Origin of the sequence: Alteromonas sp. CyTr2 (assembly GCF_947311905.1) — a bacterium.
GTDB classification, from domain to species: Bacteria; Pseudomonadota; Gammaproteobacteria; order Enterobacterales; family Alteromonadaceae; genus Alteromonas; species Alteromonas macleodii.
The window spans coordinates 1-48,311 of record NZ_CAMZMZ010000034.1 but is presented as its reverse complement, the minus strand read 5'-3'; the positions used below and the strand labels follow the sequence as shown (position 1 = coordinate 48,311).

Genomic DNA, 48,311 nt, shown 5'->3' with positions numbered 1-48,311 from the left:
AATCCGCGCGCGCTTCTCTTCAAGAAGCGCTTCAAGTTCAGCGATGCGGGATTGGTATTCTTTCTCGTTCATACCACTATTATCCCGTATTAAGCTGCTGATTACCTTACATTATTAAGACTATTTCGTGATCGTTAATCGCTACTTATGATCATAGGTTATAAGCCGGATGCGTTGTAGTGCAACGGCTGATGGCCTATGACATCGTAGCCCGATAACAGCCATTGTAGCTGTTGTTCACTCATATGCATCTGTTTTAAGTTCGCATCGACAGGCCACTTAAAACGATGCTTCTCGAGGCGTTTATACCAGAGAGCGAAGCCCGTTTTATCCCAATAGAGTATTTTGACCTTATCGCGCTTTTTGTTGCGGAAGACGAACAGTGCATCGCGAAACGGATTCAGGTTCATATCCTGCTCAACAACGACAATTAAGCCATTGATCGATTTGCGGAAATCGACGATATCCATGTACAGGTAAATGTCGGCAGGCTCTACGAACATCTTCATTTGGACAATGCCTTCATCACGGTAGCAATCCAGTGAGGGTTAATATTGATTGGCACGCTAAGTTGAGCATTTCCAAATTGCAGGAGAAGTTCGCCACCCATTGCTTCGGTGTAGGATTCAACCTTCGTGACTTCACGTTTCACCTGAACAAACTTGCTGCTTGTTCGCTGTAACCGAATATCACGACGCCTGGTGTAGTAAGTTTGAACATTAATCTGCTGTTGGCGACAAAACGCCACTGCGGTGAGCCCGCTTTGCTTTTGCTGCTCGAATAAGTTGAGCCAGTCTTGCACTTCTCTTCGTTGATATTGCGGCATAGTCATTCTCCTTAACAAAAAGAGAACACCATGCCGTAGCTAATTCATGAATTGAATGTGGGGATTACCGGACGGACACCACACATCTGCGAAAGAGTTAGTATAAAACTCTTCATCAAACAGGTTATCTACTGCAACTTTAACTGACAAGTTTTCTACAGGCTCTATTTCAGCAAACGCACGAACCGTGGTGTAGCTTGGTAAGTAGAAGTCGGTAGCGGTTTGACCTAAACGCTCATCAACATACAACAGTCCTGAACCGATACGTACTGGCATATCAGCAAATATAAGTCCCTTGCTCAACTGAATGCTCAATTGGTTTTCTGGAACGTTAATTAAAGGATCGCCAGATTCAATGGCTGCAACAAAGTTAGCATCCGCCGCATCGTTTGTACTTTCAGCATCTACGAAGGTGTACGACACCCAAAGCGAAATATCATTTTCAAATTCAGCGTTAATGTCTAACTCAACACCACGGCTACGCGCTTCGCCAGCGGGGGTTAAGAAGAAGCCGTCAGACGCCTCAGGGCTATCATCATAAACAAGGATGTTACTTTGCTCGATATTAAACACGGCGAAGGTGATATCACCCCGTATATTATTAAACATCGATGTAAGATCGGCTTTAACGCCAATTTCCGCAGATTTAGATTCGTTAGGTTCAAACGGATTTCCGGCGAAATCCGACCCCGTCAGCTGACGGAAACCTTCACCGTAAGTTGCGTACACACTTGTGGTGTCATCAAACAGATAAACAGCACCCACTTGTGGAGAAAAGCGTGTGTCGTCTTGTGATGTGGTACTTACAGGTGACGCAAGGCGATTATCAATTTCCTGCTCGAACTTATCGAAGCGACCACCCAGCCTAACTTGGAAATTATCAGTGATGTTGATTTGGTCTTGGAAATAGACACCCCACGCTTCCTGAACTTCAAAACGGTCCAAGTTATCAGACAATTCCACGTCTGGAAGTGGTGAGTAATCCGGATTAAAAATATCGACCACTAAGTACTGTTCTAAGTCCAAATCGTTAATGTCAGTATCGCTTGAAAAGAATGGCGGGCGATAGCGCAGAATAATCTGGTCATTTTCAAACTTATCGTAGTCAGCACCAATAATCACGCGATGTGATAGCGACCCAGTATCGAATTGTCCCGCTATTTCGCCGCGTAAAACGAAGTAATCGGTTTGGAAATTACGGTAGCGCTTAAAACGAGACAACAAAGCTTGATTAGGATCGATAAACAATGTTTGGCGGCCACCAAAGTTGTTTTCTAATGCATTACCCTCGAAAGTGGTATCGCGCAAGCCAGCACCCAAAAGCAGGTTCCATTCGTCAGCAAGTTTATGAGAAACCTCAATTTGATGACCAACCACTTCCGTATCGATGGTGTCGCCATTAGGATCGCCGGTAAAGGTTTCAATTGGCTGGTGGCCCAATTCACCATCGATGGCCACTACGCCACGGTCGAAAGGAATTTTTTGCTCGGTGTATTCAAGTTCGTACGTAACCGTGGTGTCTGCTGATGCTTCCCACGTAACCGATGGATAAAAGCCAAAACGCTCAGTTTCTACTGTATCGCGGAAACTTTCAGCATCTTCATAAAAGCCTACTAAGCGTACACCTACATTTTCAGCACTGCCTGCAACCGATTGTACATCAGCCTCAATGCGCTTCTGTGACCAGCTTCCGTAAGTTGCTTTAATTTCACCACCTTGACGAAACTGGGGGCGCTTTGTAACAAGGTTTACCGCTCCACCTGGTTCACCGCGACCAAACAGCGCAGCTTTAGGGCCTTTTAATACTTCAACATGATCAATGCCAGAAAGATCACGAGGTCCGCCAAATCCGCGTCCTGCGTTAAAACCGTTTACCAAAAAACCGCTAGGTAAGTTTTCGTCACCTGAAAAACCACGAATAGCAAAGCTGTTCCAAAGGCCACCAAAGTTATTTTGTCTGGCTACCGAAGCGGACAAGTCTAAAGCGTCGTTAAGGTTTATAGCGCCTGCATCATTGATGAGACCAAGGTCGATATCCTGCGCTGCTGCCGGCACTTCTTTATATTCAAATGCCCCTTGATACGCACGGTGCATACCATGCACCGTAATTTTCTCTACATCCGCTTCCGATTGAATATCAGTATTTTGCGCATTTGCAGGCGCATTCAAAAGCGTTGCGATAGAAAGGGCGAGGGTAGATTTTACCCAACTAGTCTTCATTAGTGTTTTCCTGTGTCTTTCTTATTTTTGGTGAAAATTGAGGTAGCTGTTTAAAACTGGCCGATGAAAACTCCGGGGCTTCAAACAAGTGATGATAGTAGAATTTGCGCAACGACGCATGAAACTTGCGAACATTATTTTCGTAGTTAACCATGGCTTTAACATCGGTATCAGCCGCACTCGTTAATAAGCGTTGCGTTAACAAAGACGGGGATAGCAGAGCAACATAGCTTGCAATTTTATCTTTGCGTAAGGTGGCGGCTTGATAAGCTTCTGAAAGTTCCTTTGCCGTTTGGTCGCCAACTTGTTGAAATGCGTAATACCACTTCCAATTAAATGAACTGTCTCGTTGTGGATCAAAGTCGGTTTTATCCGCCCACTGTGGGTGAGTTTCAACAAACGCTTCCCATGTTTGTTCAACAGGTTTGTCCCATGCACTATTAACGGCTTCTCGCTGCGTGAGCACAATGTCGCCGCCCTCAGGTGTATCAACCGAGGCATTAATTATGGTGTGCCCGGAAACTGGCACAATAACCGTTGTGACAAGCCATACGCCTAACATGATTGAAGCTAGGTGCGTGGCGCTGAAATTAGCAAAACGCTTAGCAGCACCTATAGCAAGCACAATAGCGCTCCAAACAATTATGCTGCCAATGACGATGGTACAAACCGTTACTGTTTGAAACACAGACGCGCCATTCACTACACTAAAGGCAATAAACGGAATAAGTGTAACCAGTGCCAAGGGCACCAGGGTTACCAATACGCGTGATGACCAAATAGCATGCGAATTGCGTGCGGTTACATTAAGTAAGTCAAAACGGCGGGCTTCGCGTTCCTTCGCTTTTAAGTCGTAAAGGAGCAAAATGATAAACAGAGGCAACAGCACACTGGTAACGAAAGCAAAGTCAAAACGCCCTAGGAAAGCAAGCTCCGGATTGTCTGTATCGCTTTCATAAATCTGACCTTCTAGCGCTAGCATTCTAATACGGTGCTTCCACGGAAACACATCGCGCTCTCCTACAGCAGCAAACGCCAACGGCGAGGGCGGGGCATATGTCAAATGAAAGGCGTAATAGGCTGCCATGCCATAATTAGATTGGTGAGTAAGGACAGCGTTGCGCTCTGTTTCATCTTTATCTAACAAGCGCTCAATAGTGGCTTGCTGTTCTTGCATTTCCGAATAGCCAGACCACAACGACATCGAGCTTAAAAGAAACACGACCAAAAGCGTTAGTTTTATCTGACGATGGCCAAATACGAAACCCGCTTCTCGTTTAATATCGCTATAACGCATCATGGATTTAATCTCCTAACTGCAGCTTGAAGAAGTAGTGCGGTAAGTCCCATCCAAAGCAACAGCTGAATAAAATAAATCAACGCGTTACTAATGCGTGTGCTTCCTGCTTCTGGTTTAAAATCAAACTCTGCTAAGATCGCCCAGTTATCTGCGCCAACCACAGCTTTGTCTGCTGCTTCTTCACTGGCGTTGCGGTTCATATCTAACTTGTAATCGAGTTTTTCAGCGTGAACCTTGTTCAAAGCCTGAACAAACTCAAGTCTTAGCGTTTCCGCTTCCCTTAAAAAGCGGTGGTGTGTCTCGAGGCTAGTTCCCGCAAGGATCGTAGAAATAGAGCGCACCGCAACTGTAGGCGAAAGCCAGCCAAACTGACGTGCTATTTGGGCTTAGTCTAACTCTTCAGTCATGCGGGTTTCAGCAAACTCATTGAGTACTTTGGCTTGTCGACCTTCGGAGTACTGGGCAACAATGCCCCTGAAATTAACGGGTAAGTCGTCAACTGAATCTACATTGTATTTAGCGAGCAAATCTTCTTTTAGCTTTTTGAATGCAGGATCGTTAACGTCATGACCGTCACCTAAACTTCTAAGTTTTTCTTCCACTTTGAAATCGGCTTCAAGTTTACCCATTGAAGGGGCAACGTTTGTGGCAACGCTGCTCCCTAAACGAGGAAGCAACACACAAGCGCTCATCCAAATGACAACAAGTACGGTGAAGCTAACGCTGCTTTTCTCAAATATGGCCGAGCACGCAGTGACTACCGTGGCCCACAGTAAAAAGTAAACCACATAACTAAGGCAAAAGAGTATTACAACAAGTGCACTTTCGTTTGAAAACGCGACATAAAGACAGGCAAGCAGTAGCGGGAATAAAAATAGGCTGCTAGCGGTTATAATCGCCAGAAGCTTCCCTAAAAGCAATTGCCAACGGGTGGTGCCTTGAGAAAGCAGTAAGGTTAGCGTGCCGGCTTCGCGTTCACGTGACACGCTGCCGTAGCCAATTAGAATAATAAATAAAGGTGCAAGAACCAAAGCTAAAAAGCTGGGTGTTAAACTACTAAAGCGCGTAAGTCCTGCGGATTGGCGCTGCTCGGCGAACATTGCACTATTTTGGCGGTGCCCCTCTAAAAATATAGCGTTCCCCGTGTAGGTATCGACACCCGGTTCAATTACGCTCAGTGGAGTGGGGGCACGGAATACATAATGACCATAATGCACCATGCGATGAGGGTGCTTATCGGGCTGTGCCTCAAAGCGTTGTTCAGCTTCTGTTTGAAGGTGGTCTCTGGTGTGAGCAGCCTCATCGATGTGAAAGGCGTTAACTACCAGTGCAGCTATGGTAAGCACAGCGCCTAGCAATAAAACGGTCGCTGCTACTTTTGTTCGCAACCAATAGCGCCACTGTTCAGCACAAATGATTTTAGCAACATTCAGTATCATACATTACGCCCTGCAAATGCTGCGTGAACGGCTTCAGTATCTATTGGCGTATCGCCAGCACGCTCGAAAGAACCGGTTAATTTGCCATTACTTAAAAGCACAATTCGATGGGCAACTTGGCAGGCACCGTACACGTCGTGGGTAACCATAAAAATAGTAGCGCCACCCGCTGCCAGTTCTGACACTAGCGCATTAAATTCGTCGATGGCTGCTGGATCTAGCCCAGATGTAGGTTCGTCTAAGAACAGTACAGGCGCATTGCGCAGTAGCGCCAAGGCAATTGCGGTCTTCTGACGCATGCCTTTTGAATAATTAGATAGCGCCTTATTCCACGAATCTTCTTGAAGTGCGACCTTGCGAAGTGCGGCGAACATATCGTCGTCAGACTTATCGACTCCAGCCACTGACAAGAAATAACGAATGTTTTCAACGCCAGAAAGATGGCCATATAAGGTGACAGATTCGGGTAAGTAGGCAACAGATTTTTGAACTTGGTTTGGCTGGGTAGAGGCATTATGCCCTAATACAGTGGCGCTACCGCTACTTGCCTTCATAAGCCCTAAAAAAGTTTTAAGGGTGGTGGATTTACCTGCGCCATTTCCACCTAAAAGTGCAAATACTTCGCCTTTTCCTACATTAAAATTGAGATTGTCTAGAAGCGTGCGATCGTCAACACACACGGTAAGCGCATCCGCGCATATCACTGAATTTGTTTGCATTGTTTGGAGAAGCTATACATTAGAATCGTGCTGCAATGTTATAATATAACTATCTAGATGGGAATAGCTTTTATTTAGGTAGTGTGTGTTTTGTTTTAATTAGAAACAATTTACAAATTTCGGAAGCTGAAACGAAAAAGGCTTGCCGAGTGGCAAGCCTTTGGAATTGGTGGAGCTGGCGGGATTTGAACCCGCGTCGATGTCGCTATTTTATTGGCCTGTAGGGAAGTCTGTGCAGTATTTGTGTTTTTTGATTTCTGCTAGGCTTAGGTCTTATGCTTCGAAATTGGTTGGCTTCTCTTTTTTCAACGGCGCATTCCACCACTGCCTGAAAGTCATTTTATCCCTCCAACATTCGTATAGCACTCGGCATAACTCATATACCAAATATAATCCAAAGAACACTGCGAAGAATTTCCAATCCATGTTCAAGCTCCCTATCTGTTCTGATAGTCATATTACCATAATTCTCCAAATGTAAGCCTAGTTAGTTATGAGGTTTACTAAATTGGACTTAACTATGACTAAAAAGACATCAAAATGTGATCTGCAAATCACATTTATTCATCAATTCAAACGCGCTACAAGAACAGAGTGGCCTGATAAGTTTCGAGTCTGCTGGCATTTTAATCCAGAGTCACTCGACTATATCTATGAACACAAAGATGAGAAGTTTATAACTAACGGCTTTGTACTCTCAGATGGGCTAGTACAGCAGCTTCCTGAGGAACTGAGAAAGAAATACTTCACTCCTTCAGAAAGGTGCTTGTTATTTCTGTTCTTCGAACTACAGATCTCTGAATTCATCAACTCTAAAGAAGTAGATGATGTTGAATTTGAAAACGTGTTCGGCGTATCGAAAAAGCGTTATTTTTCGGTGGAAGCAATTGATGAATGGAGTGAGCAGATCGACTTACTTTAAGGGCTGCATTGCAGCCCTTTATTAAATTTCCTTATATAATTTGTAAAGTTCTTTATGTAGCCTCTTGAAATCCTTATCAAGGCTTTTCCTTTCTTCTTTACATCTCCTAACTTTCCAGGCTAGATAAAGCCGACAGAAGTTAGCGTATGAACGAGGCTTTGATTTCTGGCGCTCTTTTATAAACTCATATGTATAAGCATAAAGGTCTAGAACCGTTGTTCCATATGTTTTGTACAAATAATTACCATCATATACTCTATGGTGTATACCATTTGCTGCTCGTTCCCATTCATTCAGAATAGTTACAATTGCTTGGGTCTCAGTAGTGGCATACATTTCCTTTTTTGCGAACTCAACTATTGGCTGCTGTAGACGGTTTTGCGTTATCTTCATCAAAACAAGCCAAGCATCTCTTACTTTGTCGCTATTTTTGTAATTGTGCTCAAAGTCAACGGAGTTTTTTTCTCGGGCAGATTTCCTATTCATTTTTATGCTGACGAAAGCGAATAGTGCTGCGAGCACAGCTGCTCCAAGAGTGGAGTAAAATGTAGGGTGATACCTTGCTATACATACAAGGTAGCCCATATCCCTAAAGCACTCATCCATGAACCACCTCTTCTAAACGAAAAAAGCACAATGAACTCATTGTGCTTTTAAATATAGTTTGTAGGCTTAGTTAGCCTAAATCGCCCCAATCTTCTTCTCTGTACATCGTATTACTCCTGTACGTTACTTAAAGACTAATATAACTGAATAATCACCTCAGTCAAGAAACAAGTCTTTTCTGCAATAACCCTCTGATTGTAAAGGGTTTTTTCTTCGCCTTTGTCTATGGCAAGCTTTTCTCCGAAAAGCTTGCCATAGACAGCGAGATAGATCAATACTTATTTGCATATAATATCTACATTTTACCAAACTATCAAGATCACATGTTCGAAAGAAAAGCACCCCTCGCGGGGTGCTCAATACTATTTACTCTCCAATGTTCGCATACAAAAATACGCTACTACTGAAAAAATAATCCCTATACCCACGCATCCAAACGAAATCAAAAATAACCTATATGACAATGTCTCAAAAGCAATGAGGTCGGGATAATCTAGCAATAGAAACAGTATGTTCCAGAGTGTATTAATAATTGCGACATAGCTTACTGAATTAGCAAGTGATATCCATTTTCCAGAGAGTTTAATGCAAGCGTCGAAAACGCTTTCGTAGTTAGGTCTCATAATAAATTCCTCAGTTAGTCCTATGATTAACTAAGTTCTGCTCATGAGAATTCTGCTAGATGAAAAGGATCTTTTTATTTTGATTTGCGCAATGGCTGCCTTCCGTACAGCAAGACAACAGTTTCAGTGTAGAAAAACGAGATGCTGGTTTTACAAACCTTCGACTATTTAAGAGGGCGCGGGAATACATCGAAGTGACTCGATAAAAGCAAACTACATATTAAAAAGGACGGTACGCCTTAGGGGATAAAGCAAACACTTTATCTATATGCCGAGGTTGTAAGACGCCTCCGCATCGTCTAGCCCACTAATTTATGGCAAGAGCCAACGCCAGTCTACCAGATAGGTTTAGGTCATGTTTAGTCTCCTGTTATATAAAGGGGAGGTTAATGGCGTACCGTCTAAGCTGTTACCAGATTAATGCGTCGCGCTCACATTAATCGGTAACTACATTCAGTTTACTTCAATCGAAATTTCCATTGTCATGTAAATTATGCTGAAAATTTTCGTAATCGGAGACTATATAGTAATAGCTGAGCCGCAATCTTTCATAAACTCAATCTGCTTGAGTCTCATGAACTCGGGTGGGAACACTACTGATAGCACAGTAAACCTCGACAGTGCAATCCTCCTGCTGGCTCGACGTACATAGAGGTATGTGCGTTAAAGATGCTTTGTCTATCAACACGATATTCAATAATTCTTGAAGCTATCGTAAGCCATAAAAAAAGGGAGCGAATCGCTCCCTGAGGTCAAGTCTACAACTAATTCAACAGCCCTAAAGCTCTTCCTCCGTCACGAAAACCTTCTAACCTTATTCCCACTATTCTGTCATTACTGGTTTTTGCGAGCGCTTCCAGCTTAGCGAGTTCGGTGAAAAACGCTTCTCTGGAAATAGACTGTGACTTGTCATCTCCTAACGGTCTTTTACTGTTAAACATTAATTCGTATATGACATCACATTGATTGTGCTGAAATTTGATTTGGCTCGTTAGTGTCGCTTGCTGACTTTCAGTGAAAGATGAACGGGTGTTAGCGAATAGACGAGCGTGCGCTTTCTCAATCTGGGTGAGGAACCGCTGGCGATGACTATACATGTATACAAATTCATATAGCCCTTCGTCACCTTCAAATTCCATTAAATATTTCGCAAGTATTTTGGCGCGAAGGTCACCATTAGATTTATTCTTGGCATTAGATGTTTCCATCTCAATCGCGATACGACAGCCAGTATTTGCATCTACGACCAGAGCATCAACGAGTCGAGGGTCATTTGCTCTATTTTCTAACTGAATAGCAATATCGCGCTCAGACGCAAACCCCTTAATTTTCTTAGTCTTTACTAAGTCGAGAATAACAATCTGTACCGACAGGTCGTGAAGCAAATTTCGTTCGTTCACTCTGCTAACATCTGAGCGCAGGTGTAGTTCTCTGTTGAGCAAAAATTCCGCTTCTCGAATGCCTTGGTTAGTTAGAACTATGAAGCTCCTGTCTTGGTTAGCAAAAGTAGGATGTATAGCTACGATTTGTTTCTTTTTGAGTCGATTTACAAGTTTATTTACAGCTTCTCTTGATAGCTCCAGGTGGCGCTGAATTACGGTTTTACAGGTAACTCCAAATATTCCTGTTATCGCTATTGCGGCATTCTCTCGCTGTATGCCAATTGACGCTGGGTCACTTTTATTGGTGATGTATAGGTTGCGTATAGAAGACTCGATTGCACGGTCTATGTAGTTCATTTCATTCTCCTGTTTTTAAATCATAACTACATAGAATCAAGCTCGGGAGAATCTTCGAATAAGCGCACAATGCCTTGCATTATGCTATAGCTTCGCTTTGCTAAGCATACTGCTTAGCTACAACATTTCTTATTCTTAAAATGTTGTCTACTTCGTAGGAGTAAATCTTCTGCAAAGCAGAGCTGACGCGACTCGTCGCTGCTCTGCTACTTGTCACGTTGTGACTGCGACAGAAGTTTTACTCGGAGTCAGCTACCGCTGATTAAGGCCATTTTTACCCTAGTGTAGCATCGGGAAAAAGTGTTACTCGGATACACCTCGCTACATTCGCACCGCAGGTGCTCAGGCAGGGATATGTTGCTACGCAACTTACCCTTGGTTTGCTGGGGCAAACTAAAACTGGCCTTAATCTGCGATGCTGACTCCGGCTACGTGACCAGATATGTTTCACATAACTGTTCACTACGCAGTAGTTATTGAGCTTTGCTCAAGCTTTTTTACATAATCGTATCGATTACGTTGTTTGCATCTTCGATAAGAGTGAAAAGCAATTTGCTGGAGGTAATAGGCAAATAATTGGAAGAAAAAAGAGCACCCAGTGGGTGCTCCAAGAACATTCTATTTTTTTCGCAGCCTTGCACTTTGTAAGTGACAAGCAACTGATAATAAATAGATAAGTAAAATTAGCATATAGCCTCTCATTCCGGTGAACGGATAACTCTCTGCCACTTCGAATCGAGTTATTAGTTGCACAACAAAAATCACAAACAGAATGTCTCCTATGGTCATTAGTTGTGAGCTTAGAACGTCAAACAATGCAATAAAAAATTGCCGCTTACATTTCATGTATTTCTCCTTTTATGTCTTCGGCCTTAAAAAGGGCCACACAAGGAGAATTTTTGAGATTGCAGCAAAGCTTTTTCTTTAACCGCTGACTTCGAGAGTAATTCTGCTTTTGATAGTAGTTTAAAATCGCGTGATTATTACGCTTTAATCATGAGTTGATTTTGTGGTTAGATGTCCGCGAAATTCAGTCTTGTCACTTTGTGACTCCGGCTATCTAAAACGCTATGTTTCGCAAACTTCTTCAAAGTTGTGTTTTTGTATCTTAGATATCGCGTCGATGATTGAGTGAATTGTAAGGTTTTCAAGAACTCACTGATTAAACACTTTTAGGATTCTACAAATACCAATGCCACGCCTAATCATGCTACTTTAGTATAATGGGCGAAGATGTTAGATTGAACGCTAGCGTAGTGTGTAACGATGCAAAAATTCTGGTACGTTTTAGGAAGTTATTAAATATGGATATTTATTGTGTTGATGTGGGTTCAATAAAAAATAACAACTTCGGTTGGGCTAAGCTTACTTTAGAGAACGAAAAGGTTGAGAGTGGCTCGGATATTGGTGAGTTAGCAGAAAGCATTTCGAATTCATTAGACTCTAGTGTACAAGTTTCGATCGGCTTTGAATGTCCCTTATTTGTTCCCGTAAGAGACGAACCTGTAAAAGTAAATAGTGCACGGAAAGGCGAGGGTAATAGACCTTGGAGTTCTGGTGCTGGTATCAGCGCTATGGGAACTGGATTAGTCGAAGCGCTTTGGATAATGCGAAAAGTTAATGAGCTTACGAAAGTAACGCCTTCAGCAACATTTTGTTGGGAAACATTTCAACGCAAAGAATGTAATGTATTTCTCTGGGAGGCATTTGTAAGCGGAGATGCAAAAGGGAAAACGCATATCGACGACGCGTTAATTGCGGCAAACCATTTCAAAAACAATATTCATCAACTTGAATCCGTGAACTCAATCTCTGAAGATGATGCCCTTTCTTTAATTGGAGCAGCGGGACTCAAATCTGGCTGGTTCCAAGACTTATCTGTATTATCAATGACGTGTTTAGTTTTAAAAACCCCCTAACGTCAAAATTATAGAGGTAATGCGATGGAACGCTACGAACTATTAAAAGCATACCAACGTGAACATCGTGACACGTTTTGCGATAACTTAACCCTTCGAAGTCACAGAGGTTTAAGCTGGTTGCAACGCGCTGAGATGTGCGACGACGACCCAGATGCAAAATTTATATTTCTATGGATTGCTTTTAACGCTATTTACGCACAAGACTTAGATGCACTAAAACTAAGAGAAGCCGAGAGCTTTTCGCGGTTTATCGAAAAACTGCTTTCATTGGACAGTAACAATACCCTAAGTGACATAGTGTGGCAGGAATTTCCGCGCAGTATAAGGGTATTGTTGAACAACCAGTATGTGTATCAGCCTTTCTGGGATTATCAAAACGGCAATATAACGGAAGATGAATTCAAAACCCGCTTCGCTGAATCAAAGTCTAAAGCCGCTAAAGCATTGGGAAACACCCAGACTCAAACAGTGCTTCAACTGGTGTTACAACGATTGTATACGCTAAGAAATCAACTAATCCATGGCGGTGCAACATGGAATAGCCGTGTTAATCGTGAGCAGTTACGAGATGCAAATTGCTTTTTACATAAACTCGTCCCCGCATTATTAAACATTATGATGCGTAACCCCAAGGAGTTGTGGGGTACTGCAAACTATCCCGTGGTTACATCCTAAGCAGTTAAACAAGCTAATAGCATAAAACGCTAAAACCAACTGAATACACGCGGTAACATTAACAAACAGAATAAGTGATGCTGGCGACAATGGGCCTGCATACAAAACAGAAAACAGGACAATGTAGTGGATAACAAAGAACAAGAATTTCTCAACGGTCTTGAAAAAAAGCTGTGGAATGCAGCAGATAAACTGCGCTCGACCTTAGATGCCGCTCAATACAAACATGCTGTATTGGGGTTAGTTTTTCTTAAATATGTTTCCGACGCGTTCGCCATTCGTCAGCAAGAGTTGAAAGCTGCATTTAGTAACCCCGATGACGAATACTTTATAGATCCCGCTGACTTTGATGAAGGCGAAAAAGACCCCGAATACCTTGAGGAAGTAAACGCTGAGCTGGAAGTTCGCGATTTTTATACTGAAAAGAATGTATTCTGGGTGCCAAAAGAAGCCCGTTGGTCGTTTCTTCAGGATAACAATAAAGTTGTTAACGGTGGTGAAATCGAGATTGGAGCTGACGAAGCTACTGGCAAAGCAGGTAAGAAAATACGATCTGTTGGTCAATTAATTGATAACGCACTAGAAGCCATTGAGCGCGACAACGCCAAGCTCAAAGGTGTACTCAATAAGCAGTACACCACATTGAAAATTGACCAAAGTAAATTAGGCGAGCTTATCGACCTCATTGCTACTATTCCCTTTAACCACGCAACCATGAACAGTAAAGATATTCTTGGGCATGTGTATGAATACTTTCTAGGGCAGTTCGCGTTAGCAGAAGGTAAAAAAGGCGGCCAATACTACACGCCAAAATCCATCGTATCGCTAATTGTTGAAATGCTAGAGCCATTTAAAGGCCGCGTATACGACCCTGCGATGGGGAGCGGCGGCTTTTTCGTGCAGTCTGAAAAATTCATTACAGAACACGGTGGGCGCATTGGTGACGTAAGTATTTACGGGCAGGAATACAATTACACTACATGGCAGTTAGCAGCTATGAATATGGCTATACGAGGTATCGACTTTAATTTCGGTAAAGAGCCAGCCAGTACCTACACCAATAACCAACACCCAGACTTACGTGCCGACTACATCATGGCAAACCCACCCTTCAACATGAAGGAGTGGGATGCAGGGGTAGCAGCAGACGACCCACGCTGGAAGTACGGAACACCTCCACCTGGTAACGCCAACTTTGCTTGGTTGCAACACATGTTGTACCACTTGGCCCCAAATGGTTCTCTTGGCTTACTGCTAGCCAATGGCTCTATGAGTTCGAACACCAATAACGAAGGTGCAATACGCAAAGCGCTTATCGAAAACGACTTGGTTGAATGTATGGTGGCGTTGCCAGGTCAGCTATTTACCAATACGCAAATTCCAGCTTGTATCTGGTTTTTAACCAAAAACAAAAGCGCACGGGTAAATGACTATGGCCGAAACCTTCGAGGCAGAAAGGGCGAAGTGCTGTTTATCGATGCACGTAACCTCGGCTATATGAAAGACAGAGTGCTTAGAGACTTTGCAGCAGAAGACATTCAGAAAGTTACGGATGCATTCCACAATTGGCAAACTGGCGAAAATTACGAAGATGCTGCTGGATTCTGTAAGTCTGCAAAGCTTGGTGAAATTCAAAAGCATGACTTTGTGCTAACGCCAGGGCGCTACGTAGGTGCAGCAGATCAGGAAGATGATGGCGAACCTTTCACAGAGAAGATGGCACGATTAACATCTCAGTTAAAAGAACAGTTTGAAGAGAGTAACCGACTGGAGCAGCAGATAAAAGAAAATCTGAAGGGGTTCGGTTATGAGTTTTAGCCAAATTGGTGATCATGTTGAGCTACAACGTGGAAATACGTATAAAAGTGCGTTACTCAACGCCGAAGGGCCATTTTTACTTGGGTTAGGTTCCATCCAGAAAGATGGTGGTTTCAAAGATAGTAATCTACGAACCTATGGTGGGCCTTCAGCTGAAAAAATGCTAGTTTATCCTGGCGACTTATACGTTTCTTTAAAGGATGTTACTCAATCTGGAGATTTACTTGGATCAGTAGCCCGTGTTCCTAAACATATACCTGTTGGTAGAATGACCCAAGATACGGTGAAATTACTATTTAAATCTGATATTGACAGAAATTATTTTTATTGGCTGTTAAGAACGCCTGAATACAGAAACTATTGCAGAAGCAGGGCTACTGGAACAACCAATCTAGGCTTGAGTAGAGATGATTTCTTTGCATTCGAAGTACCTGCGTTCAGTGATACAAGGCAAAGACTAGTCAACATCCTTGAGCACATTGAAAGCAAAATTGTCACGTCAGTAAGAATAAATCATACTCTTGAAGCCATTGCCCAAGCCATCTTCAAAAGCTGGTTCGTAGATTTTGAACCAACCAAAGCCAAAATCGCCGCCCGCGAAGCATTACTGGCAGAAAACCCAGCCGCCACACCAGAGCAAATCGCCACCGCAGAACGACAAGCCGCTATTCAAGCAATAGCTGGCGCTGGTGACTTCATTCCAACTCAACAACTTGAAACCATCGCAAGCCTGTTTCCGAATACACTGGTAGATAGTGAGTTGGGCGAGATACCAAAGGGGTGGGAGCTTTGTATAAGTGGTGAATTGATAGATGTAAGAGATGGAACTCATGACTCGCCCAAGAGAGCGGAAAGTGGATATCCACTTGTAACTTCGAAACACATCACATCAGGTGTTTTGAAGTTAGAAGACACTTACTTGATTTCCGAAGAAGACTTTGAAAAGGTAAATAAAAGAAGCGCAGTTAAAACTGGTGATATATTACTTACAATGATCGGAACTGTAGGTATACCTTACTTAGTCCTTGAGAAGGAAGTAAATTTTGCAATTAAGAATGTGGGGTTATTTAGGACTTCGAACAGTAATAAACACCAATTCTATTTCTATTTTTTACTAAAAACTCAGATGATGCAGGACTATCTAGAAGCAAGAATGGCTGGTACGACTCAGAGATATTTATCATTAAAAGTTTTAAGGAATATGCAATTTATTTCTCCTCCAAAAGACAGTGCTTTGCTTAGCTATTTTAACTTAGTTGTTACGCCAATAATGAATTTGATTCAGCAGAATTCTCAGCAGAAATATAGCTTGGCTGAATTGAGAGATTCTCTATTGGTAAAATTACTTTCTGGTGAAATCTGCTTCGAAGATAAGGATGTTGATTAGAATGACAAACATACCATTGAATAAAATCTATCAGCATAAAATTAACTTTCTTATAGGATCTGGAGCTTCAAGTGGTTTATTTCCAACGTTGTGGTTAAACCTTAAAGACTCAGAAAATACCGAACAAACAGAAACGATAGAAACACTTGCGACAAAGTTAGAAAGTAGCGGATATAAACATCATTATACTTTGTTGTTTATGTACTATTTCAAGAAAATTATTGAGCCAGTTTGTAGTTTTAAGCTTGAATATATTGATGTGCCGCATCCCCCTCCTTGTTCAGGTGCTGATAGTTGTGAAAAATGTAAAATAATTAAAAATAGAAAAGACGTAATAGCAAACTACGAATTATTTTTGGATACCTTGGTTCGTATACTTCAACACAAGAACGATTTCACAAAGCGATGCAATGTATTTACTACGAACTACGATGGTTGTATTCCTTTTGTTACTGATAAATTGCTACAAAAAGGTTCTTCAGCATTTGTTGTTAATGATGGAACAAACGGATTTTTGAAAAAAACGTTATCAGCAAGAAACTTCAATACATACATTTGTGATGCAGGCATTTTTGGAAAGAGTTCTACGGACATTCCCCAGCTAAATTTGATAAATCTACATGGTTCAGCGTATTGGCGGAAGCAAGGCGAGACAATATCTGTTAACTATACGGACATTGAAACGGGTGTACAAATCCCTGATGAAGCCAACGGTTTATTAGATGAGTTAGACTCGATTTTAAACGATAGCGATAAAACTATTAATGACGTTTTAAATATTGAATTTGAATTTTCAGAAGATGATTGTTTAGCGTTTTGGGAATCATATAATAAACTTCCAATAGTTAATCCCACTAAATGGAAGTTCAATGAGACAGTATTTGAAGAACATTATTATCAAATGCTTCGTTTATTGAGTTATCAATTGGAAGAACCGAACTCTGTACTTATAACTTTTGGGTTTTCATTTGCTGATGAGCATATTGAAAAACTGGTTAAGAGATCTCTATCTAATCCTAAGCTTCAGGTTTTTGTTTGTTGTTTTAATCAAAAAGAATTGAGTGCAATGCGAAATCGATTTAGTTCGGAAAAAAATGTAAAGCTCATTCATTTTGAAAACGAGTGTTTAGATTTTAAGAAGTTTAATGAATGCGTTTTTAACGGCGACATGCTTCGGGACTCAGAATAAATGAGCATAACAGTCGGGGAAGTCATTGCGGTTAGAGGAACTCAGGTTACGTTGCGTATTTACGATGAGTCAAGCCTCGAAACATTGTTCTTTGAAGGGAAGGAATACAAAGGAGTCTCAATAAGAGAGTACATAGGCATTAAACGAGGATTCTGCCAGATAGTCTGTATCGTAGAAGGTGAGTATCTCGATGAGAATCGATTCGAAATAGATGACATAAAGAAGAAGTACATCAGAAAGGTTGATGTAAAGCCTATTGGATATTTTGAACAAGCATCTTTCAGCGATGGGGTTAAATTGATGCCCATGATTAAAGACAAGGCTCAGTTATTGAATGAGAACCAACTTATCAAAGTCTTTAGTCAAAGTGCCGACGGGTCATTCAAAATAGGCAAAATGCTGAAGGAAGAATTACCTGTGTCCCTTCCTTGGCAGAGAATCTTCAATAGTCATATCGGGATATTTGGTAATACTGGTAGTGGTAAATCGAATACTCTTACTAAGCTTTACACTGAGTTGTTTAATCAATATGAAGCGCGATTAAGTGGGAAGAGTGAATTCTTGCTGATAGATTTCAATGGAGAATACACAGGCAATCAACTCATAAAAGATATTGAAAATAAAACTGTTTTTAATTTATCAACGAAACGACAAAGCGACAAGAAAATCCCATTACAAAGTAAACAAGTATGGAATACAGAAATGCTCGCGTTGTTATTCCAGGCTACTTCTAATACCCAGACCCCCTTTTTAAATCGAGTCGTTTCAAAGAGGGAAGCTCATTCAAGTAATGTAAATAGTTTAAAAGATTATGTAATGAGCACTTATCATCTCTGCTTTGTCAACCCTGACCAAAGGCCTGAATTTTTGATTCAGTTAAAGATCATTGCCAAACATCTTGGCAACCAGGCTTTGATTGATAGGCTAGACGAGGTGTTTTGGTACGATCGAGAGGACAAGTTTGCCAGCAAGATACCTGGAAGCGGTAACTGGCGCTGGTATGACTCTAATGACGGATTTAATGATAATTTAAGGCCATTAATCGAAGCAGTAGATACGACTATAATTAGTGAGTTTGATGAGTTGGTTATAAGAATCAACATTCAAATGTTGAGAGATCTTACCTATGGTTATATACAGTTTGATCATATTCAACCATTACTGAAAAGAGTTGAATCCGCTATCAGTGATTTGAATAAGGTTTTTATTATAGTTGGTGATGATGTTAATCATTACAAGCTATTGAATGTCGTTTCTCTTAGGAATTGCAATCAAGTAGTTAAAAAGTTAGTTCCGCTTCTACTAGCTAAAATGTTCTATCAGAATCATAGGGAAAGCGTCGGGACAGTGCCTGAAAAGACGCTGCATTTTATTATTGATGAAGCACACAATATTCTATCTCAGCAATCAAGTAGAGAGCACGAAAGCTGGAAAGACTACCGATTAGAAATGTTCGAAGAAATAGTCAAGGAAGGGCGAAAATTTGGAATGTATTTGACGCTTTCTAGTCAAAGACCAGCCGATATATCACCGACAATAATGTCGCAAATTCATAACTTCTTCATACACCGATTAGTAAATGATAAAGACCTGTTTTTAATAGATAATACTATAAGCACATTAGACCGAATGTCGAAGAGTATGATTCCTAATTTGTCAAAGGGAAGTTGTGTATTAACTGGAACTGCATTTGACCTTCCGATAGTAATGCAAGTTGATTTTATTAGTGAGAAGGGATTAAGACCTGATAGTGACGATGTCGATTTAGAAGCACTTTGGGGTGTAACACAACCGGAACCAGCCGAATAAGCTTGATTGCTTTAGGGAAGAAGAATGATTACAGAAGACCAATTAGAGAAGCTTTGTATCGACTGGTTCAAAGAAACTGGCTATCAGTATGCAAACGGTTATGACATAGCCCCAGATGGGGCGTCTCCAGAGCGAGCAGACTATCAGCAAATATTGCTCGTTGAGCGACTTTTCTCACAACTCAAAAAAATAAACCCTCTACTACCCGAAGACGCGCTTCACTTGGCAGTAAGCGCAGTAAGTCAGCCTGACACGCCAATACTCACTAAAAACAACAAGCAGTTTCATCAATACCTTCTTGAAGGGGTGAAAGTAGAGTATAAGGAAGATGGTGAAGATAAAGTTGATTACGCAAGATTAATCGACTTCTCTTCAGTAGATAAAAATCAATTTCTTATTGTTAATCAGTTCACCATTACAGGTGCAAAGGGCAATCGTCGGCCCGATGTGTTGGTGTTTATCAATGGTATACCGTTGGCAGTAATTGAGCTTAAAAACCCCGCAACGGAAAATGCTACTATCGATAGCGCTTTTAATCAGCTTCTTACTTACAAAGAGCAAATACCCGACCTATTTACGTACAACGAAGCTTTAGTAATAAGCGATGGCTTTGCCGCGAAAGTTGGATCATTAACGGCTAATAAAGAACGCTTTTTACCATGGCGTACAGTAAAAGATGAAGATGACAAAAGACCTTATGAATACCAGCTTGAAACGGTTATAAGAGGCTTCTTTGAACCAGAGCTTTTCTTAGATTACATTCGTCACTTTGTGCTTTTTGAGGAAAGCGGTGGCGAGTTAATTAAGAAGATTGCTGCATACCACCAATTCCACGCAGTGCGAGCAGCAGTAGAAGCTACTGTAGTGGCTAGTCGTAAAGAAGAAGATATAGACGAATTCAGCGAGCCACGCGCCAATTATCACAAAAAAGTAAAGCCAGGTTCAGGTAAGGCCGGAGTAGTGTGGCACACACAAGGCTCTGGTAAGTCAATTTCTATGGTTTGCTACGCAGGCAAACTAATGGCTCAGCCAAAAATGAATAACCCGACTATTGTGGTAGTTACCGATAGAAATGATTTAGACGGGCAATTATTCAATACCTTTTCAATGGCATCAGAAACGCTTAAACAGACACCTGTTCAAGCTGAAGATCGTGACTCTTTACGCGAAATTCTTACTTCAAAACAGTCTGGTGGTATTGTATTCACCACTATCCAAAAATTTGCGTTGCTAGCGAGTGAAGCAGAGCACCCAATATTGAGTAGCCGTAGTAATATCGTTGTCGTTAGTGACGAAGCACACCGCAGTCAATATGGCGATAAAGCGCGTTACGTAGAAATTAAAGATAAAGACGGCAACGTAATTGATAGTAAATATGTTTATGGCTATTCAAAATATTTGCGCGATGCGTTGCCCAATGCTTCTTTTATCGGTTTTACGGGAACACCAATATCGTCAGAAGATAAAGATACCCGTGCTGTCTTCGGCGATTATGTTTCTATCTACGATATTCAAGATGCAGTAGAAGATGGTGCCACAGTGCCTATCTACTACGAATCACGCTTAGCAAAACTCGATATTAGGCAGGATGATATCGAAAAGTTAAATGCAGACGTTGATGAAGTGTTCGAAGATGAAGAAGATGCTTCACAAAAAGAAAAAGCTAAATCGAAGTGGGCGGCGCTTGAGAAGTTGGTAGGCGCTGAACCACGAATGGCTGAAGTTGCCGAAGATTTAGTAAATCACTTCGAAACGCGTATATCTACATTTCCTGGCAAGGCTATGATTGTGTGTATGAGCCGTGAAATCTGCGTTCATATGTACAATGCATTGGTTGCCCTTCGCCCTGATTGGCATGATGACGACCCTAATAAAGGTGCCGTTAAGGTTATCATGACGGGGTCTGCATCTGATAAACCCTTATTGCAGGCGCATATTCACAACAAGGACATCAAAAAGTCTTTTGAGAAACGTTATAAAGACATTAACGACCCCTTACAAATAGTGATTGTTCGAGACATGTGGCTAACTGGATTTGATGCGCCTATTTGTCATACGATGTATGTAGACAAACCAATGAAAGGCCATAACCTCATGCAGGCCATTGCCCGTGTAAACCGAGTGTTTAAAGATAAGCCAGGCGGACTTATTGTTGACTATATCGGTATTGCTAACGAACTGAAAAATGCATTGAAAACATATGCAGATTCCCAGGGCAGGGGGAAACCAACACACGATAATCATGAAGCATTTGCAATTATGCTTGAAAAGCTTGAGATCATTCGAGCGTTGATGGTTGGGTATGATTACTCAGATTACGAAAGCAATGCACTTAAGCTTTTACCTGGTGCAATGAATCATATTTTGGGTTTGCCTAACCCTAATAATGGTCAACTTGACGGAAAAAAACGCTTCCTCGATGCAATGCTTCCACTTTCTAAAGCATTTTCATTATGTAGTACATTGGATGAAACCGCAGAGTACAAAAAAGAAATAGCCTTTTTCAGTGCAATAAAATCGGCTTTCGCCAAGCATAGCGGCGGGAAGAAAAAGTCTGATGAAGATAAGAATTCTGCTCTTAAGCAAATTATTGATAATGCCATTGTTGCTGGCGGAGTTGTCGATGTATTTGAATCTGTGGGGTTAGACAAGCCTAATGTAGGGCTGTTATCTGAAGAGTTTCTAGATGACGTAAGAAACATGAAGCAGCGCCATCTTGCGGTTGAGCTATTAGAAAAACTGCTCAAGGACGACGTTAAAGCCAAAATGAAAAATGATGTAGTTTCAGAAAAGGCTTATTCAGAGCGAATTATGGAAACGCTTCGAAAGTATCACAATCGCGCTATAGAAACTGCGCAAGTGATAGAAGAGCTAATCCAAATGGCAAAAGATATGGAGGATGATCTTAAGCAAGCTGAAGAACTCGGTATGAATAATGACGAGATCGCTTTTTATCGAGCACTAATTCAAAATGAAAGTGCGGTTAGAGAGCTTGGTGACAATAACTTACGTAGCCTTGCTAAAGATATTACCGAAAAGCTTCGAAAATCCACCACTGTAGATTGGCAAAAACGAGACAGTGTTCGAGCAAGGTTACGAAACTTAGTACGTAGAGCATTACGCAGATGGAAATACCCACCAGATCGCTCTGACGAGGCAATAGAACTATGCCTTAAGCAGGCCGAAGTTTTGAGTGAAAGTTGGACTTCTTAATGCATATCCCACAGGATTTTTCTTTTTTCAAGGAACTCTATCGTTCTGAGTTACTCAGTATCCAAATCGAAGGGGGAGCTTATGACCCTGTTAACCACACATTTGTTGATGTTGAAGCTCTTCGGTTCAATTTACGAATCGACAGCAAAATAAAGACACTCAAAATCTACTATGAGTGTAATTGGTTTGAATGTTACAGCGAATATGATGACTACAATGGTGAATACGCCTCATGTATAGGAAAAATGGTTGAACCAAATAGTGATTATTTATTTCTATCAACAAAATCAATAGAGTTACAAGGTCTGTGTGCCGAACTAGAAGATTGTTATAGCAATGATTTGGAAGATTTCGCGACTTATTGCAATCTATTTTTCGACTTTGAAGAATTCCCCTTGGAAGTCAAATTCGACTTACAAAATAAGAAGACCACAGTTTCTTCAAAGGAAGTTCTAATTGATGCTTATACTGAGAACACGCCAGAACTGAGGGAGATCAGAAAAGACGGAACACTTGGCTTTTGACTTGTTACCAAGCTAGATGTTGCGAGTTTCGCGCGCTCGAAATACGTGCGTGTGCACTTATAACAATAAAAAGGATAGTTGCTTAAGATGTAAAGGCTTTCATTTAGATATTGAACCTACCGCAATCGCCGAGCTTTTGTGCTTCATTTTCACACAATTACTCAGGCAAATGATTCGATCTTAAAGCTTTAAACTCCAGCTATTTGTGTAAACAGAAATATCTATTAGAAAAAATAGAGCACCCTGGGGTGCTCTAATCATCATTCTGAATAGAGAGTTCTTTTCGCAAAACTTCGCAAATTAACGCTGTAACATAAAGCAAAAAAATAATAGCCCAGCCTTTCAATCCCACGAATGGATAAGACTTGTGGACTTCAAACTGTGTGACAAGTTGTATAAGCCATACGGCAAACAAAACATCTCCTAGCATCATTCCCCATTCCGTCACTCAAAACAACGCTGAGTAGAGCGCACGGCGACTACCTTTCATATTTTACCTTCCTTATTTTCTGAATTGACCTCAGAAGTAATAAGGATCTTAAGAAGGAAATTTATCGGGGAAAAAGGAATTAGCGCCCAATATCTCGGGAAAACTCAAAGTTTTTATATGAACTTGATGCCGCTCTGGAGGCAATTACATTGTTGCTGACTATGCAGTCAATGAAATTGAAAATGCCATAAATTTCATTAAATTTCTAGTCACTAAATCAATATTTATGGAATTAACATGACATTACTTAGCCACCAACTTTTCGACCACTGCGGCACATCAGTAGAATCAGCTGAACCATGCGATGAAGAAATATGCGCTCCCCATATAAACCCAAGCTCTGGCTTACCCCTTATAAAAAATAGTGGCGTGGATATTGGTGGCTATATCATCGGTGATGGGCCACTCAATCATCATGATGAAGTTGTGATAGCTACTATTGACGACTGTATTGAACCGTTTGATGTAGTTATAGAACCGACCTGTATATTTGAAGCTTTAAATACCCTTGATGATACCTTTTCTATTTCTGATGATATTTGTGGTTTGAGCGATGATTGGATATAGCCAAATCAGATTGCTTGGCGGAGGTTATAGCTTATACGCTAGAGGCCGCAAGTTGCAAAACACTGTTGAAATCAAGACTGTCAATCTTAGAAAAAAAGCACTGAAATTACTCAGTGCTTTCAGTCGATTGTTTATCGCTTCGAGGTTTGACCTTTTGATATCAATGGACGGGGTTTGTCGTCAGGGTTGTCTGGTGCGCCAAGATAATTACATTCAAAGCACTTATGGCCCTTTACGTATCGAAGGTTGGTATTACATGCGTAACAAAAATCAACCGTAGTATATACATTCTGCCCATTATTAATGGCTTCTTGTCTCGATATTTTATTTGCATCGTTTATTTCGCTTTGTCCAGTGGCGTCTTTACGATTTCGTAGTTCCTGCTTTTCTTTGTTACAAGGAACACACGCACCCTTAGAAGTACGCTCCCACGAGCCACAGCGTTTACATGGCTTTTTACTTGGTGGCATTTATAACCTCAATTTCCATTCTCCCGTAAATTTCGCTTGAGAATGATTAACTTGTAAAAATAGCTTCATCGGATGGCGACTAGCCTTCGGTGAAACAGCTTGTCTCTCATTACTCGAATATGGGGGGGCAAGTTATCAATGCAAGCTTTTGCGGCTGTACAAAATTTCTGTCGTGAAGTGTTTTGAAAAATTTAAGAGGATTGAGACAGTGTTAACAACCGTTCCGCTGAGCCAGTATTGCGTTATTTCTGGAGAGTCGATTAAGGCAGTTGAGCGCCGTATAGAGCGTGGTTATTGGGTGAAGGGTAGTCATTATTTTACTCCAGCAAATGTTCGCGAACGCTGGGTAGATCTTGTGGCGATAAGTGACTGGGCGCGTAATAGCGGTTCTAATTCTTAAATAGGAAAAATTGAATATGTTGTTAAAGAAAAATGCTGAGAAACTGAAAACAGTGCGCGGTGTGTCAATTCGTTATGATAAGCACGAGCGTGCAACGGGTATCCAACTGGCGTTTACCTACAAAGGCATTCAGTGTCGTGAGCCTGTTGGCTATCCAATTACTCAGGCAGGCCTCAATTCGGCAGCTAATAAATTGGGAAACATCAAGCATCAAATTGCTAAAGAAACCTTTTTCTACGCCGATTTTTTCCCTAAATCTAAAAAGTTAGCGTTGTTCGGTGGGGCTACGAAGGGAATTACGGTCAAAACTTATCTAGACAGGTATATTGATAAAGCAAAGGTGCGTAAATTATCCATAGCTACAATCGTTGGTTATAAAAAAGATTTGAAAGGTCTTAAGGCATTGTGGAACATACCCGTAGCAGAACTGGAGCGAATTAATATTGTTAACTATGTTAATAACGCTACCGTCTCTTCAAAAACGTTAGGTAATCGACTTTCCGTATTGCGATCTGCATTAGATGAAGCGATTACCGATAAGGTGATTAAGCTAAATCCACTTATCGGCTTTAAGTTGAAAGATCATATTGATATTGAAACAAAACACGACAATAGGCAAAAACATCTAGACGTTCTTCCGTTTACTCCTAACGAAATGACTAAAATCATAAATGAGACCTGTGGAACTGAAAAAGCAATTGTTACTCTGTTAAGCGAAACAGGTTTGAGATCAAGTGAATGGATTGCACTCAAAAAAACGGATGTTTGCCTCATAAGTCTAGAGGTTTCTATTTACGATGCTGTTGTTCACGGTACGACGAAAAGGACAAAAACGAAAGCCGGAAAAAGAACAATACCTATCTCTCAGGAGCTAGCAGACATGTTGGAGCTAGAAATGGATAAACATGATGAGGAGTACGTATTTGTTAATGATCAAGGAAGGAGATGGAATGCTGATTCATTTAGAAAACACAGATGGTCAAAAATTATAGAAAGGGCAGGGGTACGATACCGTTATCCATATCAACTTCGTCACACCTTTGCCACGAGGCTAATATCGCAGGGTGAAAATATTTGGAAAATTTCGAAGCTGATGGGGCACAAAAGTCCCCAGCAGCTGTTTGAACATTACGGTAACTATATTGAAGCATATGCAAAGCAATGTAGACGACAGGAAGCTCTAAGCTGATAGTTGAGTATTAGAAGCATTCAGAAAGCCAAAAGCCACTGACTAATTTAGACAGTGGCTTTTGGCTTTCTGATTTGAAACATCTATAAATAAGATACTTTAGTTTTAGCGCGACATTGTTAAGATAAACAAACAATACTATGCAAACGCTTTGAAAGCGTTAAAAGCCTGTCTAATAAGAAAAAATGGAATTTTCAAAACGTTATAAATTTTCTGATTGGCCTAACTCTGATATACCCAAGATATCTGCTGGGATTTATGCAATATGGAAGAGTGACGAACTTCTTTATTGCGGCATGTCAGGTCGTCAAATTGAAAATCACAAATCTGACAGAAAGTTTGGGCTGATAACAAGACTTAATAGCCATGCGTCGGGTCGGTTGAGTGGAGACCAGTTTTGCGTTTACGTTGCAAACAGGCTCGTTATCCCTTCACTACGAGCTGACGACCTGCCTAAATTTGCTAGCGGTGAACTAAAGCTAGATACAATGACAAAGCGCTACATTCATGAACACTTAGACTACCAGTATATCTTGGTAGATAGTAGTTCTGAGGCCTACACGGCTGAAGTAAATGCTCGAAATGGTAGTCTTTTGGGGCAAAAGCCTCTTCTGAACCCACTCTAGATGTTTTAGCTTATAAACACGATAATACTTTTAAAATTATGTTAGCTGTTCCAGAATCTGAGCTTCATGCAGAATTTGTCAAAAGGCATGAATGTACGTGGAACGGACATTTCATTGCCAGTATTAAACCACCTCTTATGGTGATCGGCGACTCGGCGCTATGCCCGTAGAGAGCCCATGTTAGAGACTCCAATTTGTTTGTTACAAGCAAATAAATTGGAGTAAACGACATGAGCAGATATGAATCCGTATCACACGTATTCTATCGATGTAAGCATCAAATTGTGTGGACACCGAATTACAGATACAAGTAAAGAGCTTTACCGTAGCATCTTTGCATTATGAAGAAGTGCACCGTGGCTGAATTGAATGTTTAAATAGACCATGTTCATCTGGTGGTGAGAACGCCGCCAAGTCTAAGTGTTTCAGAGTTAATAAGAACGTTAAAAGGACGAACGGCGATAAGGCTTTTCAACAAGTTCCCCTATCTCAGAAAGAAGAAGCTTTGGGCATCATTTCTGGCAGAGAGGTTACTTCGTTAATCCAGTAGGAGCCAATGAAGAAATAATAAGAAGATATGTAAAGTATCAAGATAAGCAATCAAAAGAGGATGAGGAACGCCAACACCTTCTCGAACTCAAATAAAACAGAAAGGCACCCCTATAGGGTGCCCAAAAGCAAAGCCACCTCCTATCGAGGTGGATTATTACTTTCATTTCCTTGAAAACACAAGATATAGTTTTCAACTGGAAACGGGTGTTACTAAGAAGTCTTAGTAATAAGCTGTCAGCACTCTAGTCACAGAACAGGACTTCGCTTGATGACTCAAAAAAGAGCAAAGAAACAACAAATAAGAAAGAATAAAAATAAAGGGAAAATTGGTTCTCATAAAAAGGAAGGGACTAAGCTAATTGCACCTTTCAATCAAATCCCAAACGCAAGCTACAAGTCATGGATGAACGACAGGTTACCCTGCATGATTTGGGCTGGATTACTGATTAATGGGATGGGTAGAGAGCCATCAATTGAAGTTTTCAGACGAATCGGCTTTCACGTTGGCAATCTATTCCGTGAGATAGAAGACAGAGAATGCAATTTACCACGCGTAGGGATATACGGTTTGTCTACTCTAGATGCTGACTTACAAGATAAATTTCTTGAAGTGCTCTTCATGGAAGAGAAATCTTTTAAAGCTTTAAAGCCTCTTATGTTATTTAAAGACCTGCCTTTGCTCGATAAATGGAAAGAACATCTTGGAGAGATCTCGGAAGATGAAGATGAGCTTTGGACGGATTTAGCAAATGCAGCAGCAATGCTCTTAGATCACCAATCCCAAGAATCTACTGACTGTCGCTGGGCTTACATGATACCTATTGTTAATTCTGGAAAGTTTCATCTTCAAACGGAAGATCAATTTAGAGAATTTACAGAGTACCCGAATTACGAAGATCAACGAAGGGTTAGGCCATCTATTCGTGCTATCGAGATGCAGTTTGGTGGAGGTATGATGAATGATGACTATTCTAAAGGAAAAAAGGTCTGGTCAGAAAACTTCTGGGAAGAATGTAAAGATAAAACTACGTGTTTTGTCCCAGAACCTGAAAGAAGTAGTATTGATTTTGACTTAGTTAAAACAGTCACTTCTGTTCGAGATATTTGGGGTGAATTATCGGATCACTTTGTGGCAACAGATAAATTTACTCATGTTCAAGCTAAGCGTGATGCATCTTTTGGGTTTTGTTTTTACGCTCTTATCTTAACGCAAGAAGGATTGGCGTCATCGGGGAAGTTTCTTACTGCAAAGCTGGCTATAAGAATGCTGGCTGAAATATATATCACTTTTAAGTACCTAATAAGTGTTGGAGATGAAAAGCTATGGGATATCTATAGAAGTTATGGCTCAGGACAAGCAAAACTTACATTTTTAAAGCTAGATGAGATCCTAGAAGATAAACCAGGTTACATAAAAAGAGAAAATGTTGAAGCGCTTGCAAATGAAGACATCTATATGGACTTCCAAAATATCGACTTAGGTAATTGGGCAAAAACAGATCTACGAAAAATGTCTCAAGTATCTGATTGCAAGGATGTATATGACGCCTACTATTCTTGGCCTTCCTCATATGCACATGGTCAATGGTGCGCTGTAAGGGATGTGGTTTTTACCACCTGTTACAACCCGCTTCATCGTCTTCATCGAGTTCCTAGGCCCTCGCCAAGATATGAGGATGGAGCAGAAAGTGATCTTATTTTGCTATTCAATAAAGTTTTAGACTTACTGAATGATGTCTATCCAAAGTTTGATAAAAGGGCAGAACTTGTACATGAATCTGAAGGCTAGTGCCAACAAAGCGCTGCTGTCGGACAAATTTTCCGCTGCGCTCCAAATTTGTCGCAGAGCGCGACGTTAGCTATCAACGAAGAAAAAAGACATGATTCAAGAATCTTTATCCATAGCTACATCACTTGCCGAGAGTTGGCTGCGCGGTGGAAAAGCTCTACGAAGAGTTATTGGCGGGGCAATAATCCTTGTTGGGGTTGCAATTGCTGTTCTAACAGCTGGGAAAATATTTGATCCAGAAAAGCAAATGTTTGAAATCTTAGCAGGGGCACTAGGTGCTATTTCAGCCATACTTACTCTGGGCGTTCTCGCATATCAAAACGCTTTGCAAAGAACCCAGGCCGAGAAGAAAATCCATGAGGTCGAAGAACGGCTTAGAGAAAACCCCAAACAGACCCAAGCTGCTTGGGAGCTGGCTCAAACTAAACTTGAAAGTTACATAAATAGAAACCTCAGCCAAGTTCGTTCTATTTTTTGGTTAACTACAATTGTGATGTTGTTTGGCTTTGCCTTAATTTCATTTGGTATTTATAAGGCTTTTCAAAACCCTAGTGAATTAGGTGCTTCTATAATAGCGGCTTCTAGCGGCATTATAGTCAACGTTATTGGCGCAACATTTTTGATTGTATTCAAATCTACAATGACCCAAGCGCAGGATTATATGGGCATTATTGAGCGTATAAATGCTGTAGGAATGTCTGTTCAAATACTTGATACTATGTCGGGCACTTCCGCTGACTTAAAAGACAAGACAACATCTGACATCTCACAAAAGCTACTTGATTTGTATAGTCCGGTAGGAAAGAGAGCTAATAAATAACTGTAGTCGTTCGCAAGCTCACTGGAACAATAACACGTAGGCTCAGTGGCTTCGCTGCCAGTTTAGCCTTCGTGTTATTTGTCCATGCGTTGGGCGTTACATTTTTTGAGAGGGATTAGTGGTCACCTTTATGGATTTTCTAAAGCATGTTAATGCGACACATTTACACGACAAGATTGATAAATTTCGTGATTTAGACTTCAAGCGAATGTCATATCAGGAAATCCAAAAAGCTATAGCTGATGTGATTACTTTTAGCACTCCGCATGGCAACATTTCGGTATTAATGCCGATGAATGCAAGTTACCCAGCTGGTACAAGGTTTTACCGAGTTCGAGCATTACCTGAGAATGATCGAAAAATCTCTCTCCAAACTATGTCTAAGGTGTCTGATTGTTGGGAGCCTCCAGAACATATAGTGAAAGCAGGAAGGCTAAATCGAGACAATGAATCTTTATTGTATACAGCGCCTATTTCGCCTTTTGTTGCAGTAGAGGAAATGAAGATTCCAGATGGAGAGTTGTTTTCTCTTATTGTTTACGAATCGCTAGCGAAAATTAATGTAACCATGATTGGAGCACTTCCAAATATTGAAGGGCTAAATGCAGAGGAAGTGCTCAAATCTAAGATGATTCAAGACTTTTTGAAACATGAGTTCATTAGAGATGTTGGTGTGGGTACAGAGTACCTTTATAGGATTTCCGAATCGATAACTAAGGACTACTTTGATTTACCTCCTGATTTTCAAGATGCTTGGTGTTACCCGTCTGTTGCAAAAAAAGGTCATTTCAATGTGTGCTTCCGTAAAGATAAAAGATCCAAACTTAAGTTAGTTGGTTCTCAAATTGCTAGTGTTGTTCGAGAAAAAGATGACTACCTGTTTCAAGTAAAACTGGTAACTAAGATCGGAGCAGACGGTGAGAGTCTCACTTACCATCGAATAGGTTCTGACGAGCAACAGGAGATCTTTCCCGAAATTATGTTGGCAGAAATGTAACAAGTGAATGTTGTCGAATTGGTTTTCCGCAGCGCGCAAATCAGCGGTAAATGCGGGCGTTGAAGGTCTACTTCTTGTATTAAGCGGATTTCGATTGTTCAGCTCATGAAGGGTTGTTTTAGCTTCTAATAGGGTAAATCCGCTAATCTTGTACAGCACTAATTATCCACACAAAAACTACACGTAGAGTAAAAGTACCATCGCTAGCCCAAGCGAAAAATCGAAAAAATCTACGTGTAGTATTTGTGTATTTACATCTCAATTTGAATAAAACCCACAACTTCAAAAAAAGCCTGTAACCCTTTAAACACAGTGCGTGCAGAACAAGTGTACTTTGTTGTTGATTGCTAGTGGGTTGTTAGTGGGGGATTCCGCTACAGCCCGCGTTGTAGTGGGGCTGTAGTGGGTTTAATGTGGTGGAGCTGGCGGGATTTGAACCCGCGTCCAGAAAATGTCTACCTTTGGTACTACATGCTTAGTTTGTCATTTATTTAACTGCTTGGAACTCCGACAAACAGGATTTCCTTGCAGCTGGCCTAATACTGTTTCGCGGTTCACCCTTAGACAAGGTTCCCTCGCTATCCTACTTGGATGACCTTCCGAATCCCCGCTAGCAGGAAAAGACTAGGGTGGAAGGGCCTATGCCGGTTATTAAGCGGCTAGTGCGTATGTTTCGTCGTTTGCGACTATTTAAATGCGGCTTTTTAAGAGGCAAACCGCTCCTCTGCATGCACCTCCGGCTTCCTAGATCCTGTCGAATCCTAATCAGCCCCGAGTGTGATGTTCAATAATAGCACAATTGTTACATGGTGAAATACATTCTTTTGAAAATTACTATAAATTTTAAGGGTTTGTCTATAAATCAACCAAAAATAACATCTAGTTTTTCAAAAGCTTAGCTGTGTGGCTTTCAGTTGAAGCTTTGCTTAAACAGCAACACACAAACATTGAGTATTATTGAACTACCATAGATGTGTGGATGCTTGAGTAAAATTCAAGTGCCGAGCGCACAAGGGCTGTGCAAGAAACGCAATTTATAAACTAAAATAGCGCTTTTTATTTGATTACTTTAGCGAATTTTTAAGGAAATAGTGCTGATGTAATGATGCAATTAGTAGCAAGAACCATTAAAGTACGTGAGCATAATTAAAAGGCTTGTAGTGTAAATGTCTTCAGATTCCATATTGTATTCTCCGTATACCTTGCCATGTGGCGTAACAGCGCGAAACCGTCTTGTTAAAGCTGCTATGGAAGAAAATATGTCGAGTATGGGAAATATTCCCGGAGAGTCTTTGTACTCACTCTATCGATATTGGGCCCACGGCAATTTAGGCATGGTGATCACAGGCAACGTTATGGTCGATAAAGGCGCCATGACAGGGCCAGGTGGCGTTGCACTAGAAAAAGATACCGACATCGCACCGTTTCAAAAATGGGCAAAAATCATTAAGTCTAATGGCGCTTTAGCCATAATGCAGATTAATCACCCCGGTCGGCAGGTATTTAAAGCGATGAAAGGCAAAGCAATTGCGCCTTCTGCTGTACCGCTTGATATGGGTAAACACTCCAAGCTGTTTGCACAACCACGAGAAATGACCTGCCAAGACATTCACGATGTATGCAAACGTTTCGTTCAAACTGCTAAGCAAGCTGAAAAAGCCGGGTTTGATGGCGTTGAAATTCACGCCGCTCACGGTTACTTGCTTACGCAGTTTTTGTCTCCGCTTACTAATCAGCGTCAAGACGAGTGGGGAGGTTCTATTATTAATCGCGCCCGCTTGCTGATAAACATAGTCAGTCAGGTTCGAGCGGTTTGCGCTAAAGACTTTATTGTTATGGTAAAGCTTAACTCTGCAGATTTTCAGAAAAATGGTTTTTCTTTTGATGATGCCTGTGAGGTGGTAAATCGCTTGGAAGCCTTGGGTGTTGATGTTGTAGAACTGTCTGGCGGCAGTTATGAAGCGCCTGCCATGCAAGGGCAAACTCGTGACGACACCACGCTGGCCAGAGAAGCGTACTTTTTGGAATTTGCGCAGGCACTGGTGAGTAAAACTGATATTCCGCTTATGACAACTGGCGGTATAAAAAGGGCCGAGGTAGCAGAGGAAGTAATTGAGCAGGGCTGTGCCCTTGTTGGATTAGCCAGCGCCCTTGCTATTACGCCCGACTTAGCTAAAAAGTGGCAACAAGAATGGGCGTATTCGGGCATAATTCCACACTGCTCTTGGAAAGATAAATCGCTTGCAAGCCTTGCGAATATGGCCATGGTGCGAAGACAACTTAGACGCCTTGGGAATAACCTAACCACCTTAAGAAGCCCGTCACCGCTGTGGAGTCTGATTCTTGATATGCTACATCGCAAGAAAATGACGAAACGAGACGTAGGTTAAACCTACTACACTTCTTTTTTGGCAGCCCAAATAAAAACACAGCGTTAAACGCTGTGTTTCATCATTCTTTCTTTTTGACGTTGCCAATCTTTGTCTTTAATGGTGTCACGCTTGTCATGGGCGTGCTTACCTTTTGCTAGGTGAATTTCTAGTTTCACCCAACACTTTTTCCAATACATAGACGTGGCAACGATTGAATAACCTTGGCGGTCTCGCGCACCCATTAAGCGGTCAATTTCTCGTTTGTTCAGCAACAATTTGCGAGCACGCTCTGGAGCAGCGATAACGTGGGTAGAGGCTTGATTCAGCGGACTAATTCTACACCCTACCAAATACGCTTCGGCATTCTGGATAATAATGTACGCATCGGTAATGTTCACTTTACCGGCACGAATACTTTTAATTTCCCACCCTTGAAGCTCAAGTCCGGCTTCGAACTTGTCTTCTAGGAAATAGTCGTGACGCGCTTTTTTATTCTGCGCGATATTTCCTGTGGTGTTTTTGTTGGCTTTATTCTTTTTCATGCTGGCTATTATACTGATTGTTCAAAGGAATGTCTTTAGTTGTCATTGTTATCTTATATTGGGGCATTTGGTTCAAAACCGAATACGAGCGAACCAAATTTTCTGTGATACAATGCGGCCAAGAGTTTTAATTGTAGTGGAATCAATGCCAAGTATTCATAGAAGCGCGCTGGTAGCTCATAGCGCAGAAGCCATGTTTAACTTAGTCAACGATGTAGCTTCCTACCCAGAGTTTTTGCCAGGCTGTACCGATAGCAAAATCCTCGACACTTCAGCGCAAAGCATGAAAGCGTCATTGTTAGTGGCAAAAGCAGGTATCAAGCAATGGTTTACAACGCACAACGTGTTAGAGCCAGGTAAAAGTATTCAAATGCAACTGGTCGACGGTCCGTTTCGCTCGCTTACCGGTGGCTGGACATTTTCAGCGTTATCAGAAGAAGCCTGTAAAATTGAATTAAACCTAGAGTTTGAATTCAGCAATAAGCTAGCTGAAATGGCTTTTGGTAAAGTGTTTAACAGTTTAGCCAGCAGTATGGTTGCAGCGTTTACAGACCGAGCGCGGAGCGTGTACGCATGAGTAAGAAGCTCATCAATATTGAGGTTGCCTACGCGTTACCCACCAAGCAAACTATCATTGATGTTGCTATTCATGAAAATGCGACGGTAGAAGAAGGGATAAACGCGTCTAACGTGCTTGAGCAGTTTCCCGAGATTAATTTGAAAGCAACAAAAGTGGGTATTTGGAGCCGCGTGGTTAAGCTTCGCGACACGCTTACCGATGGCGACCGTATTGAAATTTACCGCCCGCTTATTGCTGACCCTAAAGAAATCCGCAAGCGCCGTGCTGAGAAAGCGAAAGAGGAAGGGCGCGCTGACAAAATCACAGGTGGAAAGGTAAATCCACTTAAGGCGAAGTCATAGCAGTCAGCTGAGCGCTTCTACGCCAGCGCCAAAGATAGATACAAAAATGGCCTTCAAGTGAAGGCCATTTTTTTTAAAGACAAAGGCTATTAGCTTTTTTCTGAAATACTGCCTAACTCCAGGAAAGGGGAGGCATCAATATCTTCAGCATCCATCATGCTAGCAATTCGCTGAACGGTAGCGACCATTTGGCTTTGCTCCCACTCTTTAAGCTGTGAAAAACGCTCGACAAAGTGTTCTTGAAGAGGGCGAGGTGCGTCAACCACTGCCTCTTTACCGCGTTCGGTTAAGAATACGCCCACTTTTCGTTTATCTTGCGTACTTCTTATGCGCGTAGCTAAGTCTCGTGATTCTAGTCTATCTAGAATATTCGTGATGGTTGCAGGGCTTAAGTTAATATTCTCTGCAATTTCGCGCACCATTATACCCGGGCGCTCTTCAATATTTTGCATCACCAATAACTGTGGGCCTGTTAAACCCACGTGTTTACTTAGCTGCTTGCTGCGTAGGTCTACAGCGCGTATTACGCGCCGTAGTGCCACTAATAGTTCTTCTTCTTTTCGCATGTTACTTCCAACAAATGCGTAACCCAACGGTTACTTAAGCAAATGAATAAAATGTTGGTGCTTATGATAGTGATCGATGACGTCATTAATGACCGAGATCTTCGACCAGCCCATAATATCATAGTTCTGACCACCTTCACTAAGGTGCACTTCGGCGCGATAGTACGTGGCCTTTTTGTTTTCGTCCAGTACTGGAGTGTCACTTGGACCAAATTCAGGCTGTTCTGTCGATACAGGGTGCACAGCATAAATAAACTCAGGGTCATTGCCCATATCAACGGTTAATATGAGTGCTTCGTCGGTATCTTCAATTTTAATTTCAAATTGCTGTGCTTTAAACTCCTCGCTTACTTCTATTAGCGCAGGCTTCACCACTTTGTTGATATAACGACGAACGGCAGTTTCATCTGGAAAGGTCACAATATTTTCAAGGCGCTCTTTCCAGTTTTTATCAGAGTCATTATGCTGCGGTGTACCCGTTAGTACTTGTAAACTTTCACGTTTGTACGCTTCAATACGAAGGGCTTTCAATAGTCCCGCTATGGCGATAAGCAGCACAATAGCAAATGGCAGTGCGGCAGCAATCGTCATAGTTTGCAGCGCGCCAAGACCACCAGCGTAAAGCAGCACTGAACTCACCACACCAACGCCAACAGCCCAGTATACTCGTTGCCACAACGGCGTATTGTTTTCACCGTGTGAACACAGCATATCGACAACCATGGCACCCGAATCACATGAGGTTACAAAGAACACAATGACCATCAATACTGCTATAAGGCTTAGTACTGAAGCGAAAGGGAACTGTTCTAAAAATACAAACAGTGCCACTGAGCTATCTTCATTTACCATTTGTGCGAGTACGTCTTTACCTTGTACTAACACCTGATCAATAGCAGCGTTGCCGAATACGGTCATCCAAAATAGTGTAAATGCTGATGGTATAAGCAGTACGCCCATTACAAATTCACGAATGGTTCTACCGTAAGAGATACGCGCGATAAACAGGCCAACAAACGGTGCCCATGCTAACCACCAACCCCAGTAGAAGATAGTCCAGCCGCCAATCCAGTCTGTTTTCTCATAGGCGAACAGGTTAAATGTGTTGCGCACCAAATCAGACAGATAAGCTCCAGTGTTCTGCATGAACGCTTGTAGTAAAAATACGGTTGGGCCTAAAAAAAGAACAATTAAAAGCAGCAGTAAGGCTAAAACCATATTGGTTTCTGACAGACGACGTATGCCTTTTTCCAGGCCAGTAGTTACAGAAATTACGGCTAAACCAACAACGCCTGCCATTATAGCTATTTGCACACCAGTATTTGACGGTAGACCAAATAAATAGTTAAAACCCGCATTTACTTGCGAAGCACCCAAGCCTAGCGACGTCGATACACCAAACACCGTTGACGTAACCGCGAATATATCAACCACGTGCCCAGGCCAGCCATAAATCCGGTCACCAATTAACGGATATAAAGCAGAACGCAGTGTAAGAGGTAAGTTTTGACGGTACGCAAAATAGCCCAAAATCAGCGCCACTACCGCATAAATTGCCCAAGCATGAACACCCCAATGGAAAAATGTGGTTTTCATTGCTTCGCGAACAGCGTCAATGCTTTCAGCCTGTGCAGTGGGGGGCGCTAAAAAGTGCATTAAGGGCTCGGCAACGCCAAAGAACATAAGCCCAATTCCCATTCCTGCTGCAAACAACATACTAAGCCAAGTCCCAAAGCTGAATTCGGGGCTTGCGTGATCTGGACCTAACTTTATTTCGCCGTAGCGTGACATGCCGAGGAAAACAACAAACACCACAATTACTGCGACAGTAAATACATAAAACCAACTACCGTTGGTCACAATTGCGCTCTGAAGCTTTTGGAAAAGCGCGTCTGCTGTTTCAGGAGCACCAGCAGCGAAGATAAGTAAACATAGGATTAAAGCTGACGATGTAAAAAACACCGGCTTGTTGAGTGGAGATTTATTTTCGTTCTCAATCACGCAGTAAATTCCTTTCACCTTTTATAAATTTCGGTTTATACGCAGAAATATACCGCATGGAGCATTTTTTATAAACATCAGATGAAATTATTTGATTTGTATGTATTTGGTCAATGAGTCAAAGTGCAGTCTTTTTTTTGTAGTTGTTTTTACGATAAAAATTAGACTTTCTGCTAGGTTTTAGGTGTTTTTGGTTAATTATTAATCGTTAGAGTAGAAATAATTAATAGATTGTGTATCGTAATATATGATCTTTTTGATATGTGTTTTAAGTAAACACTGTCCGAAGAATAAAAAACAATTGAAGGAAACACACACAAATGCGAAAAACTCAGCTTAGCTGTGCAATCATCGCTGCACTGGCATCCACCTCTCTGGCTGCGCAAGAAACTAAAGCGCCCGCTAAACTTGAAACCATAGAAGTTACCGCCACGAAAAGAAGTGAATCAATCCAAGATGTCCCTGTCGCAGTCTCTGCGTTAGATGGAAAAGCATTAGAAAACCTCGGTATTGATAACTTCCAAGACTACGTAGAGTTTTTACCGAATGTGGTATTCCAAGGTACAGGTCCAGGGCAAAACGAAATATACATTCGTGGTGCGGCGACCACGCAATCAAGCATTACCCTGTCATCTGTTCAAGCACTTCAGCCCTCAGTGGCTTTCTATCTTGATGAAATGCCTGTTTCTATGGCTGGCCGAAACTTAGATATTTTTGCTACCGACGTTGAGCGTGTAGAGGTTCTACCTGGGCCGCAAGGTACGTTATTTGGTGCGAGTTCTCAGGCAGGTACAGTTCGCCTAATCACAAACAAGCCAGATCATTCTGGATTTGCTGCAGGCTTCGATACCAGTATCTCTACCACAAAAGGCGGAGATATGAGTAACACGGTGGAGGCGTATTTCAACGTTACTCCAACTGACAACCTTGCGCTGCGTGTGGCTGCCTACAATGAAAGTCAGGGCGGTTGGATTGACAACATTGAAAATGAGCCAGGAAATGGTGGTTACATTGGAAGTGCAGTAGTTATTGATCGTATTTCTGGAAATGCATTGCAGAAACAGGGCATCGATCCGGCTGCTATGGATGCACGTCGTGAAATTAATGGTTTTACCCGCAGTGAAGCCGCCGTTGTGTCGCCAAGAAACAGCGAACATGTTGAAGATAACTTTAATGACGCGGTCTACTCAGGGGCGCGATTCGGGTTGTCTTACATTATCAACGAAGATTGGGATGTTCTGGTTCAACACACTCAACAAACACTTGATACTGAAGGTGTATTTGCCTACGACCCCACAGTGGAAGGCGAAAGCTCGGCAATTCGCTTTCAAAGCGATGAAAACTCCGACGAATTTGGCTTAACCACATGGACCCTAAATGGTCGTTTGGAAAAACTAGATTTGGTGTATACCGGTGGTTACCTCGATCGTGAAATAGACACGCTTACCGATTACACAGGCTACACCAACGGCGGCTTATTTTCCGCGTACTATGTGTGTACGCACTATGAAACGCCAGATAATCCAGATGACGCGCGCTGCCTCGATCCAAGTAAATACTACAAAGAAGACACCACTAGCACTCGCTTAACCCACGAACTACGTTTCAGCACAACGATGGATACACCATGGCAGCTAACGGCGGGTGTGTTTTATGACGAACAGGAGGTAGGCTCAGTAGGCCAGTTTAAAATCGCAAGCCCTGAAATCTTTGAGAACCTTGCGGGTTCATGGAATGCGCTGGCGGGTGACCGTGGAATTAACAGCGATGGTGGCCCTTTCTCTCCTGAAATTAGCTTTGTAAACGATGTTACGCATACTATCGAGCAGATCGCAGTATTTGGTCAGCTAGGCTATGAAATTACTGATACGCTTACTGCTACCATTGGTGCGCGCTGGTATCAAATTGACGATATTTATCGCGGCGCTACATCAACACGCGACGTAACAGGCCGATTAGAAGCCTATGGTCAAGGCGTGCTAGATCCCGCCGTTTATGATGGTTTGGGTCTTGACGGCCAAGGTGTTGTAGATGCTATCCAAGATGGTTCATTGGAAATTGGATTACTAGACGGTGACGGTGTACTCACTGTTGACGATACCATCTTCAAATTTGGCCTTGACTGGAAAGTAAATGAAAACGTATTGCTTTTCGCGAACTATTCAGAAGGCTTCCGTCCACCAGTAACTAACAGACTAGGTGGTGACGCAGCGGCAAATGACACTGGGGCCTTTGCGGATTTCCGTGTTCCAGTTTACTCAACAACAGATACGCTGGATAACTACGAAATTGGCCTGAAAGGTGATTTCTTAGACGGTATTTTGCGTGTTAATGCTACTGGTTACTATTCAGAAATCAGTGACTTGCAAACGTCGCGTTTCGACCCAGCAAATATTAGTTTCTTAGTCTTTACCGATAATGTTGGTGATGCAGAAGTTAAAGGGATTGATGCAGACATTACTTGGTTAGCGACAGATAACCTAGTTATTAACGCAGCATTTAGCGTACTGGATACTGAGCTGGTTAGTATTAACCCTGAACTAGAAGATATCGCGGCTGGCGTAGGCAGTGAGCTTCCGTACTCTGCTGATTTCTCAGGCAACATTAGCGCACGTTATTTCTTTGAGTTAGATGGCGGTAAAGAAGGGTATGTTAATGCATCACTTACCTACACCGGCGACCGTCTTGCTGGCATGGTGATGAACGCCTATGCCATGGAAGATGCAACTCGATTGATTTATGGCACGGGCTCGGGTCTGAAAATTAAAGATGAGGGTGACGAGTTTAAAGGCGCAACGTATCCAGGTGCAGATGGCGAAACAATTCGTGGTGGTCGCTACATTCAGGAAAGTTACGTGATTGGTAATGTATCTGTGGGGATGACGTATCAAAACTGGAAAGTTGAAGCATTCGTTGACAACGTTTTCGACAAATCAGCAATCTTGAACATTGATACTCAACAGTATACGCCTAAAGTTGTGACTAATCGTCCTCGTACTATAGGTCTTCGCTTCTCTTACGATTACTATTAATAGTCGTTTGTTGTAAACGAAGAAGCAGATTGTACACAGTGCATTAAACGGCAGGCCTAGGCCTGCCGTTTTCATTACTTATCTTAGAAAAATTCGGTAGTATTAAATATTTACCCTTTTGGCTTTCGCCAATTATCATCTGCGCTACCAAGAATTATAACGAAGGCTATGACAATAGAAGATTTTCAACATCAAGTTCGCGCTATTAAGCAAGCGCTTCAACGCGGTCAGTTATCACCTGCGAAATCGTATATTCAAGATTTATTGTCCGTGTCGCTAAATGAGCAGCAAGAAGCAGAAGTACTTTATTTGGCCGCTGTCACTTACAGGCTCTCGAACCAACATAGCGATGCTTTTAAGGCTATCGACACTCTTCTATCTCTTCGCCCAGATTACGGCAGGGGATACCAAGAGCTTGCTTACTGTCATGAAGCTGTGGGAGACCAACAAAACGCAGCAAGCGCGTTCTTTAAAGCAACGCATTTTAACCCCGCTCTTATAAGCAGTTGGAAAAAGCTGCTCTTAATCTATCAAAATCATCGCGACGCTACCGCTGAACAAATGGCATCAAATCAGATTGCGCACTTGCAGTCTCTTCCTCCGCCAATTCTGGGGGCCTACGACCTTATGTACGAAAAGCAGTTCGCTGCGGCAGAGCAAGTGTGCCGCCAATTTTTGGCTAAACAGAAGCATCACCCTGAAGCTATGATGTTGTTGGCTGAGATTGGTATGCAGTTGAAGGTGTACAGTGATGCAGAATTTTTGTTGGAAAGTTGTGTGGAATTATATCCGGACAACGAGCGAGCGGCGCTAGCTTATCAAAACGTGCTTTCAAAGTTGGGTAAGTTTCCAGAGGCCGTAAACGTTGCGCGACAAAGACTCTCAAAAAGCCCAGACAGTTTTGTTATTAAAATCAGTCTTGCTCATGCGCTTGTTGGTCTGGGGCTATTAGATGAAGCGATAGATATTTACCATGGCGTACTAGAACAAACGCCAGATAGACCTAAAGTTTGGGTGTCATTGGGTCATGCACTAAAAGCTAAAGGCGTTACTGCCGATGCGGTTAACGCTTACGAAAAAGCGGTAGATTTTGCTCGCGACTATGGCGATGCCTATTGGAGCTTGGCGAATACGAAGACGTATAAGTTTAGTGACAAGATGCTTAAGCAAATGACTGAGCAAGTCAGCAATGATGCAATTAACTTAGACGATAAAATTCATATTTGTTTTGCGCTCGGAAAAGGGTTTGAAGATAACGCTCAGTATGACAAGGCCTTCGCGTATTACCAGCAGGGTAATGCGCTTAAACGCAGTACGCTTCAATTCGATATTGGGAAAACCGAGCGAGCATTAGATGCTCAGCAACAGGCTTTTAGTCAAGACGATTTCAAAAAAACACAGGGTTGCCAAGCGCCAGATCCTATTTTTATTGTGGGCTTGCCCCGCGCTGGTTCGACATTATTAGAGCAAATCCTCGCGTCACATTCGCACGTAGACGGCACCATGGAGCTACACGATATATTAGGCATTGCTTCCTCATTAAGTCATCAAAAAACACCTTATCCGTTTAACGTTAGCGAACTAGACAGTGCAACCCTTGAAAAGCTTGGTGCCCGTTATATTGAGCAAACTAAAGCTTACCGACAGGGCGCGGCATTTTTCATTGATAAAATGCCCAATAACTTCATTCACATAGGCTTAATTAAAAAGATACTGCCTAACGCCAAAATTATTGATGCACGCAGAAATCCAATGGACTGCTGTTTTAGTGGCTTTAAACAGCTATTCGGTGAGGGGCAAGAGTTCAGCTATTCGCTTGACGATATTGGCCGTTACTATAATGCTTATGAACAGCTTATGGATTATTGGCATAGTGTATTGCCTAGGGAAATTCTTACTGTACAGCACGAAGATGTTCTGGATGATTTGGAAGGGCAAGTTAAACGCATTCTAGATTTTTGTGGGTTAGATTTTGAAGAAGCATGCTTAGCGTTTCACCAAACCAAACGGGTGATAAAGACGCCAAGCTCTGAACAGGTTCGCCAACCTATATACAAAACAGGGATGGGGCAGTGGAAGCCTTTCGAAAACTATTTAGCTGAGCTTAAACAAGCACTAGGCAGAGACACCTCAAAGCCAGATAATTAATGGATAGTCAAAAATGAAGAGTCATGGCTGTCTTTAAGTCATGACTCTTAATTAGTTAAAACGTATCAACTACCTTTTAAGGCTGATACGGAAGCGAAGATTGATGAAGGATAATGCGAATTTTTCCGTCTTCACATTGTTTGAAAACAAAGCTCTTGTTTACAAAAATATGGCTGTCGTCTTCGCCGATAAAGTGTACGTTACACTGAACAATGGCAAGCTCACCGTTTAAGATAAAGTCTTCTTTGCTATACCAAACCTTCACCCATGGCTTTAATTTAAAGCCATTGTCGTTTGGATAGTCGCTATTACCGCCTACGAAATAAGATAAAGCGCCTTCTTTTGTTGGGCGAAATGTTTGAGAGCCAAAAGTAAGCGTAGGTTTAAAGAGTACTTTTCCATTATCGTAGTCGTAGTTATCTGACAGCACTTGTGAAGCGAATGCTTTTACATCGCCACCTTCAGCGTGCACTTTACCTACCGCTACTACATTGTCGCACCAAGTTTGTAGTGCGGTATGAACCATTTCTTCTGTGAACATGTTACTTCTCCCAAGATAATGTGCAATGTTATATTGTATTATTATGATTTGTTTACAATATCGATAAATTAATGAATTGTAACTGTTTATCCGTGATAGTCATTTTCTATCAGCAAGCGCTAAGACCTGTCGATTGCATAACTTCAATTTTTCCAATAAGAAAACCTGTTACCTATTAGACATTAAAAAATGTTAATCATTCTTAATCTAATCTTCTGTTTTCAACGTTACAACGTTATCTGATGACGAGTTTACAAGCTATTACATCTGTAATGCTTAGACTTAATGTAGAAGGTTTAGTCATGAATGACGTTACACAGCTAATATTGATGTATTTCATCATACCGCTGTGGTTCACAGCGGGGATAGTCGACTGGTTTTGCCACCGCAGCAGTAATATTGCTGCTACCGCGGGGCCGAAGGAGTCCTTAATTCATCTATTGATGTTTATAGAGGTAGGAATCCCTCTTTTTATGGTTCTCCTCTTTGAGGTGAATAGTTTAATTATTGCTGCAGGTATTCTGTTTTTCTTCTTACATGAATTAACAGCACTGTGGGACGTTAGCTATGCGGTATCGAAAAGAAGAGTGGGGCCTATTGAGCAGCATGTGCACAGCTTTTTGGAAATGATACCGCTGCTCGCATTAATTTTGGTAATTGCCAGACATTGGTCTCATTTTATAGCGTTATTCGGACTGGGCGAAAGTCCTGCTGATTTTGGTCTGCGGTTTAAGCAAGAGCCCCTTCCAACATGGTATTTACTATCAGTTATCGCCGTTGCTACCGTGCTAGAATTTTTACCTTATGTAGAGGAGTTGATTAGAGGTATGAAAGCAAAAGAAAAAAGTTCACAAGAAAAAACGACGTTGTCTTCAGATGAAGAAAAACAATCCAATAGTAAAGCGGACGTTTCACATCAGGATGCAGAAGCTGCGAGCCCTTATGCATCATCTGTTGCAGGTGAAGAAGACCCAGGTGTAGCGCTTGAAGAATTGGTAGAAAGCAACAAGAAGTGACGCTTCAATAGTAAATAATAAAAGGGCAAGCGAGACCGCAAATACTAGAGCTACTATCGCCTAGTTAGCCTAAACTTGACCAGAATCTAGGTAATGTGGTGCCTTGTCGCTTTACATAGTTAAAGGCACCACCGCGACATAAAAAGTGTTGTATAAAATACAGCGGGTAAATATGGCAGCTTCGTACAAAGTTACTGAATACTTAAAAGCCCGCTTAGTACTTACGACGTTTGAGCCCCGTCTCTGCCAATATTTTTGCTGAGATCTCTTCAATCGAGTACTTAGTGCTATTTAAAAACGGGATTTTTTCCTTTCTATACAAGTTTTCTACTTCACGCAGTTCCATTCGACATTGTGGCAGCGATGCATATTTGCTGTTTGCACGGCGCTCTGAACGTATTTGATGGAGTCTATCCGCTGCAATCGTTAGCCCAAAAAGCTTATGTTTGAACCTGCGTAGGGCAGGGGGGAGCTTAAGCATGTCGCCCATGTCTTCTTCTGTAAAAGGGTAGTTCGCTGCTTTTATTCCGTATTGAAGGGCTAAGTAAAGACTTGTTGGCGTTTTACCCGAACGTGAAACACCAGTAAGAATGATGTCTGCTTCATCGTAATCTTTTAGATTAGAGCCATCGTCATTAGCCAGTGCGTAGTTTACGGCCTCAATTCTAATATCGTAGGTGGTTTCGTGGATACTGTGTGTACGATGTTTTTCTGGTTTTGAAGGAACACCCAATACTTTTTCCAGTGGCGCTACGAATTGATCGAGAAAATTATAGTTAATGCCCACAGATTTCGAGATTATTTTGCGAATATCTACATTCACAATTGTATAAAAAACGAGCGGCCTTTCTCCGGTGTCTTGAAAACTTTCAGAAATTTGCTGTAAAACTTTGTGAGCTTGTTCCTCAGTTTCAACGAACGGAATGGTGTTGTGATTGAAAGAAACGGGAAACAGGGAAAGCAGGGCGTGGCCGAAGACCTCTGCAGTGATGGCTGTACCATCTGAAATATAAAAAGCTGTGCGCACAACATATCCTTAACATTGGTGTAATTTTATTACAAAAGTAATAAAGGGTTTACTTTCTGAATTTCCCCATTCTAAGATGATTTCGTCGAAAAGCTACACGGTTCTTGTGAATGATGGCAAATATCAATAGGTTTGCTGTCAAACGTAATGGACAGCGTTAACAGTGGTTTTCACCACATATCGACTACAATTTGATGAGTTTCAGGTGACAAAAGCACAAACCTGAAATTAACCTCATACCCTACACATAAAAAAGCTGGAGGCTTGGGCTGTGCAAGAATACGTACTTTGGTATCAAGAACTGGGCATGCATGATGTGGGTCGCGTAGGCGGCAAAAATGCATCATTAGGCGAGATGATTTCAAACCTGGCGAACGCCGGTGTGCAGGTGCCGGGAGGTTTTGCTACCACCGCCGAGGCATTTAATGAGTTTCTAGAGCAAAGTGGCCTAGAAGCGCGCATTCACGAAGTCTTAGACTCGTTAGACGTAGATGACGTAAACGCACTTACCGAAGCAGGTAAAAACATTCGTCAGTGGATTATCGACACGCCATTTCAAGGCAAGTTAGAAGAAGAAATCAAAACTGCCTTTGTTACACTTCAGGGTGATGCAGGTGAAGAAGCATCATTTGCAGTGCGTTCTTCTGCTACCGCAGAAGATATGCCCGATGCGTCTTTCGCAGGTCAACAAGAGACTTTCCTAAACGTTAAAGGCTATGAAGCCGTGCTTGTGGCAATTAAGCACGTGTTCGCATCGCTATTTAACGACCGCGCTATTTCATATCGCGTTCACCAAGGGTACGACCACAAAGGCGTGGCGCTATCTGCAGGCATTCAACGCATGGTGCGTAGTGATATCGCATCATCAGGCGTGATGTTTACTATCGATACAGAGTCTGGCTTTGAAGACGTTGTATTTATTACCAGCTCATTTGGTTTAGGTGAAATGGTGGTGCAGGGTGCGGTTAACCCTGATGAATTCTATGTTCACAAACCAACACTTGATAAAGGCTTGCCTGCTATCGTTCGTCGTAACCTTGGTAGTAAGCTGACTAAAATGGTGTACTCAGATGATGAAGCACACGGTAAGCAAGTGTCTATTGTCGATATTGATGCAGCTGACAGCAAAACCTTCTCGTTGACTGATGACGAAGTAATGGAGCTTGCTAAACAGGCGCAGATCATTGAAAACCACTACAAGCGTCCTATGGACATCGAGTGGGCAAAAGATGGCGCAGACGGCAAACTATACATTGTTCAGGCTCGCCCTGAAACGGTACGCAGCCGTGAAGACTCACAGAGCATCGAGCGATTCCAGTTGAAAGGTCAAAGCAACATTGTTTGTGAAGGCCGTGCAATTGGTCACAAAATCGGTGCTGGTGTAGCGAAAGTGCTTGATTCAATTGAAGAGATGGACAAAATCCAGGCGGGTGATGTTCTGGTAACTGACATGACAGACCCTGACTGGGAACCTATCATGAAGAAGGCTTCTGCTATTGTTACCAACCGCGGTGGCCGTACGTGTCACGCGGCAATCATCGCGCGTGAGTTAGGTATTCCAGCGGTTGTGGGTTGTGGTAACGCGACTGACAGTATCAAGAACGGCGACAAAATTACTGTATCTTGTGCTGAAGGTGACACTGGTTTTATCTACGGTGACGAACTGGAGTTCGACGTAGTGACCTCACGCATTGACGCAATGCCTGACCTACCGCTGAAAGTCATGATGAACGTGGGTAACCCCGATCGCGCATTTGATTTTGCTCGCTTGCCAAACGCAGGTGTTGGTCTTGCGCGTCTTGAGTTTATTATCAACCGCATGATTGGTGTGCACCCTAAAGCACTACTTAATTTCGACAGCCAGCCTGAAGAGTTGAAAGAAGAAATTAGCGATATGATTGCAGGCTACGAGTCGCCTACGGAATACTACATCGAGAAATTGGTGGAAGGTATTTCAACCATTGGCGCTGCATTCTCGCCAGAGAAAGTTATTGTTCGTATGTCAGATTTCAAATCGAACGAATACTTCAACTTAGTGGGCGGTTATCAATACGAGCCAGACGAAGAAAACCCAATGTTGGGTTTCCGTGGTGCAAGCCGCTACATCTCTGAAGATTTCCGCGATTGTTTTGCCCTTGAATGTGAAGCCATAAAGCGCGTTCGCAACAAAATGGGCTTGACCAATGTTGAGATCATGATCCCGTTTGTTCGTACATTAGAAGAAGGTCGTCAAGTTATCGAGCTTCTTGAAGAGCAGGGACTTAAGAAAGGTGAAAATGGCCTTCGCGTTATTATGATGTGTGAACTGCCATCAAACGCTTTGCTTGCTGATAAGTTTTTAGACATTTTCGACGGTTTCTCTATTGGGTCTAACGACTTAACGCAGTTAACCCTAGGTCTAGATCGCGACAGTGGTCTTATCGCGCACTTGTTTGATGAACGTGATGAAGCGGTCAAAGCATTGTTGTCAATGGCAATTCAGGCAGCGAAGAAGCGTGGAAAATACGTAGGCATTTGTGGTCAAGGTCCATCAGATCACGAAGACTTCGCCGCGTGGCTGGTACAAGAAGGGATTGATTCGGTATCACTTAATCCTGATACCGTGGTTGAAACCTGGCTTTACCTGGCGGAAAAGCACGCTTAATCACGCAGCTCGGATGTGAAGGCTAGAAAGCTTAAGGGCTATCTAGTTTTCCATCTAACGTCGTGTTATTTCACGACGTTATCGCTTTGATATTATTGAAAAAGAGACCATAAAGTCTCTTTTTTTGTTAGGCAACTTAAAGTGATGGCCACTCATCTAGAAGCAAATCTTTGCTCAAGTTTCATTCCTTAAAAAAACTGTGGTTATTTAGCAAAACTATGCATTTTTGCGTGTTGATAACATGACTTTGTGTAATTAAAAATGTAATATTACAAAGTGACTTTCACTTTGAATCTTTGATTAATAATTAACTTGGTTGAATTCTCATGGCACATAATGACAGCGCAGTTTCAGTAAATACTTCCGAAGAAAACGTTATGCAATCACGCTCTGTGGTAGAGCAGTTGGCGGAAGCGCAAAAAGAAATTAACGAGCTTAAAATGCAGTTAATGTGGATGGAACGCAACTACGAGTAAGAATAACCTGTTAGAATAAGGCGGGAATTAACCGTCAAACACTGAAAGTGTTTTCCTTCTAATTGTAAGGTTACAGGTTGATTTACAGTTTAAATGAAAGGAGGTCATGTTGGCCTCCTTTTTTGTTTGCCCAGCGAAGCTGGCAAACCCGTCAGGTTGAAAGAAACCTGAATCACCCTGACTGAGGGGAAGAT

General features: G+C 41.9%; 37 protein-coding genes, 1 other RNA gene and 2 pseudogenes. 25 read left to right on the top strand and 15 right to left on the bottom strand.

Going from position 1 to position 48,311, the window contains the following annotated elements:
- Positions 1-158: 158 nt before the first annotated feature.
- From tnpB to QME20_RS15770, 6 genes and pseudogenes are all read right to left on the bottom strand, one after another.
- A complete protein-coding gene (gene tnpB, locus QME20_RS15795; RefSeq protein ID WP_156086391.1) occupies positions 159-509 on the bottom strand; it encodes an IS66 family insertion sequence element accessory protein TnpB in 351 nt (116 codons plus the stop codon).
- Complete coding sequence (locus QME20_RS15790; protein WP_049588190.1) at positions 506-826, bottom strand: hypothetical protein; 321 nt, start codon at positions 824-826, stop codon at positions 506-508. Before QME20_RS15790 ends, tnpB begins: the two co-directional genes overlap by 4 nt.
- Positions 827-865: 39 nt before the next feature.
- Positions 866-3,046, bottom strand: coding sequence for a TonB-dependent receptor (locus tag QME20_RS15785; RefSeq protein ID WP_281716236.1), 2,181 nt, complete (start codon positions 3,044-3,046; stop codon positions 866-868).
- The gene (locus tag QME20_RS15780) at positions 3,036-4,346 is read right to left on the bottom strand and encodes a DUF3526 domain-containing protein (protein ID WP_281716235.1); all 1,311 of its coding nucleotides are present in this window, start codon (positions 4,344-4,346) and stop codon (positions 3,036-3,038) included. The genes QME20_RS15785 and QME20_RS15780 overlap by 11 nt, the downstream gene beginning before the upstream one ends.
- Positions 4,343-5,785, bottom strand: a pseudogene (locus tag QME20_RS15775) (DUF3526 domain-containing protein). Before QME20_RS15775 ends, QME20_RS15780 begins: the two are co-directional and overlap by 4 nt.
- Positions 5,782-6,504: an ABC transporter ATP-binding protein gene (locus tag QME20_RS15770; RefSeq protein ID WP_069944200.1), complete on the bottom strand. Its 723-nt coding sequence runs from the start codon at positions 6,502-6,504 to the stop codon at positions 5,782-5,784. The pseudogene QME20_RS15775 and the gene QME20_RS15770 overlap by 4 nt, the downstream one beginning before the upstream one ends.
- A 520-nt stretch (positions 6,505-7,024) precedes the next feature.
- Between QME20_RS15770 and QME20_RS15765 the strand changes: the two genes are divergently transcribed.
- On the top strand, positions 7,025-7,426 hold the full coding sequence (locus QME20_RS15765) for a hypothetical protein (protein WP_281716234.1): 402 nt from the start codon (positions 7,025-7,027) through the stop codon (positions 7,424-7,426).
- Between the two features lie 21 nt (positions 7,427-7,447).
- Here QME20_RS15765 and QME20_RS15760 read toward each other — a convergent pair whose 3' ends face one another.
- Together QME20_RS15760 and QME20_RS15755 are read right to left on the bottom strand one after the other, a co-directional pair.
- The gene (locus QME20_RS15760) at positions 7,448-8,032 is read right to left on the bottom strand and encodes a DUF4760 domain-containing protein (protein ID WP_281716233.1); all 585 of its coding nucleotides are present in this window, start codon (positions 8,030-8,032) and stop codon (positions 7,448-7,450) included.
- Between the two features lie 1,387 nt (positions 8,033-9,419).
- Complete coding sequence (locus tag QME20_RS15755; protein WP_281716232.1) at positions 9,420-10,394, bottom strand: hypothetical protein; 975 nt, start codon at positions 10,392-10,394, stop codon at positions 9,420-9,422.
- A 1,304-nt stretch (positions 10,395-11,698) separates the two neighbouring features.
- Between QME20_RS15755 and QME20_RS15750 the strand changes: the two genes are divergently transcribed.
- The 9 genes from QME20_RS15750 to QME20_RS15710 all read left to right on the top strand — a co-directional run bounded on the left by QME20_RS15750 (position 11,699) and on the right by QME20_RS15710 (position 23,988).
- Positions 11,699-12,313 (top strand): hypothetical protein, encoded by a 615-nt coding sequence (locus tag QME20_RS15750; protein WP_281716231.1) that lies wholly within the window; start codon positions 11,699-11,701, stop codon positions 12,311-12,313.
- Positions 12,314-12,337: 24 nt separating this feature from the next.
- Positions 12,338-12,991, top strand: coding sequence for a HEPN domain-containing protein (locus QME20_RS15745; protein ID WP_281716230.1), 654 nt, complete (start codon positions 12,338-12,340; stop codon positions 12,989-12,991).
- Between the two features lie 126 nt (positions 12,992-13,117).
- Positions 13,118-14,809: a class I SAM-dependent DNA methyltransferase gene (locus QME20_RS15740; RefSeq protein ID WP_281716229.1), complete on the top strand. Its 1,692-nt coding sequence runs from the start codon at positions 13,118-13,120 to the stop codon at positions 14,807-14,809.
- Positions 14,799-16,196, top strand: coding sequence for a restriction endonuclease subunit S (locus QME20_RS15735; protein ID WP_281716228.1), 1,398 nt, complete (start codon positions 14,799-14,801; stop codon positions 16,194-16,196). The genes QME20_RS15740 and QME20_RS15735 overlap by 11 nt, the downstream gene beginning before the upstream one ends.
- Before the next feature lies 1 nt (position 16,197).
- A complete protein-coding gene (locus tag QME20_RS15730) occupies positions 16,198-17,385 on the top strand; it encodes an SIR2 family protein (protein ID WP_281716227.1) in 1,188 nt (395 codons plus the stop codon).
- A complete protein-coding gene (locus tag QME20_RS15725) occupies positions 17,386-19,194 on the top strand; it encodes an ATP-binding protein (protein WP_281716226.1) in 1,809 nt (602 codons plus the stop codon). It abuts the gene before it with no gap.
- A gap of 24 nt (positions 19,195-19,218) precedes the next feature.
- The gene (locus tag QME20_RS15720; RefSeq protein WP_281716225.1) at positions 19,219-22,407 is read left to right on the top strand and encodes a type I restriction endonuclease subunit R; all 3,189 of its coding nucleotides are present in this window, start codon (positions 19,219-19,221) and stop codon (positions 22,405-22,407) included.
- A complete protein-coding gene (locus QME20_RS15715; protein ID WP_281716224.1) occupies positions 22,407-22,931 on the top strand; it encodes a hypothetical protein in 525 nt (174 codons plus the stop codon). The genes QME20_RS15720 and QME20_RS15715 overlap by 1 nt, the downstream gene beginning before the upstream one ends.
- A gap of 727 nt (positions 22,932-23,658) precedes the next feature.
- A complete protein-coding gene (locus tag QME20_RS15710) occupies positions 23,659-23,988 on the top strand; it encodes a hypothetical protein (RefSeq protein WP_281716223.1) in 330 nt (109 codons plus the stop codon).
- A gap of 131 nt (positions 23,989-24,119) precedes the next feature.
- Here QME20_RS15710 and QME20_RS15705 read toward each other — a convergent pair whose 3' ends face one another.
- A complete protein-coding gene (locus QME20_RS15705) occupies positions 24,120-24,458 on the bottom strand; it encodes a hypothetical protein (RefSeq protein ID WP_281716222.1) in 339 nt (112 codons plus the stop codon).
- Between the two features lie 208 nt (positions 24,459-24,666).
- Between QME20_RS15705 and QME20_RS15700 the strand changes: the two genes are divergently transcribed.
- The 7 genes and pseudogenes from QME20_RS15700 to QME20_RS15670 all read left to right on the top strand — a co-directional run bounded on the left by QME20_RS15700 (position 24,667) and on the right by QME20_RS15670 (position 30,831).
- Positions 24,667-24,858: a hypothetical protein gene (locus QME20_RS15700; RefSeq protein ID WP_020745041.1), complete on the top strand. Its 192-nt coding sequence runs from the start codon at positions 24,667-24,669 to the stop codon at positions 24,856-24,858.
- Between the two features lie 16 nt (positions 24,859-24,874).
- Positions 24,875-26,047: a site-specific integrase gene (locus QME20_RS15695; RefSeq protein ID WP_281716221.1), complete on the top strand. Its 1,173-nt coding sequence runs from the start codon at positions 24,875-24,877 to the stop codon at positions 26,045-26,047.
- Positions 26,048-26,232: 185 nt separating this feature from the next.
- Positions 26,233-26,673 (top strand): hypothetical protein, encoded by a 441-nt coding sequence (locus QME20_RS15690; RefSeq protein ID WP_281716220.1) that lies wholly within the window; start codon positions 26,233-26,235, stop codon positions 26,671-26,673.
- Positions 26,674-26,903: 230 nt separating this feature from the next.
- A pseudogene (gene tnpA / locus QME20_RS15685) lies at positions 26,904-27,318 on the top strand (IS200/IS605 family transposase).
- Positions 27,319-27,493: 175 nt separating this feature from the next.
- Positions 27,494-29,014, top strand: a complete 1,521-nt coding sequence (locus QME20_RS15680) for a DUF5677 domain-containing protein (protein ID WP_281716219.1) — start codon at positions 27,494-27,496, stop codon at positions 29,012-29,014.
- 91 nt (positions 29,015-29,105) lie between these two features.
- A complete protein-coding gene (locus tag QME20_RS15675; protein WP_281716218.1) occupies positions 29,106-29,834 on the top strand; it encodes a hypothetical protein in 729 nt (242 codons plus the stop codon).
- 130 nt (positions 29,835-29,964) lie between these two features.
- Positions 29,965-30,831 carry a hypothetical protein gene (locus QME20_RS15670; RefSeq protein WP_281716217.1) on the top strand — a complete coding sequence of 289 codons (867 nt, stop codon included), beginning with the start codon at positions 29,965-29,967 and terminating at the stop codon, positions 30,829-30,831.
- Between the two features lie 414 nt (positions 30,832-31,245).
- Here the strand turns inward: QME20_RS15670 and ssrA are convergent.
- Positions 31,246-31,604, bottom strand: a transfer-messenger RNA (tmRNA) gene (gene ssrA, locus QME20_RS15665).
- Positions 31,605-31,997: 393 nt separating this feature from the next.
- On the opposite strand from ssrA, the gene QME20_RS15660 reads away from it, so the two are divergent.
- Positions 31,998-33,221, top strand: coding sequence for an NADH:flavin oxidoreductase/NADH oxidase family protein (locus tag QME20_RS15660; RefSeq protein ID WP_281716216.1), 1,224 nt, complete (start codon positions 31,998-32,000; stop codon positions 33,219-33,221).
- Positions 33,222-33,265: 44 nt separating this feature from the next.
- Here QME20_RS15660 and smpB read toward each other — a convergent pair whose 3' ends face one another.
- Positions 33,266-33,745: an SsrA-binding protein SmpB gene (gene smpB / locus QME20_RS15655; RefSeq protein WP_014949307.1), complete on the bottom strand. Its 480-nt coding sequence runs from the start codon at positions 33,743-33,745 to the stop codon at positions 33,266-33,268.
- Between the two features lie 145 nt (positions 33,746-33,890).
- On the opposite strand from smpB, the gene QME20_RS15650 reads away from it, so the two are divergent.
- Together QME20_RS15650 and QME20_RS15645 are read left to right on the top strand one after the other, a co-directional pair.
- The gene (locus QME20_RS15650; protein WP_014949308.1) at positions 33,891-34,322 is read left to right on the top strand and encodes a type II toxin-antitoxin system RatA family toxin; all 432 of its coding nucleotides are present in this window, start codon (positions 33,891-33,893) and stop codon (positions 34,320-34,322) included.
- Positions 34,319-34,666: an RnfH family protein gene (locus QME20_RS15645; RefSeq protein WP_281716215.1), complete on the top strand. Its 348-nt coding sequence runs from the start codon at positions 34,319-34,321 to the stop codon at positions 34,664-34,666. Before QME20_RS15650 ends, QME20_RS15645 begins: the two co-directional genes overlap by 4 nt.
- Positions 34,667-34,755: 89 nt before the next feature.
- On the opposite strand, the gene QME20_RS15640 is transcribed toward QME20_RS15645, so the two are convergent.
- Both QME20_RS15640 and betT read right to left on the bottom strand, forming a co-directional pair.
- Positions 34,756-35,232, bottom strand: a complete 477-nt coding sequence (locus QME20_RS15640; RefSeq protein WP_012518305.1) for a MarR family transcriptional regulator — start codon at positions 35,230-35,232, stop codon at positions 34,756-34,758.
- 30 nt (positions 35,233-35,262) lie between these two features.
- Positions 35,263-37,233 (bottom strand): choline BCCT transporter BetT, encoded by a 1,971-nt coding sequence (betT, locus tag QME20_RS15635; RefSeq protein ID WP_281716214.1) that lies wholly within the window; start codon positions 37,231-37,233, stop codon positions 35,263-35,265.
- A 320-nt stretch (positions 37,234-37,553) separates the two neighbouring features.
- Between betT and QME20_RS15630 the strand changes: the two genes are divergently transcribed.
- Both QME20_RS15630 and QME20_RS15625 read left to right on the top strand, forming a co-directional pair.
- Positions 37,554-40,265, top strand: a complete 2,712-nt coding sequence (locus QME20_RS15630; RefSeq protein WP_281716213.1) for a TonB-dependent receptor — start codon at positions 37,554-37,556, stop codon at positions 40,263-40,265.
- Positions 40,266-40,433: 168 nt separating this feature from the next.
- Positions 40,434-42,413, top strand: coding sequence for a sulfotransferase (locus tag QME20_RS15625; RefSeq protein ID WP_281716212.1), 1,980 nt, complete (start codon positions 40,434-40,436; stop codon positions 42,411-42,413).
- Between the two features lie 76 nt (positions 42,414-42,489).
- On the opposite strand, the gene QME20_RS15620 is transcribed toward QME20_RS15625, so the two are convergent.
- Positions 42,490-42,954 (bottom strand): hypothetical protein, encoded by a 465-nt coding sequence (locus tag QME20_RS15620; RefSeq protein ID WP_156086370.1) that lies wholly within the window; start codon positions 42,952-42,954, stop codon positions 42,490-42,492.
- A gap of 242 nt (positions 42,955-43,196) precedes the next feature.
- Between QME20_RS15620 and QME20_RS15615 the strand changes: the two genes are divergently transcribed.
- The gene (locus QME20_RS15615) at positions 43,197-43,970 is read left to right on the top strand and encodes a diguanylate cyclase (protein ID WP_281716211.1); all 774 of its coding nucleotides are present in this window, start codon (positions 43,197-43,199) and stop codon (positions 43,968-43,970) included.
- 214 nt (positions 43,971-44,184) lie between these two features.
- Here the strand turns inward: QME20_RS15615 and QME20_RS15610 are convergent, their stop codons facing one another.
- Positions 44,185-44,997, bottom strand: a complete 813-nt coding sequence (locus QME20_RS15610) for a pyruvate, water dikinase regulatory protein (RefSeq protein WP_049586695.1) — start codon at positions 44,995-44,997, stop codon at positions 44,185-44,187.
- A gap of 271 nt (positions 44,998-45,268) precedes the next feature.
- On the opposite strand from QME20_RS15610, the gene ppsA reads away from it, so the two are divergent.
- Complete coding sequence (gene ppsA, locus QME20_RS15605; protein ID WP_049586697.1) at positions 45,269-47,641, top strand: phosphoenolpyruvate synthase; 2,373 nt, start codon at positions 45,269-45,271, stop codon at positions 47,639-47,641.
- Positions 47,642-47,967: 326 nt separating this feature from the next.
- Positions 47,968-48,117 carry a hypothetical protein gene (locus tag QME20_RS15600; protein WP_155279892.1) on the top strand — a complete coding sequence of 50 codons (150 nt, stop codon included), beginning with the start codon at positions 47,968-47,970 and terminating at the stop codon, positions 48,115-48,117.
- The last annotated feature ends 194 nt before the right edge of the window (positions 48,118-48,311 follow it).

What these genes read in the sequence shown, in the direction of transcription:
- QME20_RS15670 (WP_281716217.1), top strand. Translation starts at nt 29,965, where the DNA reads ATGGATTTTCTAAAGCATGTTAATGCGACACATTTACACGACAAGATT.
- QME20_RS15640 (WP_012518305.1), bottom strand. Translation starts at nt 35,232, where the DNA reads ATGCGAAAAGAAGAAGAACTATTAGTGGCACTACGGCGCGTAATACGC.
- QME20_RS15755 (WP_281716232.1), bottom strand. Translation starts at nt 10,394, where the DNA reads ATGAACTACATAGACCGTGCAATCGAGTCTTCTATACGCAACCTATAC.
- QME20_RS15735 (WP_281716228.1), top strand. Translation starts at nt 14,799, where the DNA reads ATGAGTTTTAGCCAAATTGGTGATCATGTTGAGCTACAACGTGGAAAT.
- QME20_RS15715 (WP_281716224.1), top strand. Translation starts at nt 22,407, where the DNA reads ATGCATATCCCACAGGATTTTTCTTTTTTCAAGGAACTCTATCGTTCT.
- QME20_RS15625 (WP_281716212.1), top strand. Translation starts at nt 40,434, where the DNA reads ATGACAATAGAAGATTTTCAACATCAAGTTCGCGCTATTAAGCAAGCG.
- tnpB (WP_156086391.1), bottom strand. Translation starts at nt 509, where the DNA reads ATGAAGATGTTCGTAGAGCCTGCCGACATTTACCTGTACATGGATATC.
- QME20_RS15710 (WP_281716223.1), top strand. Translation starts at nt 23,659, where the DNA reads ATGACATTACTTAGCCACCAACTTTTCGACCACTGCGGCACATCAGTA.
- smpB (WP_014949307.1), bottom strand. Translation starts at nt 33,745, where the DNA reads ATGAAAAAGAATAAAGCCAACAAAAACACCACAGGAAATATCGCGCAG.
- QME20_RS15750 (WP_281716231.1), top strand. Translation starts at nt 11,699, where the DNA reads ATGGATATTTATTGTGTTGATGTGGGTTCAATAAAAAATAACAACTTC.
- QME20_RS15695 (WP_281716221.1), top strand. Translation starts at nt 24,875, where the DNA reads ATGTTGTTAAAGAAAAATGCTGAGAAACTGAAAACAGTGCGCGGTGTG.
- QME20_RS15600 (WP_155279892.1), top strand. Translation starts at nt 47,968, where the DNA reads ATGGCACATAATGACAGCGCAGTTTCAGTAAATACTTCCGAAGAAAAC.
- QME20_RS15790 (WP_049588190.1), bottom strand. Translation starts at nt 826, where the DNA reads ATGCCGCAATATCAACGAAGAGAAGTGCAAGACTGGCTCAACTTATTC.
- QME20_RS15765 (WP_281716234.1), top strand. Translation starts at nt 7,025, where the DNA reads ATGACTAAAAAGACATCAAAATGTGATCTGCAAATCACATTTATTCAT.
- QME20_RS15730 (WP_281716227.1), top strand. Translation starts at nt 16,198, where the DNA reads ATGACAAACATACCATTGAATAAAATCTATCAGCATAAAATTAACTTT.
- QME20_RS15660 (WP_281716216.1), top strand. Translation starts at nt 31,998, where the DNA reads ATGTCTTCAGATTCCATATTGTATTCTCCGTATACCTTGCCATGTGGC.
- QME20_RS15690 (WP_281716220.1), top strand. Translation starts at nt 26,233, where the DNA reads ATGGAATTTTCAAAACGTTATAAATTTTCTGATTGGCCTAACTCTGAT.
- QME20_RS15650 (WP_014949308.1), top strand. Translation starts at nt 33,891, where the DNA reads ATGCCAAGTATTCATAGAAGCGCGCTGGTAGCTCATAGCGCAGAAGCC.
- QME20_RS15675 (WP_281716218.1), top strand. Translation starts at nt 29,106, where the DNA reads ATGATTCAAGAATCTTTATCCATAGCTACATCACTTGCCGAGAGTTGG.
- QME20_RS15645 (WP_281716215.1), top strand. Translation starts at nt 34,319, where the DNA reads ATGAGTAAGAAGCTCATCAATATTGAGGTTGCCTACGCGTTACCCACC.
- QME20_RS15785 (WP_281716236.1), bottom strand. Translation starts at nt 3,046, where the DNA reads ATGAAGACTAGTTGGGTAAAATCTACCCTCGCCCTTTCTATCGCAACG.
- QME20_RS15770 (WP_069944200.1), bottom strand. Translation starts at nt 6,504, where the DNA reads ATGCAAACAAATTCAGTGATATGCGCGGATGCGCTTACCGTGTGTGTT.
- QME20_RS15745 (WP_281716230.1), top strand. Translation starts at nt 12,338, where the DNA reads ATGGAACGCTACGAACTATTAAAAGCATACCAACGTGAACATCGTGAC.
- QME20_RS15720 (WP_281716225.1), top strand. Translation starts at nt 19,219, where the DNA reads ATGATTACAGAAGACCAATTAGAGAAGCTTTGTATCGACTGGTTCAAA.
- QME20_RS15760 (WP_281716233.1), bottom strand. Translation starts at nt 8,032, where the DNA reads ATGGATGAGTGCTTTAGGGATATGGGCTACCTTGTATGTATAGCAAGG.
- QME20_RS15630 (WP_281716213.1), top strand. Translation starts at nt 37,554, where the DNA reads ATGCGAAAAACTCAGCTTAGCTGTGCAATCATCGCTGCACTGGCATCC.
- QME20_RS15615 (WP_281716211.1), top strand. Translation starts at nt 43,197, where the DNA reads ATGACGAGTTTACAAGCTATTACATCTGTAATGCTTAGACTTAATGTA.
- QME20_RS15705 (WP_281716222.1), bottom strand. Translation starts at nt 24,458, where the DNA reads ATGCCACCAAGTAAAAAGCCATGTAAACGCTGTGGCTCGTGGGAGCGT.
- QME20_RS15680 (WP_281716219.1), top strand. Translation starts at nt 27,494, where the DNA reads ATGACTCAAAAAAGAGCAAAGAAACAACAAATAAGAAAGAATAAAAAT.
- QME20_RS15620 (WP_156086370.1), bottom strand. Translation starts at nt 42,954, where the DNA reads ATGTTCACAGAAGAAATGGTTCATACCGCACTACAAACTTGGTGCGAC.
- QME20_RS15725 (WP_281716226.1), top strand. Translation starts at nt 17,386, where the DNA reads ATGAGCATAACAGTCGGGGAAGTCATTGCGGTTAGAGGAACTCAGGTT.
- QME20_RS15780 (WP_281716235.1), bottom strand. Translation starts at nt 4,346, where the DNA reads ATGATGCGTTATAGCGATATTAAACGAGAAGCGGGTTTCGTATTTGGC.